This window comes from Salinisphaera hydrothermalis C41B8, from assembly GCF_000732535.1.
In the GTDB taxonomy this organism is placed as follows: Bacteria; Pseudomonadota; Gammaproteobacteria; order Nevskiales; family Salinisphaeraceae; genus Salinisphaera; species Salinisphaera hydrothermalis.
This window is the reverse complement of the sequence record NZ_APNK01000002.1, coordinates 1-57,671: the sequence shown is the minus strand read 5'-3', so window position 1 is coordinate 57,671 and position 57,671 is coordinate 1. Positions and strand designations below refer to the sequence as shown.

Sequence of the window (57,671 nt, the reverse complement as noted above, 5' to 3'; positions counted from 1 at the left end):
CGGCCGTAGCGCGCGATCGGGCAAACGCCAACCCATCCGGGTGCCGAGATAAATGCCTGGCAGCGACCCGAGCAGCAGCAGCCCCAGCACGCCCAGATCGGTCGTGCCCAGCGTCAGATGCCCCAGTCCGGCGATCAGCGTGAGCGGCACCGCGTGCGTGATGTCCGTGCCCACGATGCGTACTGCACGCGTATTCGGGTAAAGAATCAGCAGCATGGTCGTGCCCAGCACACCGGCCCCCACCGACGACAGGCTCACCAGCACGCCGAGCACGACGCCACCACACACCGTGATCACCGGACGCCAGGCCAGAAGCTCGGAGCGGCTCCTACCCGAGACGAACAACATCCGTGTCTGCAGCCAGCGTACGAGCCGATCGCGTGCGAACGTCAGCAGCGCCGTCACGATCATCGTGATCGCAAGCGTGACGACCATCAGCTCCTGTACCCAAGGCTGCAACCCGACCAGATGCAGCCACACGATGGTAAGCAGCGCCGCCGGCACGCTGCCGGCCGCCATCAAACCGACCACCGGCCAGTCGACCGTCTGCTGACGACCATGCAGCAACGTGCCGAACGCCTTGGTGCCGGCGGCATACAACAGGTCGGTCCCGACGGCCCCCGAAGGCGAGAAACCGAACAGCAGGATCAGGATCGGCGTCATGAGCGAGCCACCGCCCACGCCGGTCAAACCCACGGCGGCCCCGACGAACAGACCGGCCACGACAAAAGCGAGCATGCAAACATCCTTATCCGGCGCGCCGCCGGCGTGTCCCGGGCCGCACCTGCCGGTTGCGGCCCCGATGAAGGCGGCAAGCTACCAGTCGCGCATCAAACCGAAAAGTAATATATGCTGATGCAGTAATACCCCGATCGAATAACCGGATCGACATGAAGCTGCGACAGTTGGAGTACATCCACGAGGTGGCCCGCCAGCAACTCAACATCACCGCGGCCGCGCGCAGCCTGCACACCTCGCAGCCCGGCGTGAGCAAGCAGATCCGGCTGCTCGAGGAAGAACTGGGCGTGCTCATTTTCGAGCGCAACGGCAAGCATCTCGACCGCATCACGCCCGCCGGCGAACGTATCCTCGGCACCGCGCGCCGGATTCTGTCGGAAGTGGACAACATCAATCGCACGGCAAGCGAGTTCGCCGATACCGATCGCGGCTCGCTGCGCGTTGCCACCACACATACACAGGCCCGCTATGCATTGCCGGCGACGATTGCCGGTTTCCGCCAGGCATACCCCCGGGTCTCGCTACATATCAACCAAGGCGCCCCGCCCCAGATCGCAGGCTGGGCCGCGGCCGGCGATGCCGATTTCGCCATCGCTACCGAAGCACTCGAACATTACGACGAACTCATCATGCTGCCCTGCTATCACTGGAACCGCTGCGTTCTGGTGCCCACGGATCATCCCCTGGCCGATGGCAGCCCGCTGACGCTCGAGCGCATCGCCGAACACCCGCTGGTGACGTATACCTTCGGCTTCACCGGCCGATCACAGCTGGATACGGCGTTCACCGAGCGCGGACTGACGCCGGATGTCGTGCTCACGGCCGTCGACGCCGACGTCATCAAGACCTACGTCCGGCTCGGTCTGGGCGTGGGCGTCATCGCGAACATGGCCTACGATCCCGCCAACGACGCCGATCTGGTGAGCCTCGACGCCAGCCATCTGTTCTCGTCCAGCACGACGCACATCGGCTTCCGGCACAACCTGTTCCTCACCGGTTACATGCGGCGCTTCATCCGCATGTTCGCCGAACATCTGACCGAAGACGTCATCGACCGCGCGATCGATGCCTACCCGGGCCCCAGCTTCGACAAGCTGCTGGACGAACTCTGGCCCAAGCTGCCCACGCGATGATTTACGTACACGGCCAGCTCCCCTCAGACCGCCGATACAGCTCGCTTATCCCAAAACTACGCTGTTATGTAGATCGGATTGACGAAGCGTAATTCGACATGAATGCCAATCCGCGAGTGGAAGTGCGGTCGACCATGTCGGCTTACGGCCTGCGGCCTAAGCCGACCTACACTTAGTTCAACTATCGACGCGCTGAGTGATCCACGTGGACGGTTTGCCGGCAGCTCGCAATCAAGCGGGTAGGTCGGATTAGCGAAGCGTAATCCGACATTGAGGCCGATTCGTGCGCGGTCGTGCGGTCGGCCCGTCGGCTTACGGACTGTGGCCTAAGCCGACCCACGCCTCGCTAAGTGACCCGCATGGACGGTCGATCCGCCGAGCCCGAATACAGTCATTTATCCGCAGATTGCGCAGATCACACAGATTGAAAGTGCGGGTTTTGTGCTCGTTTGGGACAGGTGCCGAAGTTCAACGACGAATCAGGGCTCTACAGCGCCCGGAGACACTTGGTCTTAAGAGCACTTTTCAAAATCTGAAAAACCGACGAATCATGTAGGTCGGAGTAGCGAAGTGTAATCCGACATGGAGGCCAATCCACGAGTGGCAGTGCGGTCGACCATGTCGGCTTACGGCCTGCGGCCTAAGCCGACCTACACCTGGCCGAACCGCCGACGCGCTGATTGATCTGCATGGCCGGTTTGCCGGCAGCTCGCGGATCCACGGTGTATCCGCAGCTCTACAGCGGCCTGAGATACTTCGTCTTAAGAGCGCATTTCAAAATCTGAAGACCGACGAATCGTGTAGGTCGGATTAGCGAAGCGTAATCCGACATGGAGGCCAATCTGCGAGTCGCAGTACGGTCGACCATGTCGGCTTACGGCCTGCGGCCTAAGCCGACCTACACCTGGCCAAACCGCCGACGCGCTGATTGATCTGCATGGCCAGTTTGTCCGCAGGTCGCGAATACAGGCAATTTATCCGCAGATTAAACAGATTGAAAGCGCGGGGCTCGTATTCGCTTACAGCGAAGGGCTGCCCCCGAAGCTATAACGGTGCAAGCCCCACACTAGTCAGCATATCCAGCTTTTCTTCAAATCTGGGTCATCTGCATAATCTGCGGATACTATCCTTGCCGGATAGCGCCGCAGACCCCGGCGCACTATTGGAATAGGCTCTTACTCTACGGTCGGTTCGATGACATCGATGCCGCCCATGTATGGCCGCAACGCGGCCGGGACGCCGACACTGCCATCGGCGCGCTGGTGGTTTTCCAGCACGGCGACCAGCGCGCGGCCAGCGGCCACGCCGGAGCCATTGAGGGTATGCAGCAGACGCGGCTTCCCGGTCTCGGCGTCGCGGTAGCGTGCGCCCATGCGGCGAGCCTGAAAGTCGCGCGTGTTGCTGATCGACGATATCTCACGATAGGTCTGCTGGCTGGGCAGCCACACTTCCAGATCGAAGGTGCGGGCCGCGGAAAAACCGATATCGCCGCCGCACAGATCGACGACACGATAGGCCAGTTCCAGATCCTGAAGCACACTTTCGGCGCTGGCGAGCATAGCCTCGTGGCAGGCATCCGACTGGTCGGGATGCGCGATATTGATCAGCTCGACCTTCTCGAACTGGTGCTGGCGGATCATGCCGCGCACATCGCGCCCCGCCGAACCGGCCTCGGCGCGGAAGCATGGCGTATGCGCGACGTAGCGCAGCGGCAGCCGTTCCGGTTCAACGATCTCACCCGCGACCATGTTCGACACCGGCACTTCGGCAGTGGGAATCAGGTAGTAGTCGTCGGGCTCGGCCAACCGAAACAGATCGTCGCCGAATTTGGGCAACTGCCCGGTACCGTAAAGCGACTTCGAGTTCACGATGTACGGCACGTTGACTTCGGTATAGCCCGACGCGACATGCTTGTCGATCATGTACGCGATCAGCGCACGATGCAGCCGCGCCACGCCGCCCTGCATGATCGTGAAGCGTGCGCCGGTGATCTTGGCGGCGGTGGCGGCATCCAACCCGTGAAGTTTTTCGCCAACGGCGACATGATCGGCCACTTCGAAGTCGAAACTCGGCGGCTCGCCCCAATGCCGGACCACGACGTTATCGTCTTCATCCGCGCCGTCGGGCATGTCGGCATCGGGCAGGTTCGGCAACCCGGACTGAATGTCGTTGAGCTGTTCGGCGATCGTCTCGAGCTCGGCCTTGGCCTGGTCGAGTTGGGCACCCAGTCCCGCGACGGCCTCCTTGAGCGGCTCGATGTCCTCGCCGGCCGCCTTGGCCTTGCCGATGGCCTTGGAGCGCTGGTTGCGCTCGGCCTGGAGCGACTCGGCTCGCGTCTGTAGCGCCTTGCGCTTTTCTTCCAGCGCGGCATACCCCGCCGCGTCGAATTCAAAACCGCGGCGGGCAAGAGCAACAGCCACACTTTGCGGGTCGTTGCGCAATAAACGGGGATCGAGCATGACGAGTTCGCGTTTCTAATCGAGTGGGATGCCAATGGCCGACGCGCATTCTGCCACAATCGGCCGCGGCGCTCGCCGTCACAATCCGCGCCCGTGGGCAGTCATTCGCCCCGGCGCCTGTTGCCGTTTCGTGCGAGCGCCGCGTTGGAGACCGCAAATCGCATCCGGCAAGGCGCGAGCCGCCGATCGTGGCGTGCCACGATCAAGATTTGCAACGCCGCAGGGCGTGATTGGAGCCCAACCCGAAGGGGCAAGCGCTGTTTTACTGCAATCGAGCGTTGCAGCTCGCTCGCTTAGACTCACGGCGCCGCACTCGTCGCGCCTCCTCTTGCAGTAAAACAGCGCTTGGCGCGGACTCGCACGAAACGGCACAAGGCCCTAGTTTTACGGCAGAATGACGAGCGGCGCGGCAGCGCGCGGAAGACGCCAGCGACGCCGCACTGTTTCGGGCAAGGTCCACCGCTACGACATCAGCCGTCGCGCGGGGTCATCAATCAACAGGCAGCTGGACTGCCGGGGAGCGATTCATCATCAGTCCCTGGATACTTATCGTCATATCGCTGATCTATATAGGCGTTCTGTTCTATATCGCTTATATCGGCGACCGCCGCGGGCGGATGATGCGCCGCCCCGGACCACGCCCCGTGGTTTATGCGCTGTCGCTGGCGGTGTTCTGTACGTCGTGGGCGTTCTACGGCAGCGTCGGGAGTGCAGCAACCGAAGGCTGGAGTTATCTGCCGGTCTACCTCGGCCCGATGATCGCGCTGCTGATTCTGGCGCCGGTGCTGCGCAAGATGCTGCTGATTTCACAGCAGCAGAACACCACGTCCATCGCCGATTTCATCGCCGCGCGCTACGGCAAGTCGCAGGGGCTGGCGGCGCTGGTGTCGGGCATCGCGCTGCTGGTGGTGCTGCCGTACATCGCACTGCAGCTCGATGCGCTGACCACCTCGTTCAACACCATCGTGCACGGCGCCTACAGCCAGCCGCAGACGGAAGTCACGCTGGCCGGCTGGACCGATACGGGCCTGCTGGTCGCCATCGCCATGGCGGCGTTCTCGATTGCGTTCGGCACCCGCCACGTCAATCCGCGCGAATCGCACCAGGGCATCATCCGCGCCATCGCGTTCGAGTCGATCGTCAAACTCAGCGCTTTTCTGATTGTCGGCGCAGTCGTCACGTTCGGCATGTTCGGCGGCGTGCACAATCTGTTCGCCCAGGCCCGGAACGTACCTGCGTTTCATGCGCTGTTTGATCAGCCGCTGCTCACGCCGCGCTTCGTCACCGTTCTCATCCTGTCGGTGGCGGCGACGCTTTGTCTGCCCCGCCAGTTTCATGTCGGCGTGGTCGAGAACACGGAAACACGCGATCTGAACACCGCGCGCTGGCTGTTTCCGTTGTATCTGTTCCTGATGTCGCTGTTCGTGGTGCCTCTGGCCGCGGCCGGGCTGACGGTCTTCGGCGTCAACACGGTCGATCCGGACCGGTTCGTGATCGCCCTGCCCATGCATGCCGGCATGCACTGGCTAACCCTGGTCGCCTACATCGGCGGCGTATCGGCCGCCACCAGCATGGTGATCATGGCGACCGTGACGCTCTCCACCATGATCTGCAACGAGATCGTGGTACCGCTGGCGTTGCGTTTGCCGGGCGTCCAGTTCGGCCATCGTCAGGATCTCTCGCGCGCGCTGCTGCGCACGCGCCGCATCCTGATCGTGGTGATCCTGATTCTGGCCTGGGCGTTCTATCGCATGTTCGCCACCAGCCAGACGCTAGCGGGCATCGGCCTGCTGTCGCTGTCGGGCGTGGTACTGTTCGTACCGCCGATGATCGGCGGCATCTTCATTCGTCGCATCACCCGGCGCGGGGCCATCAGCGGCCTGCTGGCCGGGCTCGCGCTGTGGCTGTATACGCTGGTCGTACCCATCATGGTCACCCAGGGCTGGCTGCCCGGCGGCTGGATGACGGGCGGCCCGTTCGGTATCGGCTGGCTCGCGCCGCAGGCGCTGTTCGGCACGCATTTCGGCGATACGCTCACCCACGGCGTGTTCTGGACCCTCACCGGCGAGATCGCCGTGATGGCGTCAGTGTCGCTCAACACGTCGATCACGTTGATCGAACGCGCACAGGCCGTGGCCTTCGTCGATCTGGGCATGCGGCGCCAACCGCGCAGCACGGCCGACGTCCGGCCGCCGGCGATCCGCGTCGGTGAACTGGAGGTGCTGCTACAGCGTTTCCTCGGGCCGCAGGCCGCACGCGCCGCGCTCAACGAATATGCCGGCCATCACGACCGCCAGCTGTTATCCAACCAGATCGTGGACGCTTCGCTGCTGCAGTTCGCCGAGCAACGACTGGCCGGCGTGGTCGGCAGCGCGTCGGCCCGACTCATGCTGGCCTCCGGGCTGCGCCAGCGCGATCTCGCGCTCGAAGACATGGTGCGCCTGCTCGATCGCACGGCCGATGCGGTGCAGTTCAACCGCAACGTGCTGCAGGCGGCGCTGGAGAATATCGACCAGGGGATATCGGTGGTCGACCAGGATCTGCGGCTGGTGGCCTGGAACACCCGTTATCTGGAGCTGTTCGAATACCCGCCGGGCATGGTCCGCACCGGGCGGCACATCGCCGATCTGATCCGTTTCAACGCCATGCGCGGCGAATGCGGCCCCGGGCCGGTCGAGGAACACGTACGCAAGCGCCTGGAACATCTGCGCGAAGGCAAGCCGCATCGCTTCGAGCGTCATCGCCGCAACAACACGGTGCTGCAGATGACCGGCAACCCCATGCCGGGCGGCGGCTTCGTGACCACGTTCAACGACATCACCGAGTTCAAGCGCAACGAGGCCGCGCTGACGCGGATGAACGAAGAACTCGAGGCACGCGTGGCCAAGCGCACGGAAGAACTCTCGCGTGCCAACGAAGGCCTGCGCCGCGAGAACCAGCAGCGTGCGGAAGCCCAGCGCGCCGCGCTGGAGGCGCGCCGCGAGGCCGAACGCGCCAATCTGTCCAAGACCCGCTTTCTGGCCGCCGCCAGCCACGACCTGCTGCAACCGCTCAACGCCGCCCGGCTGTTCGCCGCCGGCGCCGAGCAAGGCAACGCCAACGCCCAGAGCACGGCCCTGCAACAGATCCAGATGTCGCTGGAGGCCGCCCAGGCGCTGCTCGAGCCACTACTGGATATTTCCAAGATCGACGCCGGCGCGTGGGACGTGAAATATCAGGCGTTCCCGTTGTCGCGGATCCTGGAACCGCTGACCCGCGAATTCGAGGTGCTGGCACGCAACGCCGGGCTGGTGCTCCACGCCGTGCCATCGAACGCCTGGGTACGCAGCGACCCCAACCTGCTGCGGCGTATTCTCCAGAACTTCCTCTCCAATGCCGTGCGCTACACCGAAACCGGACGCGTGCTGATCGGCGTGCGCCGCCGTGCCGACCATGTACGGGTCGAAGTCTGGGACACCGGCCCCGGTATCACCGACGACCAACTCGGCTCGATTTTCGAGGAGTTCCAGCGCGGCACATCGAGCCATGCATCCGGCGAGCGCGGCCTGGGTCTCGGCTTGTCGCTGGCGGATCGCATGGCGCGTCTGCTCGGCCACGATATCCAGGTGAACTCCAAACCCGGCTACGGCACCGTGTTTCGTATTCATATCGAACGCGTGGCCCCGGAAACGCCCGCCGCCGAACCGTCGGCCGCCAAGCCCGTCGCGTCCCAGCCCATTCATCGCGCGCTATGCGTGGACGACGACAATGCCTCGCTGGATGCCCTGGTCGGCCTGCTCGAACGCTGGGACATCGATTGCATGACGGCGCCGCCGGAAGACGCGGAGGCCATTCTCGGCGACGAATCGTTCGATATCGCGATCTTCGACTACGACCTGGGCGAAGACAGCGCGAACGGTCTGACGCTGATCGAAGGCTTGGGCGAACAGTTCGACGACACCCGCTTCATTCTGGTGACGGCCAACCGCAGCCAGGACATCATCGCGCGGGTCGAAGCCATGAATGTCGGCCTGGTCTACAAGCCGATCGGTCCGGAGAAACTGCGCGAGGCCATTCGCCGGCCAGTGCGCGGCGGTGAAATTGAAGCGGTTTAGGCACGTCCTGGCAGCGCGGCTTGGACCGCGTCGCGGTTCGCGTTTCGTTGATCGGCGCGCTAGCGACGGCCGAGTGTGTCTTCATCAACCGTCGTGTCCGCCGAATTAGCGAAGCGCCATGCACCATGGGCGCCAATCGGCGGGTGCGGGCGCGGCCGTCCATGTCGGTTTACGGCCTGCGGCCTGAGCCGACCTACGTCAATATGCGGGCCCTATGGCGCGTAGGTCGGATTAGCGAAGCGTAATCCGACATCAAAGTAATTCCGGCTGCGGCGCGAGAGTTAAGGTCTCCGCCGTCGGGCGGGCAATACTTGTAGGCCCCGTTTTTCGGCGTGCCCTGGTCCAGCGCGCTGCCCAATTCGCGCGGCCGCCCTTGCCAAGCTTATCTGCGAAGAAAAAAAAGAGCGGCTCCGCCCGGGGCCGCTCTTTGCGCTGTGCGATCGGCGCGTCGATCAGGTATTAGAGTCGTTGAGTTCGCGGCGTGCGTAGTTGCCCCAGTCGATTTCGAGGCTGCGGGCCGCGATGACGGCCTGGGTTCGAGTATGGACATCAAGTTTGCGCAGAATCGCGGTGATATGCGCCTTGACGGTTGCCTCGGAAATATCGAGATCGATGGCGATCTGTTTATTGAGCAGCCCGTCGGTGAGCATCATCAGCACGCGCTGCTGCTGCGGCGTGAGCGTGGCGAGCTTTTCGGTGAAGTCGTCCTTGTCGGGCTCGGCGTTCTCGGCGTGCTTCGGAATCCAGCGCTGGCCCGAAAGTACTGCCGAGATGGCCTCGGCCATGGTTTCCGGCGAGGCGGACTTGGGAATGAACCCGGCCGCGCCGTGTTCGAGTGCGGCCTGGGCCACGCTGGCATCCTCGTGCGCCGAGACCACGATCACCGGTAACGACGACGCCACGCTGCGCGTATGCACCAGAGCCGAGTAGCCTCGAGCACCTGGCATGTTCAGGTCGAGCAGCAACAAATCGGCATCGTTGTTGCTGTCGGCAAGTAGCGCAGTCAGCTCGTCGACGCTCCCCACGGTCAATAGTTCGGGATCGCCCAACGCCTGCGACACCGCCTGGCTTAAGGCGGTACGAAACAGGGGGTGATCGTCCGCGATGATGACCCGGTGCGCGCTTCCGGCTTTTGAGCTGGTGTTCATATAAAACGGCCTCGGCGTAGTTCCCCGCTCATCATATACGACCTAGCGATGATAGACCTATTGCTGATGGTGACAGCCGATAGGCGGCACCACGATGTATCGATAACGTGGCGCGTATTACGCATCGCGTGGTCCGACAGCTTATATGAATCGCGCCGCTTCGCGAACCGTGCGCCCCAATCGCCGCGCGGGTTACGCCTTTAGCGCATACCAACCGGCGTCACTCGATAGTGATTTTTAATAAGTTGTACGCGCAATCCGCGCTTTCCCGTAGGGCGTGTCGTTATGAGAGACGCGTTAAGGGCGCCCGGCCGCGTTGTGAATTTGGGTCGTGACACGCTCGGCGCCGGCGAACTCGCGTCTTGCCGGACACGATTTGCGGACACCAACGCGGCGCTCGCTGGACACGGCATCGGGCCCCACTCGCTGCCCCATCCGATCGACCCGCGCCCGGCAGATTGGGCGGGTGCACCGTTCCTCTCGATCGGGCCCGCCATCTTGACGCAGTGATCGCGACCCACGGCGGCACATCGGCCAGTGCTCGCATCAATCGTCCCGAACCCCTAACCTGCGACGCAACGTTTTTGTTTGCAAACGCGATATGCCAACGACTCATCTCGTCTTCGACGTCAACGAGACACTACTCGACCTGTCGGCTCTCGATCCGATATTCAGTGACATCTTTGGCGATAGCCGCAGTCGGCGCGAATGGTTCGCCTCGCTGCTCCATTGGTCCACGGTCACCAGTCTCACCGGGCGGTTTCTGGATTTCTCGGATCTGGCCAGTCGTTGTCTGGATCAACTGGCCGCGCGGCGCGGTATAGCACTCACCGATGAGCAACGCCGTCGGGTATTCGATACCGTCGCGACATTGCCGCCCCACGACGACGTCCGCCCCGCCCTGGATCGCCTGCGCGCGGCGGGCTTTACGCTGACGGCCTTGACCAACTCCGCGCAGTCGGCCGTCGACTCGCAGTTCGCACACGCCGGGCTCACCGACATGTTCGACCACGTGCTCTCCGTGGAGGCCGCGCGCTGCTACAAACCGCACCCGACCGCCTACGGGGTCGCCACCGATGCGCTCGGCGCCCCGCCCGACGCACTACGGCTGATTGCATGTCATGACTGGGATGTTACCGGCGCGCTGCGCGCTGGGCTCAAGGCCGCCTTTGTCGCCCGCGGCGACGACTCGATCAACACGGCCGGCGACCGACCCGATATCGTCGGTCCGGATCTGGCCGCCGTGGCCGAGCGCATCATTGCGGCCGACAGCTAGTTTTGTCCGATTACCCGTATAGCGCTAATCGACAAACATGACGGCGGGTTTATCGCAGCGTGCCGGCGGTATGGCACGGGTCTAACGTAGGTCAGCTGAGGCCGGCAGACCGTAAGCGGATAAAAGACACGGCTACACCCCGGCGCCTGCTACAGCATTGCGACTTGTCGATGACACCGGGCTTCGTGTTGTCGGATTACGCGCATAGCGCTAATCCGACCTACGTGACTCCGTGATTGCGGGTCTGGCACAGCTCGCCGGTGACCATCGCACTCGTGCCAGATGTAGGTCGGCTTAGGCCGACAGGCCGTAAGCCGACAAAAGACAGAGCTGCACCGTGGCGCCTGCTACGAAATCGCGGCTTGTCCATACCGCCTGACTTCGTTTTGTCGGATTACGCTTCGCTAATCCGACCTACGCAACTACAGCATTGCGACTTGTCGATGACACCGGGCTTCGTGTTGTCGGATTACGCGCATAGCGCTAATCCGACCTACGTGACTCCGTGATTGCGGGTCTGGCACAGCTCGCCGGTGGCATCGCCCTCGTGCCAGATGTAGGTCGGCTTAGGCCGGCGGGCCGTCAGCCGACCGGGCCGACAGGGCCGACCGCACAATTAGAGTCTAAGTTGCGAAAGTGGCCATCCGATAATCCGTATATGGATCCGCTCCAGAAAAGCGAGCTCGACGATAAAACAGAGCAGGCAGCGTCCGTAAACCCGGCCTCTGGATAGCACATCCTCGGTGCCGACCTACGACGCAATCTGGATCTAACCGCCTTGGCGCGAGGCCCAGCACCAAAGCAGACAGCGAGCCACGGCGCTTCCGCGATAAAGGACCGGAACCGCGGCCAGCTTAGTTCCCGGAGCCGCCGTCGTCGCCCTCGGGATGGCTGCGGGTCTGTCGCGGGGCGTGGGTCGCATCGCGCTCGCGCAGTCGCGCCAGCTTCTCGCCGATCTTGATCTCGAGGCCGCGCGGCGCGGGCTCGTAGTAGCGCGTGCCGACGAGCGCCTCGGGCAAATACGTTTCGCCCGCGGCGTAGGCATCGTCTTCGTTGTGGGCGTAGCGATAGCCATCGCTGTAGCCGAGATCCTTCATCAGCCGCGTCGGTGCATTGCGGATATGCATCGGCACTTCCAGCGAACCGCGATTCTTGGCGTCGGCCCAGGCCGCATTGAACGCCTTGTACACCGCGTTGGATTTGGGCGCACAAGCCATGTAGGCCGCCGCCTGGGCGATCGCGAGCTCGCCTTCGGGCGAGCCGAGGCGTTCATAGGTTTCCCAGGCATCCAGAGCGATCCGCAGCGCGCGCGGGTCGGCATTGCCGATATCCTCGCTGGCCATGCGGGTGATGCGCCGGGCCACATAGCGCGGATCGGCGCCGGCCTCCAGCATGCGCGACAGCCAGTACAGCGCTGCATCGGGATCGGTGCCGCGCACGCTCTTGTGCAGCGCGGACATCTGGTCGTAGAAATAATCGCCGCCCTTGTCGAAGCGACGCAGGCCCGCGCTTAGCACCTCTTCCAGTTCGGCCTGGGTAATGGTCCGGTCTTCGGTGCCGGCCGCGATGTCCGCGGCCAGCTCCAGCAGATTCAAGGCCCGACGCGCATCGCCGTCCGAACGGGCGGCAAGCTGATCGCGCAAGGCCGCATCCATGGTGACACCTAGCCCGGCAAGCCCACGGTCAGCGTCGTTGAGCGCCCGGTCGATCAGCGACCGGATCGCCTCGGCATCCAGCGCGCGCAGGACATAGGTTCGCGTACGCGACAGCAACGCGTTGTTCACTTCGAACGACGGGTTTTCGGTCGTCGCTCCGACCAGCACGACCGTGCCGTCTTCCACATACGGCAACAGCCCGTCCTGTTGTGCCTTGTTGAAACGATGCACTTCGTCAACGAACAGCAACGTGCCCTGGCCCGTGGTCTGCTGGGTTTTCTGCGCTTCGGCCACGGCGGCACGGATATCCTTGACCCCGGCCATGACGGCCGAGATCTGGACGAATCGCATGTCCACCCGGGCCGCCAGCAGGCGCGCAAGCGTGGTCTTACCGGTGCCGGGCGGCCCCCAGAGGATCATGGAATGGATCCGGCCGGCGGCCAGCGCCCGCGTCAGCGGCTTGTCGGGGCCGAGAATATGCGTCTGCCCGACATATTCGTCGAGACTCGCTGGGCGCATGCGGTCCGCGAGCGGGCGAGCGGCCGGCTCGGCGCCATCGGCGGCCAGATCGATTTCCTGCTGTTGTGACACGGCGTTCTTGCGGTTGCGCGGTGAATACGGGAGCGGTGATGCTTTGGGCGGCTCGAGTCGACCCTCCAGCATCAACCATCAACGACATATCGCGCGAATGTAACACTCGCGCGGCGTGGTGAGGATCGTGGTTAAAGCTTATGCCACTCGCGCTACCACAGGGCGCTGCCAGGGCTGCTTATGTGGCGCCGCCAGACGACGTCGCTCTTTTCCAGCTCTGCCGCCATCGCGAGCGCCGCCGTAGCCGCTCTCGCCGCATTAGTCGAATCGATTCTCAGACACCCGCCCGGCTCGCCACGACCAGACGCGCGCCGATACGACCAACCCAATCGATGCCCATCGCGCGCAACAGAGTCAACGCAACGGCCGCGCCAGCGGTATCGGCCATCCAGTCGTACGGATCGCCGTCGCGATAACCGCTCGCCCACTGCATGATTTCGGTGGCCGCGGCGAACGCGGACAGCGCCAACAGCACGCGCACCCGCCGATTGGGATACAACGCACCGAACCAGGCACCCATCACGAGAAACCCGAAACCGTGCTCGAATTTATCGAAGAACGGTATACCCGGCTCGGACGGCGGGTTCGGCATCAGGCAGCCGTAGATAAAGACCGCGCACAGTGCGAGCCCGATGCCCAACCAGAGGCGGCGAAACCCGTTAACCGTCAATGCGCGCCATCCTGGCCCTTGCCGTTGGCCCGCCCGTCGACGACTTCGACGTTATCCGGCACGTGGAGCGTGAACTTCGACTCGGGCAGTTTCGGGTTGATCTTGATATTGCCGAAGGTGATGCTCGTGGTCTGCCCGAGGTTGTCATGCAGCTTCATGAGCGCCGGCACGTCGTTCTTGAGGCCCAGGTCCACCGACTTGAAGTCCGTATCCTTGGCCTTGGGCGTCAGATGCACCCAGGTCAGGCCATCGTGCTTGCCGCCGTCGGTGATCTTGAACGCGTCGTTGAGTGCCTCGCCGCCGGTAAGCAACAACGCCGGCGTGGCCTTCAGGGTGGCGCCGATGTCGCGCACGGTCACCTGAGCCAGATCCACGTCGTAAAACTTGAAAACCTTGCCGTTGCTGACGATGATCTGCTTGTACGGCTGCTTGTATTCCCAGCGGAATTCCTTCGGCCGCGACAGCAGGAACGTACCGCTGGCCTGCTGCACGACGTTGCCATTGTCGTCGCGCTGGACCTGCTGGAAGTCGGCCGACAGCGTATGCACCTTGTTGTAGAACGCCTGCAGGGTCTTCGACCCCTGCTCTGCCTGGGCCATTCCGGCCACGCAAAGCATCACGAAAGCGACAAGCCAGCGGGTCATCCGCATACCTGGATCCTCGTTTTTACGGGCGGCATCTGCACGCGCCGCGCGTAGATTGAATAATATCGATGCGACGCGAGCGTGGCGCCGCCGCCGTGAATCACTACTGAACTGGCACCGAACACCGAGGGAAGGTCAGTCGTCGTCCGGCGGGGCCGGCGCCAGCACCTCGCGCCCGCCACTGCCTTCGGCCGGGCCGACGATGCCGGCATTCTCCATCTGCTCGATCAGCCGCGCCGACCGGTTGTAGCCCACGCGCAGCCGGCGCTGGACATACGAGATCGACGCCTTGCGGGATTTGAGCACGATCGCCACCGCCTGATCGTAGAGCGGATCGGCCTCGACGTCGTCCTCGCCTTCGCCACCGCCCTCGGCGTTGTCCGCGCCGCCCTCGAGGATCTCCTCGATATAGTCGGGCTGGCCGGTCTGCTTGAGATACTCGACCACCTTGTGCACTTCGTGATCATCCACGAAGGCGCCGTGCACGCGGTTGGAAAAGCCGGTCCCGGGCGGCAGATAGAGCATGTCACCGTGTCCGAGCAGGCTTTCCGCGCCCTGCTGGTCGAGAATCGTGCGGGAGTCGATCTTCGAGGCCACTTGGAAGGCGACGCGAGTCGGGATGTTGGCCTTGATGAGGCCGGTGATCACATCCACCGATGGCCGCTGGGTCGCCAGAATCATGTGCAGACCGGCCGCACGGGCCTTCTGGGCGATACGGGCGATCAGCTCTTCGACCTTCTTGCCCACCACCATCATCATGTCGGCGAGCTCGTCGACGATGATGACCACCGCCGGCAACGGCTCGAGTGTGGGCAGTTCTTCGCCGGCTTCGGCTGCCTCGTTCGACTGCGCGTTCTTCGCGATCGGGTCCTCGATCGGCTGGCCCGCTTCGATGGCTTTCTTCACCTTGGTATTGAAGCCGGCCATGTTGCGCACGCCGAGCGCGGCCATGAGTTTGTAGCGGCGTTCCATCTCGCCCACGCACCAGCGCAGCGCGTTGGCGGCATCCTTCATGTCGGTGACGACCGGCGCCAGCAGATGCGGGATACCTTCGTAGACCGACAGCTCCAGCATCTTGGGGTCGATCATGATCAGGCGGACCTCTTCGGCCGTCGCCTTGTGCAGGATCGACAGAATCATGGCGTTCACCGCCACGGATTTACCCGAACCGGTCGTGCCGGCCACCAGCATATGCGGCATCTTGGCCAAATCGGCCGTGACCGGGCTGCCGCCGATGTCCTTGCCGAGGGCGAGCGTCAGCGGCGAGCTGGCCTTGGCATAGAGCGAGGAATCGAGAATCTCGCGCAGCGCCACGATCTCGCGGTCCGCGTTCGGAATTTCCAGACCCACCACCGATTTACCGGGGATGACTTCCACCACGCGCACGCTGGTGGTCGACATGGCGCGCGCCAGATCCTTCGACAGATTTGAGATCTGGTTCACCTTCACGCCGGGCGCCGGGTCGATCTCGAAGCGCGTCACCACCGGGCCCGGCTGCACGGCCACGACCTTGGCCTGCACGTTGAAATCGGCCAGATGCTGTTCGAGCTGCTCCGACATATGCTGGAGCACGGCCTCGTCCTGATCGCCCTTGGGCTCGCGCGCCGGGTCAAGCAACTCGATCGGCGGGATCGGGCTGTCGCGTTCCGGATCGTAGGTGGGCACATCGACCTGCTCGTCCATGGGCAGATCGAGCTGGGTGGCCTTGCGCTTGTTGCTCTTGTCTTTCTTTGGCTTCTTGACCGCGACCGGCGCGCTTGCTTTCGCCGTCTCGGCGGGGGCCGGAGCAGCGGCCGGCTTGGCTGCGCCAGCGTCGTCGACGCTGGGTGCCTTGCGCTTGGCTTTCTTCTCGCGCTTGGGTTTGGGCGGCGCCGCGGCCCGCTCGGCCGCGCGCTCGGCGCGTTCCGCGCGCCAGGCGCCGATCCGATCGACCACCGACATTACCATGTTGACCGCCCCGCCCAGCACGAAATGGCCGATGCGCTCGGCCACGGCAAGCCACGAGAAGCCGAGCCCCATGGACAGCGTGATCACGAACACGGTGATCAACGCCCAGGCCGCGCCGACCATTTTGATGACGCCGGCCAGCGGACGGGCCGCCGCTGCGCCGACCACGCCGCCGGCGCCCTGCGGCAAGCCGCTGGCCTGAATGCCGCCGAACGTCAGCCACGCCAGACCACAGGCCGAAATAAGGCACAGCAACAGCGAACCGGCACGAATGCTCTTGGACATCAGCTCGCCGCTCGGCCGATCGCGATCGACGAAGACCAGCCAGCCGCCGTAGAGCACCAGAAACGGGAAGATAAAGCCGAGATAGCCGAACAGGCTCAGCAGCACGTCAGCAAACCACGCGCCGGGCACGCCCAACAGATTGCGCACGGCAGTGCCGTTGCCGTTGTTCGACCAGCCCGGATCGGCCGGATCGTAGGAGATCAGCGCGGCCAGAAGAAACAGCGTAATCGCCATCGCGATGAATAACGCCGCTTCGCGCAGCAGTCGACCCAGGCGCTGGCGATACGCGCTGGGCGCTTCGTCGGCGTCGTTGGCCGCGGCGCGGCTACTGTTCTTCGGGCCGGCCTTGGCCGCCTTGGACGAGGTGTTCGCCTTGCCCTGTTTGGTCGCTGCCCTGGCCATTAACAATGCGCTCCGAGCCAAATATCGAAGAGGTTGGGTTGTGGTTGCGCTGCCCTCATGCCCATAGTGTAACCGAGGCAACGAAGGGCCTGTTGTGGTCGTGCCGCCAGACGCTTGAATTCAGGCTGTTTGCGCCAATATCGACGACATACGAGGCCAATACGAGGTAACGATGTCGGTCCGCCATTTCCTGCTTACCGAAAACGGTTCCATGGAAGAGTTCACCGAAGACGAGGCGTCGGCGGTCGCGGAAGGCAAACAGGACCTGCCGCGCTTTGCCGACCAGCAGCTGCGCTACGTCCAGGTGGCTTTCGACGACCAGGCCAACGACGAGGGCGAAATCCAGGTCAAGACACTCGGCGCCATCGTGAAGTTCGACGATGCCGGGCGCCTGACCGAGGCCGATCGCGCGCGCGATGCCCAGGACGAGCTCAACGAGTTCGAGCACGACGCCTGCGTCCAGTTTGCCCTGCGCGAAACCCTGCCCCAGAGCTATGCCCTGAATTGACGGCGACGCCACTCCGCCGCCATACATCTCATCCTTCGACATCATGGCGACACTGACGCAGGTCGAAAGCATTCTCGACGTGGATGCCGCGGAGTGGAACACGCTCTGCGGCACCGATCAGCCGTTTATTCAGCACGGTTTTCTGGCCTCGCTGGAAGCCAGCGGCAGTGTATCGCCCCATCTCGGCTGGCAGCCCGCACACGCGCTGCTTCGTACTGACGACGGCACCCTGGTCGGCGCTGCCCCCCTGTATCTCAAGGACCACTCGTTCGGCGAATTCGTGTTCGATTTCGCCTGGGCCAATGCATACGACCAGGTCGGCCTCGACTACTACCCGAAGCTGCTGAACGCGGTGCCGTTCACGCCCGTATCGGGCCCGCGCCTGCTGGCCCGCGACGATGGCGCCCGGCGCGCGCTGGCCGGCGCCCTGGCCAGACTGCCGGAACACATGGGCGTGTCGTCGCTGCACAGCCTGTTCGGCGACGACGCGTCGACCGCTGCCATGCTCGGCGCCGAAGCCCATGCCCGGCGCGGATGCCAGTATCGCTGGTTCAACCGCGACTACGCCGATTTCGAGGCATTCCTGGGCGAGCTGTCATCCAAACGCCGTAAGGAGATCAAACGCGAGCGCCGTCGCATGGCGGACGCCGGCGTACAAGTGAGTGTCCGGCGCCCGGCGGACATCTCGGATGAGCTCTGGCAAACGCTCTATGCGTTCTATGGCCGCACCTATGCGATCCGCGGCCAGGACCCGTACCTGACGCCGGAATTTTTCGCCGAACTCACCACCCGGTTGCGCGACGAGGTGTTGTTCTTCATCGCCTATCACGACGACCGACCGGTCGGCATGGCCTTCATGATGCATAGCGGCGATACGCTGTATGGTCGCCACTGGGGCTGCGAAACCGATTACCACAGCCTGCATTTCGAGACCTGCTATTACGCGGGCATCGAATACTGCATCGAGAACGGTCTCGCCTGCTTCGACGCCGGCGCCCAGGGCGAACACAAGATCCGGCGTGGCTTCGAGCCGGTGCCGACGTGGTCGACGCATGTCATCGCCGATCCGCGCCTCGACCATGCCATCGGCGATTTCGTGGAGCGCGAGGCCGAGATGATGGCCGCGTTCGAGGCCGAACAACGCGACCGCTGCAATTTCTCCCAGACACCGGCGATGCAATCGTGAGCGGCATCCGGCTGTACTGGCTCGATCCCAACCAGCCTGACGGCGCCTTTCCGGATCCCAGCCTCGCGCTCGAGGAGCCGAATGGCCTCCTCGCCATGGGTGGTGACCTGTCGCCGCAGCGACTGCTACGCGCCTATTCGCTCGGTATTTTTCCCTGGTACAACCCAGAGGAATCGATCCTCTGGTGGTCCCCTGACCCGCGCACCGTGTTCGAGACCGACGGCGTGCATGTGTCGCGCCGGTTTCAGCGCATTCTGGCCCGGCACGACTACGCCGTATCTCTGGATCGCGATTTCGACGGCGTCATCCACCAGTGCGCCGCGCTGCGCGTTCATCGCGAAGGCACCTGGCTGGGGCCGGAAATGCGCGCCGCCTATCAACGCCTGCATCAAATGGGCCACGCCCACTCGATTGAAGTATGGCGCGAGCACCGACTCATCGGCGGGCTCTACGGCATCGCCCGCGGCCGCGTGTTCTTCGGCGAATCCATGTTCAGCACCGAGCCCGACGCCAGCAAAATCGCGCTCACCTGGCTCGCCCGGCAACTGCACGCCTGGGGCTATCGCTACCTCGACGGCCAGGTCGGCTCACCGCATCTGTATCGCATGGGCGCTATAGACATCTCCCGCGCCCGTTTTCTCGAGGCGATCCGCCTGCCGAGGCCGGAGCGTGCCCCGCCGGCCCCGTGGTCTTTCGACATCGATGCGCCGCAATCCAGCGCGCATCTTGAAAACACATCGCGCGACAGCACATCCAGCACCAGCTGAATGCGGTTGATTGGCTTGGATTTAGCCATGCCGCGCACCCAGAATCCGCGTAGCGATTGAACCGCGCGCCCAGTTGACAGATAATCCGGCGCGTTCTACCGCGCCGAGCAAGAGATCAGGAGCTAATGGCAAAAGAAGAGCATATCGAGATGGAAGGCACGGTCGTCGAGACCCTGCCCAACACCACTTTTCGCGTGAAGCTGGAAAACGGCCACATCGTGACCGCCCATATTTCCGGCAAGATGCGCAAGCATTACATCCGTATCCTGCGTGGCGACACCGTCACCGTTCAGATCACGCCGTACGACCTCAGCAAGGGCCGTATTACCTACCGCGGCCGCTAGACGGCAGCGAAGTGACGCACCACGTCACTTTATGACGGCGGCCCGAGGCAAAAGGCCTCTGGCATTCACGTCAACTTTCTGATTAAACTGCGGTTCCCGGCTGGCACAGCTTATGCTTTGATACGCGTGCACCAGTCCGCGTGACTATTTTCAGCACTTTTCAAGGGGGAACCCGCAATGCAGAAGCAACAAGGCTTCACACTGATCGAACTGATGATCGTGGTCGCGATCATCGGCATTCTCGCCGCGATCGCGATTCCGCAGTATCAGAATTACGTCGCCCGATCGAAAGTGACGGAGGGAATTAACCTCGCATCGTCTCTTAAAACGACTGTTGCTGAAAATGCTATGAATGGGTCGGATGATCTCAGCAAGGGCGCCGAAACAGGGCAAACAACTGATATTGTTAGTGGCTTAAGCGTCGATTCTAGCACCGGGGCGATCACTGTAAGCTATACAGACAAAATTCCAGGAACCGGCGCGAAGGAGCTAATTCTTACTCCTAAAAGCGGCGGAAAAGCATTGTCTGCAGGCACGCCGCCTACAAATTCGATAACTTGGACTTGCTCCACTAACGGGCTCGACTCGGCATATGTACCGGCTAATTGTCGAGGGTCCTAATTTTTAGACCTGTTGGATGTGAGCCCCAGTTAACTGGGGCTTTTTATCGAGAAAATAAATTGTCTCAAGGTATTATTCGCCGCTTCAACTATCACCAGCTTGCATGGCAAGCTTGATCTGAGGTTCGACACTTCAAATAGTTACCGTCGCAGCTATCTGCTCAGCACCAACCCAAGGAGCGCTTTCTGGGTTGCCCCTCGTTGTATTGCAGATGCCTGCCTCTAATGATCGGGATGCTGACTGCAAGACTCACTCACAAGTCGCGTAGGTCGGATTAGCCGCAGGCGTAATCCGACAGATCGCAGCCTGAGACATTAAGGCAAGTCTGCATCCCTTCGCTTCATGTAAAGCGCGTGCTAGCCAATCGCTCGAAATCAGCTTCTCAAAGCGCAATAGCCGGCCTATGGCTCGCAACTGGCTGGATTATTCCAATTGCCTCAGGTTTCGATTCTCGACGCCTTGTAATCACCGGCCCCCTTTGCTTGGTCGGCGTGATGGTCGCGACCGGAGGGCGAAAACCGATACGCGGCACGGCGACTCCTTTTTTCGTTGCTCTGTTACTCCTCGGCATTATCTCCAGCGCGGCGAGCTCGCTGCCAAGCTGGAGCCTGCTGGAAGTCACATACACGCTGCTCCTCGCGCTTGTTGCGGCCCACGGCGTGTCTTCCACGCTTACCGGTCTATCGCTGCGGCCCGAGCGTTTAATCGTGCTCGCGACCGCTACTCCAATCGTCCTCGCGTGCTTCTCTGCGATCATCGCGATCTACGCTTCTCTGCTCAGCAACCTCCCGCTGCGCTTCCCCGAGCCTGTCGGCACTTACGGCAATATTCGTTTCTTCAATCAGTATCAGACGTGGTTGCTGCCATTCCTGGCAACTGCCCTTGCCCTGCCAAATCCTCTCACGAGAGCGCGACGAGGCTTCTGGATCGCGTTCATCGCCACGGTAGGCATTTTTTTCTGGGCCCTCTACTGGCGCACCGGCGGCCGCGGCACCGGCTACGCCACGCTACTGGCAACCGCAGCCGTCGTCCTGCTCCATGGCCGCGCCGGTATCCGCCACGCCATGGGGATGGCCGCGCTGGCAGCGGGTGGTTATGTCGCATACCTCATAATGTTCTTTCACGGAGGCCAAGGCCCCACCGAGCACTTACTCTCGACGTCACCGAATGGCAGGCTTTATCTATGGCGTATTGCCATTGAATACATTCGCCTTCATCCGTGGCTCGGCATCGGACCGATGCAGTTCGCGGCCATCGACACAGGGTTGGCGTCCCATCCGCACAATGCAGTACTCCAATGGGCCGTTGAATGGGGGCTGCCCGCCGCGGCGCTGTTCGTATCGGGCCTCGGCTATCTCTATTTCAAGTGGATCCGAATCGCACGACGGCTGGTGACCAGAGACGACAGCGACATACCGCCAGCGTTAGTCGTCGCCGTCACGGCTTCACTTATTGCCGGGGGCATCCACGCCATGGTAAGTGGCGTGATCGATATGCCCGCCAGCCAGTTCATGCTCGTCACTGTGGCCGGGCTTGCGGGCGGAATTGCGCTTTCGGCAGCACCCGCCAGGGCCGAACGCGACCCGGGCCGCCTCGACTTCGTTACGAATGTGGCGGTGCGAGCCCTGGTTTTATCCGCATCGCTCTACGTGGGCGTATTCACAGCCTATGACTACTGGCATCGGCTGCATTCGCCCAAGCCGACCAGCGCCGTATATTTACGCAACACGTATCAACCCCGGTATTGGCTGGACGGGACTCTCACGGGGTTGACCGCGCATCCCCTGCCGCCGCGCGTTCCCCGGCATTCGGACTGAGCTGGATATGCTCTCGCGAGCACCTTTCGGGCATGCATCGCATGTGGCGACGAATCCCGCCAACGAGAACGCACAACCGGCTAAACGCGAGCTGCTTCGCTAAATTCAATATTTATCCGGTTATGCCGTTGAAAATCGGTATAATAAAAATCAGCTTGTCGGATAGCTGACTCATTAGCGTGGCGCCATGGTCTCGCGCATAACATCTGGATATTTGGCTGTTGCGATACTGGCCAGTGCCACACTTGGCGCCAGCGCGTACTTGTTTTGGCCGGCGGCCCAGACTTCGATCGGCAACAAGCCCGCCACGCAGAATGCATCCGCTACGACCCAACCGCGGACGCATCACTTTCATGTCGCATCGATATCGTCGCGACTCCGGCTGCTTCCGTCGAAACATCATCTGAAACTTCAGTGGTCGCCGATGCATGCTTTGGCGCAACGCCCGAAGCGTCAGCATTCCAGCCCGATCGTGATTACAAGGGTCAGCGTGCCGCCGCCGCTGAATCTGGAACTTCCCCCGACGACGTCGGCCCACGAGACTCTGCTAACCGGCACTGGCAGACAGCCACTCCCCAAGGCCCGGACGGCCAGTACACCACGGGCCGTCATCGATCCACTCGCGCTCAATTTGAATCCTCACCTCGACGACGATGATGCGCTGGAGAAGGATTCACGCCTGTTCAACCAGGGCAGTGGATTGCGCGGATTCATGGCGCAGAATTGGCTGAACGAAAAAGTCGGGCTTCAAGGCGGCCTGGCCATCAAGAAGAATGATCTGAGAGCCGAAAACAGCACGCTCCGGAACAATGTGGCCGTTGGCATGGGCGTGTTGCTGGCATTCTAGGGCGTGTTGAGGTTTGGTGCGAGTCCGCGCCAAGCGCTGTTTTGCGGCAAGACGAGGCGTAGCGAACGTGGCGTAGTCGTTCTACGCGAGAGAGCAACAACGCTGGATTGCCGCAAAACAGCGCTTGTCCCTTCGGGTTGGGCCGCAAATCGCGCCCTGCGGCGTTGCGAGTCTGGGTCGTGGCTCGCCACGACGCGGCGACTCGCGCCTTGCCGGTCACGATTTGCGGACGCCAACGCGGCGCTCGCACGAAACCTCAACACGCCCTAGCCACCAGCACCCGACTCACGACGGAATGTGATTCAAGCGGCTGTGGCGGTCGTGGCGAGATACGCACCGCGTAAGCTGATCTCGTCGCTTGAGCCAAGGCGCAGGCCACGACCGAGGCGCGCGATGCCACATCAAGCGGTACGACGGCGTAACCCGAACGCCTCTGGCCTCGCCGGACGCCACCATCCGAAGTCATACCTCACTCGCGGGCCGGGGCGCGCCAAGTCACCGATGCGCTTAGTTTGTGACGATCCCCACCCTAGAGGTCACAACTAAAGCCGGCCATCCGTCTCTTCCGCGGCGAATGCGTACTTGACGTCGTACACGATATGCGTCGATTTGCCGTAGGCACGCACGCTATCGATACCGGCCTCCCGGAACAGACGGTGCGCTACAGCAACAATCACGGCGTCATAGGCCCCAGCCTCTGGCGACTCGACCGGGGCCAGGCCGTATTCATGCTCGACTTTCGCGGCATCGGCCCAAGGGTCATACACATCGACGTCGACATTCATCGCCTTGAGCTCGTGCACGATGTCGACCACTCGGGTATTACGAATATCCGGACAATTCTCCTTGAAGGTAAGCCCCATGACGAGAACGCGAGATCCGTTGACCTGAATGCTTCTTCGCAGCATCAGTCGAACGACTTCCTGCGAGATATAACGCCCCATGCCGTCGTTGATTCGCCGCCCCGCCAGGATGATCTCCGGGTGGTACCCGACCGCCTGGGCCTTGTAAGTAAGGTAGTACGGATCCACCCCAATGCAATGCCCGCCCACGAGCCCCGGCTTGAACGGCAGGAAATTCCATTTCGTACCCGCCGCCTCGAGTACTTCCTGTGTATCGATGCCCAGGCGCACAAAGATCTGGGATAGTTCGTTGACCAGCGCCACATTGATATCGCGCTGCACGTTCTCGATGACCTTGGCGGCCTCGGCAACCGTGATCGATGAAGCCCGATGTACGCCCGCCGGCACCACCTTTTGATACAAAGCCACCAGACGATCGGCAGCCTCCGGCGTCGAGCCGGAGACTACTTTCACGATATTCGCCAACCCGTGCTCGGCATCCCCCGGGTTCGCGCGTTCAGGGCTGTAACCCACGAAGAAATCTTCGTTGAACGTCAACCCGGACCCAGCCGCGAGGATCGGCACACAGCGCTCTTCCGTTGCGCCCGGATAGACGGTCGACTCGTATACCACAATATCGCCAGGCGAAAGATAAGGCGCGAGCGAGCGCGATGCGGATTCAAGAGGCCCGAAATCCGGCACCTTTGCCTCTGTTACCGGGGTCGGCACGGTCACGATGTAGATGTTCGCGCTGGAAAGATCGGCCGGGTCTGCCGAAAACGCCAGGTCTTTCGATGCCCCGAGACGCTCGCGCGCGACTTCGCGCGTGAAGTCGTAGCCGCCTCGCAGCTGCTCGACCCGTTTCTCGTCGATATCAAAGCCCAGAGTGGGCAGGTGCTGGCCAAACGCAACAGCAAGCGGCAGCCCGACATACCCCAGGCCCAGCACCGCCAGCCGGTCGCCTTCCGGCGCATCGATTTTTGACACTCGCCATCCCCTCGATCTGGACGTGTGATCCTGATTCGCGACCGGAGGATGATACCGGAAACGCTGCACTACTGGTTCGAGCAAAACCGGCGAAGTTATACGATGATTCGGCCTCACACGGCACCGCCGCTTCGGAAGCTCCGCCCGCGGCCGGTATAATTCTCTCGCCCATCCGTAGCACCACTGGACCCTCAATGAGCATTCTCGTTACCGGCAGCGCAGGCTTCATCGGATTTCATGTCGCGCAGCGACTGCTGGATCGAGGCGAAACCGTCATCGGCGTCGACAATTTCGACCCGTACTACGACGTCGCGCTCAAGCGCGCGCGTGTGGCCGAACTCGAAAAGAACCCATCGTTCAAACAGATCGAACTCGATATCGCCGACCGCCAGGCCATGCCCGCGTTATTTGCAGACCATGGCTTCGAGCGCGTCGTACACCTGGCAGCGCAGGCCGGGGTCCGGCACTCCATCGACCATCCGCACGACTACATCGATGCCAATGTCACCGGCACATTGAACGTGCTCGAAGGCTGCCGCCACCATAATGTTGCCCATATGGTGTATGCATCCACCAGCTCGGTGTACGGGGCGTCGACCGATATGCCTTTCTCGCCCAGCGGCGATGCCGATCACCCGCTGGCGATCTACGCCGCGTCGAAACGCGCTACGGAATTGATGGCCCACTCCTATGCCCATCTATACGGCGTGCCGACTACGGGGTTGCGCTTCTTCACCGTCTACGGCCCGTGGGGCCGGCCAGACATGGCACTGTTCCTGTTCACCAAGAAAATGCTCGCCGGCGAGCCCATCCCAGTGTTCAACCACGGCCAGCATCGGCGCGACTTCACCTTCGTGGACGACATCGCCGAAGGCGTGGTTCGTGTTCTCTACAAAACCGCTACACCGGACGAGAACTGGAACAGCGACAGCCCGCGCATCGACAGCAGCCCGGCGCCCTGGCGGGTATACAACATCGGCAACGGCAATCCCGTACCGCTCATGGACTACATCAATCGGCTCGAGGAATGCCTCGGTGTGACGGCCGAGAAAGAGATGCTGCCCATGCAGGCCGGCGATATCGAAGCGACCCACGCCAGCGTCGACGGCCTATACGAGGCCGTCGGCTACCGCCCACAGACCACAGTCGCCGAGGGCGTCGAACGCTTCGTGAACTGGTATCGCGACTACTACAACTGCTAGTCGCCTCCCAAAACGGGCCGCCGGCGCTTGCCCCGGCCCGCCCGGCTAATTAAGTATTCTTGTGCACGCATTGCCCCAGGAAAATGATCTTCAGCTCTCGATGTCGGCTTACGGCCTGCGGCCTAAGCCGACCTACATGCTGCGACAGCTTTGCCCGTAGCCCCGTAGGTCGGATTAGCCGCAGGCGTAATCCGACAGAACCGACTCGGAGCCACACCAACCTGTCACCTAATGATCAACACGCCGGGCTCTCGATGCCGGCCTACGGCCTGCGGCCTAAGCCGACCTACATACTGCGACACCTTTGCCCGTAGCCCCGTAGGTCGGATTAGCCGCAGGCGTAATCCGACAGAACCGACTCGGAGCCACACCAACCTGTCACCTAATGATGGGCACGCTAGGCTCTCGATGCCGGCCTACGGCCTGCGGCCTAAGCCGACCTACATACTGCGAACACTTTTGCCCGCATAGTCGAAGACGTAAGCAACTGCCATACTTACTCTAAATAATTACGATCCAGTATGCGTCGATCGTCGGCGCGGCACGTGGAGAGAGTGGCATGCGACTATCCAGCGAACAGGCTTCGGCCATTCGGCGCATCATCGCCGAAGAGAGCGAACAACGTCCGGCCCAAGTACGTCTCTTCGGATCGCGATTGGATGATAATCGGCGGGGGGGAGACCTCGACCTGCTGGTTAAGCTCGATAACCCGGTTGCTCACCCTGCGTGGCTCGCAGCCCGCTTGGAAGCCCGGATCAGCCGATTTCTCGAAGGCCGCGACGTCGATGTATTGCTGTCTGCGCCGAATCTTCGACATGCCGGTATTCACCAAATCGCCGAGCGCGACGGGGTGCCTTTGTGACGCAGGACGCTGCAACAAGGCAACGCCTACAGTTCCTCGTGCGCGTAGTGCAGCGTGAAAGTGACCATCTCGCGCTGACGGATCGTCGACTCTACCAGCAGCCCTTCACTTCAGCGCGAGCAATAGCTTTACAGGACAACCCTGACGAAGCGGAACGCGTAGAGGCTTTTGTTGGAAGATTCGGGCGGCTCCAGGATACGCTCGGGGACAAGTTATTACCTGCTTACCTAAGCGCCGAGGGCGAATCTCCCGGTACCGCCCTCGATCGCCTGGATCGTGCAGAGCAGTTGGGCCTCCTATCGTCAGCTGATGAGTGGTTGGCGATGCGCAAGCTGCGTAACCAGATGGTCCACGAATATATCGAGGATCCAAATATCCTGGCCGACGCACTCAATAACGGGCACCGCTTTGTACCCATATTGCTCGACGTCGCCGAGGCTTTAACCCAAGCGATTGGGCGGCGCGGCTGGTTGCAATGATCTACTGTGGCCACCCATGTCGCACCTCTCGCGTAAGCACGACTTAAAAGCCAACCGAGCCCTGTCCGCACCGCCCCGAATTACCAGCGCTATCTCCGTCTCGTCTGGTCCCGTAGGTCGGATTAGCCGCAGGCGTAATCCGACAGAACCGACTCGGAGCCACGCCAACCTGTCACCTAATGATCGGCACGCCGGGCTCTCGATGTCGGCTTACGGCCCGTCGCCTGAGCCGACCTACATGCTCGCGCGAAAATCGCCGCCTCTAATAAGCGTGCTTATGCACGAAGCCCTTGAGGATCGTCAGGAAGATGATCTTCAAGTCGAACCATATCGACCAGTGTTCGATGTAATACAGATCGTGCTCGATGCGCTTGGTCAGATCGGTTGAACCGCGCCAGCCGTTGACCTGAGCCCACCCTGTGATTCCGGCCTTCACCATATGCTTTTGCATATACCCCGGGATCTCATCCTTGAACTGATCCACGAACACCGGGCGTTCGGGTCGCGGCCCGACGATGGACATATCGCCGCGCAACACGTTGATGAACTGAGGCAACTCGTCGAGGCTGGTTCGCCGCAAAAATCCGCCGAAACGCGTCGACCGCTTCTCGCCCGCCTTAGCCCATACCGCGCCGGTTTTGGATTCGACGTCCACCGGCATCGAGCGGAACTTCAGGATCGTGAAATTCCGACCGTTCCATCCCATCCGCTTCTGGCGAAAGAAAATCGGGCCCGGCGAGCTCATCTTCACGCCGATCGCCAAGACCAATAGCAGCGGGCTAATGAGCGTAAGAATGATCAGCGCCAGCGTCCTATCCTCGATCGCCTTCATGAGCCGACTAAGCCCATGCATCGGCGAAACGCTGAGGTTGAGCATTGGCACGCCCAGAATATCCGTCACCGGATGCTGGATCAGCCGCATTCCATGAAGATTCGGCACCAGGCGCATAGTGATCGTGCTGTGCCGAAAATCCCAAAGCACGCGATCTATAAGAGGCTGCTGGTCAAGCGGCAGACATAGCCAGACCTCGTCTGCGTCGAAGCGACGCGCCAGCCGCTCGGTCCTCGCCTTGTATTCCACTACTCTGACGTTATGGATGTCTCGACGACCGTCGTGATCGAGCATCGCCACCGCGATCACTTCCCACCCCGTCGAAGGCGCATCTTTCACTCGCGCCAAGGCTTCCTCCACCAAGGGGCCGCTTCCTACCATAAGAATGCGGCGATGATTCCAGCCACGAGCGCGTAGCTCACGCAAAAGGGTATACGCTACGATACGACCAAGCACCAAAAGTGCCCATCCCGAGAGCGCCCAAGCAAGAACCCAAAGCCGGGAGTAGTTATCGCTTTGTTTGAGCGCGAAACCAATCAGAATCAGCCCCAACATCACAGCGATCCAGCCGAGCGTAACCATTCGGATTTGATCGACAGGGCTACGACCGCGCCAGGAGTCGTAAAGATCCAGCGACGGAAACACGCTCCAAGTCAGCAGAATCGCGACGAAAACCGGTCCACGATAATGCGTATCCAGCCCTAGGTTACCAAAGCGCCAAGCGTACGCGAGATAGGCTCCTATACAGATCATGGTGAGGTCGACCACTACATACAGGCCGAGCGAAACACTGCTGTGATCTCGTAAAAATCCGCGTCGAAACATTCTTCTGTTGATCTTTATAAACGGATGCGACTCTATACGAGCGAATCAGACCCGAGAAGGTGTAAAAAAGCTGCAAAAAAACCGGCTAAAGACCGGCTGGCAATAAACGACTCGCTCCTCACAGAGATCTATTGAGGACGTGTATTTTACAGCATTCCCACGCTACCGCAGAAGTAACTCGCAGGCTTATCAATATGCGCCTCGCTGTCGGCCGAACACCACAAGCACGGTTTTGAGCAAAATTTTGAAGTCCAGCCAGATGCTCCGTCGCCGCACGTAGGCGCAGTCTAGAGCGATACGCCGTCGATAGCTTGTATCACTGCGCCCACTGACTTGCCACAAACCTGTCATTCCCGGCCGCGTCGAAAGATAGATATGTGCGTACTGTCCATAAAGGGCCAATTCGTCCTCGACGATTGGCCGCGGCCCTACAAGACACATGTCTCCAGCTATCACGTTCAACAACTGCGGCAATTCATCCAGGCTGAAGCGCCTTAGAAAGGCGCCGACCCGCGTCACACGGGGATCGTCTTTCAGCTTGAAGTTCTCTTGCCATTCGGCGAGGGCTTCGGCGTCAGTTTGTAACAGCTCGCGTAGACGGGCTTGAGCGTTCGGGTGCATGCTCCGGAACTTGAGGCAACGAAATCGACGTCCATTACGTCCCACACGCTCGTGCGCAAACAGGATCCGCCGGCCCGAACATCGCACGCCGATAGCGATCAACACAAACAACGGCGCCAAGAACAACAGAAGAACGACGCTTCCAGTTAAGTCAAGCGACCGACCGAAACCAGTTTCTGGCCGCCTGGGCGGCTGAGCTGCACGATCGAGACCAGTATCGAGCTCACCCGACACACTATCTGCCGTTTTCACTTAGCAGACTCCCTTACCTACCCCCTGCGCCTGGACGCCCAGTCACTATACGGCCAACCCATCAAAGGCGAAAGCCTGGATGCCCGCCCGACCCTTATTTGTTGAATTTGTGGCAGCTTTGCCATAGGGACCGGAGATTAAGGTGCGCAAATTGGCGACCTGCTGCACCCGGCCGAACCGAGGATGAAGATCCGGGTATTCAGATTAAAACCCACCGCTAACTCAGCCCGCTCATTTCCGGGTGGCAATACCACTTGGGACAGACAATCGAACGGCAATGCGGCGTCGATGAACGCGACCATAATCCGCCAAGAGTCAACAGGCCGTCACGATTTGAATTTCGTCTTGTAACGACTGTTACGAAAGCTCATTAAGCGCAAGCAGCTTCGGGCAAGAGGCGCATGTCCACAGCGCATAGGCATCAGCTAACGCCCTGTCCTGGCGCCTTTGATACACCGAGACCTCTTTGGGAGTTAGACGATCGAGCTCGATCGCACTCATTCAGCCACGATATTGATCCTGGTGATCCAAAAACCACCGATACGTCTCCTCGATCCCGTCCTTAAGCGAAATGCGTGCGCGCCAGCCGATGTCATTTATTCGCGACACGTCCAGCAGCTTACGCGGCGTGCCGTCTGGCTTGTCCCGATCCAGAACCAACTTACCTTCGTAGCCAACAACGTCGCGGACCAGTTCGGCCAGTTCCAGGATCGATATATCTTCGCCAACTCCGACGTTGACGATTTCCGGGCGGCTGTAGTTCGCCATCAGCGTTACCGCCGCATCAGCCAGATCGTCCACGTGAAGAAACTCGCGCCGCGGCGTGCCCGAACCCCATACGACCACTTCCGGCTGCTGCGCCTGCTTCGCCTCGTGAATACGGCGCAAGAGAGCCGGGAGAACGTGAGAATTCTTGAGATCGAAGTTATCGCCGGGACCATATAGATTGGTCGGCATTAGCGAAATCGCATCGAACCCGTACTGTTTTCGATATGCCTGGCACATCTTGATACCGGCGATCTTGGCAACGGCGTACCACTCATTGGTTGGCTCAAGAGGGCCTGTAAGTAAGCTATCCTCGGGCATCGGCTGTGGCGCATGTTTCGGATAAATACACGACGATCCCAAAAACAACAGCTTGTTAGTGCCATGCGCCCATGCAGAATGAATTACATTCGTCTGCATGGCTAGATTGTCTCGAATGAACTCGGCTGGGTACGTATTGTTGGCTCTAATACCTCCGACTTTGGCCGCGGCTAAGACCACGTATTCCGGCTGTTCCGTTTCGAAGAAGGCATCCACGGCGGCTTGGCTGGTGAGATCCAGCTCGCGGCGGCTGCGCAACAGGAGATTATTGAATCCACCAGCCTGCAACCGCCGTACAATAGCGCTACCCACCAAGCCGCGATGACCGGCGACAAAAATACGTGACTCCGGACTCAGCCTAGCGGCAGGCGCAATATCGGACGACTCGGACTCAATTGCCATAAAACTCTCTCCAACTCACTCGCTGCCGGGCAGGCCTCATCTGCCGACGAAGCGGGCTTTGGCTATATCGGGGTGTAATCTACTGAAAGCGCCCGCCGAAACCCAGGCCAACTTGCTCTTCGACTCCACTGATGAGCGGAATCACTTGGCCCGACTTCAATTACGCGTTCACTCGTGATAATCGAAGGTTTGGAAACCTTGCCGCCGGCATAGCTCGTCTCGCTCGGCACTCATCAGATCTTCGCGAACCATTTCGGCAACGAGCGCATCGAAGGACACTTCCGGCTCCCAGCCGAGTTGCTCACGAGCCTTCGATGGATCGCCCAGCAACGTTTCCACTTCGGTCGGACGGAAATACCGCGGGTCCACGGCCACCAGACACGCTCCGGATTTTGCGTCGTAACCTTTCTCACTCTCTCCGGCACCTTCCCAACGGATATCGATACCCAGCTCGCGACAAGCGGCCTCGGTGAACTGGCGTACCGAATACTGCTTACCGGTGGCGATCACATAGTCTTCGGGAGCGGCCTGCTGCAGCATCAACCATTGCGCTTTCACGTAATCACGTGCGTGCCCCCAGTCTCGCAGAGCGTTGAGATTTCCCAGATAAAGACAGTCCTGCAGGCCCAGCTTGATGCGCGCCAATGCCCTCGTGATCTTCCGGGTTACAAAAGTCTCACCACGCAACGGCGATTCATGGTTGAACAAAATACCGTTGCATGCGTATAAGCCATACGCTTCGCGGTAGTTGACCACGGCCCAATACGCGTACAACTTCGACACGGCGTAAGGCGACCGCGGGTAGAAAGGCGTCGTTTCGTTCTGGGGAACCGCCTGCACCTTGCCGTAAAGCTCCGATGTAGACGCTTGGTAAAACCGTGTCTTGTCTTCAAGACCAAGAATTCGGATCGCCTCGAGTAAGCGCAAGGTGCCCAGTGCATCGCTGTTGGCAGTGTACTCCGGGCTTTCGAATGAGACTGCGACGTGCGACTGAGCACCCAGGTTGTAAATTTCGTCGGGCTGCACCTGCTGAACAATACGAATCAGGTTCGTCGAATCCGTCAAATCGCCATAATGGAGAATAAACCGCGGATTAGCCTCGTGCGGGTCCTGATACAGGTGATCAATACGATCGGTGTTGAACAACGAAGCCCGCCGCTTGATGCCATGCACCTCATAGCCTTCGCTGAGCAACAGCTCGGCCAAATAGGCCCCGTCCTGGCCGGTAACCCCGGTAATAAGCGCGCGCTTAGTCATGCATCTTCTTCCACTGTATCGGCTGCGCCGTTCACAAGCGCTTCCGCCTCTAACTCAAAATTCTTCATGATCCGCTCGTAACCCAGATGTGTTTCGGCATAGTGTCGCGCACTGGCGCCTAATACCTCTCGGCGTTCCTCATCCCCTGCGAGCTCGAGCAAAGCTTCCGCAAGCGCGTCCCCATCCTCGGGCGGGACACAAATACCACACCGGGAGACAATCGATGCCACTTGAGTTCCTTCGGCTGCCGTCGCCACCACCGGCCGGCCGCTCGCCAGCATACCGGTAAGCTTCGACGGCATCACCAGATCGGCTGCATCCGCGCGCTGTGGCAGCACATGAACATCAGCGAGGTTCAAAAGCTCGTTGAGCATTTCCATCGGCTGCAATGGCAACCAGCGCACATTCGGCAGGTCCGCCGCACGCGCCTGGAGCCGAGCCTTGGCGCTACCAGCGCCTGCAATTATCCAGACGATATTCGTATTCTCAACGGTTTGGCGGGCAGCGTCGATCAAAACGTCCAGCCCCTGCTTCTCCCCAAGATTCCCGGCATACAGTACCACCCGCGTACTAGGAGCCAGACCGAGCGTGTCCCGAAAGGACGACGCCTGTGACAGCGGATGAATGGCTTCCAAATCCGTCCAATTCGGGAAATACACGCGTCGCGACGCAGCAACCCCCTTGTCCGCTAAACGGTCCAGCATGCGGTCCGAAATCGTCGACACACGATCAAAGCTGCGCAAGAGAGAACCCTCGGCTCCGAGAAACCATCGACGCGCTCTGCGCGATTGCAACATGCCGAGATCGAATGCGGCGTCCACTTCAAAATCCTGAATATGGAGCCAGCTCTTGGCGCCTGACAACTTCGCGATCAAACGAGCCACTGGCCCACAGAACAAAGTTGGCGCGATCGCTACGACCAAGTCCGCTCGCCATCTCGCCTGCGCCAACATCACGGGCGCGCTGGAGACCGCAAAACTGGCAAGATGCGCCAAACGTTTACTACCGCTCGGACTCTTTGGCACCCAAAGCGGGCACCGATAAACCGTCATCTCGCCATTCTCTGACAGATCCGACTCTCGCACGTAACGCTTTGCCGAATAACCGTCACCTACTCGCCAGTCGGGATAATAAGGTGGCGCAGTAACCACACGAACCTGATGACCTCGCCGTGAGAGCCAACTCGCCATTTCGCCCGTGTATTTTCCCGTCGCCGTGAGTTCCGGAGCAAAATTAATCCCGTAAATAAGAATTCGCATTAATTATAAAAAATTACCATTAACGTACTAACGACGACATCAGTCATCACAAACTGTCATCGCGCCACCGGGGTTTTGTGGCGACACAAGGCACACCAGCACATACCATTCCAGCATTCATATCGCTAAAAACCGCCGACGCCGCGGTTACCACCGCATCCTCACCAATCGTCACTCCCGGCCCCACAAACACTTGAGCACCGATCCAGACGCCGTCCTCAACAACGATCGGCGCATTTCGATATGCCATGTCCGGGCTACGATAGTCGTGGTTTCCACAACACAGAAAAGCCCGTTGTGAGACACAACAGTGCTTTCCAATCACCAACGGCTCAAAGTTGATAATGCATGCCTCTTCGCCAACCCAAGAATAATCTCCGATTGATAGCTTCCAGGGGAGATGTATATTGACGCGCGGCTTGATCACCACTCCTTGTCCGATAGAGGCACCAAACCAGCGCAGAATCCGGCATTTCAAAGAGGACGGCCAAGGTAGCGCACTTAAAAAGAAGGCGACCTTAAGCAGGTACCAGACGGCCTCTACCAATTTAGGACGGCCCCGATCCAGGCCTTTTTTTGCATCGAACAGGTCGTTTCGAACGCGGGTCATACCGGCACCATCAATATCTATCAAGCATTTATATAGCGCTAACGTTCATACCACAAAGACTGCAAAAATCTAGCTGTCTCGAAAATCAACCACCATTCGCCAAATCACCTACCTTGATGACGAATCACTACTCTCCACCGCACCGATTAACTCCCGCAGCAAAGAACGCTAACTATCATGAATGTGATTGTCAGTACCAGCAATCGTCTTCCAGCTCACGTCGATGTAGGCTGAAAGCCCAGAGGGCGACTATCCACCCACTCGTTAATCTGCACCATCGCTTCGCGCACAGCGGATAGTGGCGGCGCCGGCCTCGACCGTGCCCGGAAACAGCGCGTTCTGCCTGCCGGTGATCGGTAGCAGCGAAGACGAGTCGTCGCGTGCAGAGAGGTGAATCACCGCCTCGCCCCGCTCGGGGCCGAGGGCCGCCTCTACCAGTCCCACACCGGCATCACCGTCAAACACACGCCGGAACAATTCAGCTGGCCCCGGTAGCGGCTCTAGGGAGACAACCCGCACCGGCGGAAAACGTGCCGTGTCACCAACGCGAAATGCCTGCGGTTCGAGCCGATACCTACCACAGCCTTCATCGCGCCGAGGTGCTGCAGCAACCCTGCATGCTCCAAGCCCGCCGCCAAGCGACAACACATCTGTGCCCGACGCAACGCAGGCACAGGCAGTATGCAAGCGATCTTGCCGGCCGTAGTGGTCAGACTTTTGATGAGGTGCTCCTCGACTGTTCTTCGCTCGGAGACGCCATCGCAACGCCGTCTACCAATGCATCCCGCGACGCCAGCCAGCGCCTTTCGCTCGCGCTGTAAGTCTCCACACAGCGACGTACGGCTGCACTCGAAGCCGCCTCGAGGACAGCCGGCTCATGCAGCCAAACCCGAAGGCAATCCAACGCCGCGGGCACGAACAGCACAGCGGGATCAACCACCAAGCCAGATTCTGCGCCGACTATTTCGGGAATAGCGCCACGCCCATAAGCGATGACCGGAATGCCGCGCTGCATTGCTTCGTGCAGTACCAATGGCTCGGCTTCATTGACATAGGTTGTGGGGAAAACAAAAACATCAATGCTCGCGAAGAATGCGTCTTTTTCTGCGCCGTATTTCGGCCCCACGTACTCGACCGCGGGCAAGTGCGTCAGGCGTGCGCGCACCCGCCGCTCCGTCTCGTCGTCCTGAAATGGGCCGGCCAGCATGCCGCGTAGCGACAACCCAGCATCCCGTGCTGCGGCCATCAGATCGAGAAACAGGAAAACGCCTTTTTCCTCGGCAAGATTGCTGAGCAATCCCAGAGTATGCAGCTTCCGACGCGGCGCAAAAGTGGTGGCTTCAGTCGTAGTATCTGGCTGCAAGAAAAATACGGTATTCGACACCGCCACAGCTTGCTTGACCGAGTATTGCGCCTGCAAGCGAGACGCCATGCCCGTCGAGAGCGCGATATGTACGCATTCAGGGCCTGCAAGTCGCATCAGCCAGCCCGTCAACCGGCTGCGCCGGTCGAGGTAGGCAAAACTATGATGGTGCAGATACACCGGCATACCGCGCCACCGGGCCACCGCGACAAATGGCAGCTCATATACCTGACCCCACCCCCCGGACACACTCATATACAGCGTTGCGCGGCACCGCCAAGGCAAACATGCAAAACGCGCAAGCCCCCGCAGAACTCTAGGCAGCCGACCGAGTCGGTTGGTCAACGAACGATCAATGCCAGAGGCCGCTAAGTTGATAACAGTAGCCTCCGCACCCGCACTGCGTAGCGCTTCGCGCACGGCAGCGTTTACGGCAGCCATGCCATGTGTAGGCGGTGGAAATGTGCCAACAGTAAAAATGGGTCTCTGATCGCGCTGCCGCATAACTTTATCAAATGTGAGGCGATTGAATGAGCCGCGGCAATTCGATCTTGCACGGGCCAATCAATATTACTGAGTAACTGCCGTTGCGGTCCATTTATAAATTGGCACGCAGAACTATCCGAGGGTCTGAAAAACCCGAATTGCGGCAGGGTACCAGTCGGGCACACTGGCCAGTGCTGGCTTGACTAGGAATCTTCAATTGTAACGACCACACTACCAACTCGTCGATGGAAATCGGGAAGCGGTTCCGCGGTGCCCCCGGGCGCCGGAGAGATATAATGAGAAGACGTTGCAGCTACGGTAGGCGTATGAGCAGGCACGCTCGAATATAGCGAAGTTGCCCTTAGAACAAATTTCCATGTTTGTTTTACCACACTACAGCCCCATGCCTGCCCACTCGCCGCAATAAATCACTATTTGCAGCGACAGCGCAAGACTCAGCGCCCTCTTAGACTCCCTCCGGTCGAGCGGACAAACATCCTTACTAACCTTCCGCCCATTCGATAAATTATATAAATGAAAATTGCATAATAAAAAAACCTAGTAGACGCACGCAGTACATACTGGGTAGATAATAAAAACGACAATGCAATCAAAACGGAGCAAAGATTCACCACCCCCGCACCGAACGCCCCATCCGCCGATCCGGAAAAGTAGCGTTTTTTCCGATCAAAGAAAGTTATTACAACGCTCGCCAAAATGTAGTAAGAGCAAAAAAATATGAAACCGTAATTGGCCAATTCGCCAATCCCATTGTATGGAATAAAAGCATAGTCGGGGATCGTTAACGTAGGGGCGATTGTATACCAATCAGGAAGACCCGGGAATCCAATGAAAGATGGAAGCGGATTAATTTCCGTCCAAAAGTAAATATCCGGTATTTTGGCGTAGGAATAAACCATTCCCGCCAGCGGGAGACCAAATGTAAAATTCTCTACCGTTGAAATAACAGAGAACCACCACGTAAAAGCAAAGCTTCGCAATGATATATAACTAAGCAGAGATTCCGGCAAATTAAGCAACCCTAGATCGGCACTCCCGCGCATGTAAAGCGGGATACTTAACAAACTAGGCAACATCAAGACCAAAATGAAAATCAATGCCTTCGATCGACGCAACGACCCTTTCCCGTATATATGTCCGCCGACAAACATGACCCAAAATAACGCGGACAAACGCGTCGCGAGACCTGCAAGCGTCGCCCAAAATAAAAGCCCAATTATCACCGAAATTATTTTTATGCCGACACGTCGTGATCCGGAAACGCACCAGCCACAAATAAAGGCCGACGGCAATATGCCAACGGTTCCAATTAAAGTTAGCGCCCTATTATCTTGCGCAAGATATGCGCCACCGAACAATGTATTTTCAAGTCCACGCCCAGACACGTATATCGTGTAGAACATTAAGACAATAGCCAACGAGTAAGTCGATTTTTTAATGGAGATGAACCGCATGCCTCGAACGCGAGCAACGGAATTTTTCGAACTTCTCAACTTCGGCAGTAGCAATTCTATAGCGGCACTAGTGATATTTAAGACCAGCAAAGCTGATAAATACAAAAAAAGAGACATAGAATTAAAGTCTGACGAGCGCGCGAAGATCCTATAAAAGGGGACATTAATCAAATCAATGCCATATGAATAAAAGCAAAAACCAATAATACCAATCGTCAGATATATTGAATTCACGATGAGCAACAACGTGTGACGTGCAGGCCGTGATAGAAATACCGAGAGCGCCGCCCCATTCAACACCAGTAATATCAGATCAATCGAATAATACATTGCGAAAGCAGCTTCCAAATTCAAAATTGGCACGAAGAAATTGAGCGCTCGAATATCATCGCGGTCCAAAAACGCGGTTTTTACCCCGCGTAACTAAGCTCGCAGCCAGGCGATCAGGAATGACTGCCCCGAAACAGACTTACCAGCACATCGGGCCGTCGGCCCCACGCCAACCCCAGGGCGAGTGCAATACTTATCCCGCGAGACGCGTGCCGACACGTACATGTAGCGAAACCGCGAGATACTCTCCTCCACGATCCAACTGCGATCCGGCTCGACTCGGTCATGGAACCAGGCATTAAACTCGAACGCGCGGCGATCAGCCAACGGATTGAATCGCTCGACCATGTAGGGCGGGGCCATGTTGTTCGACAAGCGATCCGCAAACCTCATCATTCCAGGCGAACAGATTCATGGCTAATCCTGCTCATGCAGATTCAACGTCAGCATGGCTTCCATGTCGCCGTACGCAGACGTTCAAGAACGTATCCGAGCGAGGCGTAGGTTTCTTGGTCATTGACTTCGGCCGTTTCGATCAAGAAATCAAGGACAGCGCTAGCGTGAGCACCCGCCGGGTATCAGCAGTCAGTCAGCCCTTCCGCTAATGCGAAGCTTCGCTTAAGCTAAATTAGGTCCGGTACTCGATTATGTGAAGCACCAGATCGCCCGCCGCATGAGCATTTGATAAACCAGCGCCTCACTTCATCATAGCGCCCGGTGGAAGCCAATCCGACTATAGGGTGGTTTATATAGGCGTAGCGCCTGTTCCTGCGATTCGTGCCGCGCGACCAAACGCTTCTTCATGATGAGGTCTGCTTCCACATAGTGGCCTGTGTCCTTGCCGGGTGTTCTCGTGGCCGAGCCACAGCACGATCACGCTGGAACGTGCCAACAGTTTCCGAACGCCCGGCTCGAGATTTTCATGCAGCAGCTCCGGCATTACCCGCTCGCCGGCAGCAGCAGTCGTCGTCGTCCCAGCTGGCATGGACGACCGTATGATGCACGGCCGGCCTGATGCCCCGGAGCGGAACGCTGTCAGGCGTGCCCCGAGCCACCATGGGTTCCACGCTCTTGTGCTCGCCGGACAGCATCAGCCGTTGGAGACCCCAGCGCGTGGGCTGTGCACGTCCGGCATGACCCAAGGTCGCCACCATCATTTCATGGCACCCATCGGAACAGGTTAGCAATGTCGCGTTAGGTCGCATAGCCCCCAATCCATCACCGCAATTAACGGTACCACCGCAACAATTGGTTACCTCGCAGTATCAGTAATCTTCACGAACAATCCAGAACAAGGGAAGTGGAATCAACTTTGGCGCTCCATCCAGTGGTCATCGTGATTCGGTAATCCCCCCGTTTTTAGCGCAAATCAAAAGCGGAGTTAAGCAGCCATACTCAGTTTCTGCATGGGTGTGATGCCGCCGAGCGCCATGTTTGGCCGCTCGTGATTGTAAGTCCAGAGCCAACGCGTCGCAGCGTCCTGAGCATGAGCAATGGACTCGAACAGATGCTGATTGAGCCAGTCGTAGCGAACCGTTCGATTATAGCGTTCGACGTAGGCGTTCTGCTGCGGCTTGCCCGGCTGAATATAGTCGAGCCGGATCTTGCGCTTGGCGGCCCATTTGATCAACGCGCCACTGATATATTCCGGGCCGTTGTCACAGCGAATGGCGGCCGGCTTGCCGCGCCATTCGATGATCTGCTCCAGGCTGCGAATGACCCGGGCTGAGGGCAACGACAGATCGACTTCGATCCCCAGGCCTTCGCGGTTGTAGTCGTCGATGACGTTGAACAGCCGGAAGCTGCGGCCATCACTCAGCTGGTCGTGCATGAAGTCCATCGACCAGCTCTGGTTGGACGCCGTCGGCACGGCCAGTTTCTCCGGTGCGTCTCGCTTCAAGCGCTTGCGCGGCTTGATCCGCAGATTGAGTTCCAGCTCGCGATAGATCCGATACACGCGCTTGTGGTTCCAGCGAAAACCCTTGACGTTGCGCAGATACAGGAAACACAGGCCGAACCCCCAGTTGCGCTGATGATCGGTCAGGCGGATCAGCCAGTCAGCAATCTCGGCGTTCTCATCCGACAACGTCGGCTGATAGCGATAGCAGGTCCGGCTGATCGAAAACGCCACGCAGGCCAGCCGGATGCTGATCCCGTATTCACGCACGCTGTGTCGGGCCATCTCACGTCGACGAGATGGCCTCACCATTTTTTTGCCAGGGCTTCCTGCACGATCTCGGCCTTGAGCCGCTCCTCGGCGTACATCTTCTTGAGCCGGCGGTTCTCGTCCTCCAGCTCTTTCATGCGGGCCATGAGCGAGGCGTCCATGCCGCCATACTTGCTGCGCCACTTGTAGAACGTGGCGGAGCTCATGCCGTGCTCACGGCACAGCTGCGGTACGGGCGTGCCGGCCTCGGCCTGCTTCAAGATCGCCAGAATCTGGCTGTCGGTATAACGCGATGTCTTCACGGGAACCTCCTCGGGTTAGATTACGAGAAAATTCCACTTTTGACCTGCACTCTTTTCTGGGGGGATTACCATTCCACTGCCAACGCTCTCTCGTAGATATGCTCGAGTTCGTCGGAGCATTTTTTCCCAGCGTATCGCCATGAACCTTCTCTGCATTGGCTCTGTATAGAGGCTCCTGACTGTGCGTCGCTCGCAGCGACAGCCGCGATATCGCCGAACAAGTCTGCGAGGCGGGGGGGGTCTGCGCGATACCCGCATATTTGAATTTCCCTCGTTCAAAATGTCGCACTTCCAAATGTTACAGCCGGGGCAGCGCGCAACCTTTGCTCTAGCGATACGGATGGCCGAATATAAAGTGTGTTTCCGCTCTTGTTGCGACCAGATAGCCGCGTCAGTGCGCGGGTGAAGGGGTCATAGCGCATTGGCACAAAACCGTAACCCCCCATTTGATGGTGAATGTCTTCATCGTTGAAGCCGTAGCGTGCGCCCAGGCCATTCAGTTCGATCAACACTGCCTTTAAGGCGTCGGTAGCGAGCAAATCTTTTGACCCTTGGATGACTTCCGCCTCAAAACCCTCGACGTCTATCTTCAGCATCGCCGCCTCGGTCGCTAGATCGTCAAGAGGCAAAACGGGCACCTCGACTGCATTGCCGATCGCATCCGCTTCAGTCAATACGTGATTAGTCGCCCCCCCCACATCACTCGTAAATCTCACCTGACCAGATTCACGTCCCACGCCGATATTCCGTGCAACGATCCGATCGTTGAAACGATTGAAATAGACGTTATCAAGCAACCATTCAAACGTCGAAGGCACCGGCTCCATCGCTAGCACATCCGCACCACGGCTGGCCGCCAGGATGCTGTAGACACCGACATTGGCGCCGACATCGAGGAACACGTCATCCGCACGAAGAAAGTGCAGAACGAATGCCATGTCTTCGAACTCCATCAGTCCGACGTACACATTGCCTGTTGCGCCGTGCATGCCCCTGCGAACGAGCAGCCGTGTTTCGCCCATAAAAGGCATTGCACAGGGCTGCTGCAGCAGACGACTGCCTACTTGCCAGCGAAACATCCGACGCAGCGTACCCACACGGTCACGACGGCCCAATGGATGACTCAAGTAGTGACGAATGGTCTGCCATGGTGCAAAGAGTTTCACCGTGATTTCTCCGCCAGCAATGTCGCAACAATGTGCTCGAAATCCTCGGCCCATTTTTCCGGCGTGTGACACTGGATTTTTTCCGCAGACACCTGCCCCATGCGTTCGCGCAGGCCCTCGTCCTGACTCAGTTTAAGCATCGCCGACGCCAGCACGGCACTATCTTCCGGCCGCACGATATAGCCGTTGACACCTTCCTCGACGCGATCGCGAATCTCACCGGCTGCGCTGGTGCTGATCACGGGCAATCGACAGGCCATGGCCTCATCCACCACCAGACCATAGGGATCGCCCAGCGTCGGAAACACGAACACATCGGAGGCGGCGTAATACTCGGGCAACTCCGGCTTTTGTTTGAAGCCCGCAAACACCACGTTGCGGATACCCCGCGCAGTACAAGTTTCCCGTAGTGCAGCTTCCTCCGACCCATCGCCGACGAGCAGCAAACTCACTTCCTCGGCGCTCTGACGCTGCACCATGGCGAACGCGTCCAGCAAATAGTTGACACCCTTCCCCCACCAAAGGCGTCCGACGTAGATGAAGGTCGTACCCTTAAGCTGCAGATCAGCCCGCAATATATTTCTGTCAGGCCGCGCTTCGATAGCTCCACTCATATAGTGAGTAACATCGATCGAATGCGGCAGGCACATGGCCCTGTCAGCAGGGGTACCAAACTGCATGGCAAAGGTGCGGCTTTGCTCGCCACTGCCCAACGTCGCGTCGACACGCGGGAACACCAATTTTTTAACTGAATTCTTCCAAGCCTTTCGCGTCACCCAACGATCCATCGTGACTTGGCACCAAAACGCCGTTTTCGCGCCGCGCAACCTGGCCAGAGCCCAGCCAATCAGGAACGACGGCTCTGCATACAGGCTTACCAATACATCGGGCCGACGCCCCAACACCAGCCAAGGCCAATGCAATATCCTCCCCGCGAGGCGCGTGCTGGGCACGTAGCGATAACGAAACCGCCAGGTACTCTCGTCCACAGTCCAGCTGCGATCCGGCTCCACTCGGTCGTTGAACCAGGCCTCAAAATCGAAGGCATCCCGGTCGGCCAAGGCGTTGAATCGCTCGACCATGTAGGGCGAGGGGATGTTGTTCCAATAAACAACCACAGGTTTGTTTCGGAATTTTACGCTCATCAGACAATAGGAAAGAGGGTTGGCTGTGCGAAATTGTAGGCTCTTGTGCGTGTCAGCGTTGCAATCCAGCCCATTCCGACACGCGTGCCACTACAGTTTTCCTGTAGACGGTCCAAGTGAAGGCTTTTGATCGCTTCACCGCGTTGTCTCCCATAGATTGAAGTAATGCTTTATCACCCTTGAGCTGGCGCAGTCGAGCCACTAGGGCATCGACGTCGCGGGGCGGAATGATATACCCCTCTACGCCGTCGCGAACGATGTCGCCTGGCCCATTCGGCGTGGTCACCACGGGTAGGCCGCTGGCCATTGCCTCAACGACGGAAAGCGGCATCCCCTCGACAAGTGTGGGAAATACAAACACATCCGCGCACTGCAATACCTCGGCAAGCTGTGCGCGTGGCAGATGAGGTACATGCCGGAGCAAGTGCCTCCATGGCTTCAGTGCCGAACCATCGTCCTGCATCTGGCCGACCAAGGTCAGTGAGGTGTTCTGATCGCGAATCTCCTGATAGGCCTTAAGCAGATAGGAAAGGCCCTTTCGCTGGCTCAATTGTCCGACAAAAACGATATTAAAGCTTTCATCTTGTGCCTGCCTTCGCCCGTCGGGGTGGAATAGAGACGTATCCACCCCGTAAGGAATTACCTCCAACTTTTCCATAGGCACGCCTTCGGAAATGAACGTGTCGCGAACGAAGCTTGAGCCAACCAGAATATGGTCAGCCAGCTCAATCTCCCGATCCAACTGTTCCATCTGCCAAGCGGGTCGCTCATGGCTGTTCAGGGTGGCGGCGAACTCAGGTTCGCGAGCGGCTTCATCCTGCAGATAGCGGCGGGTGAAGGCATGATGGGCTAACGAATAGTTGAGTACGCAAACAGCACCCCGCTCCTTCGCTATCCGAAATGCTGACTCGGCGCAGCCCCAAGTAGCCACCACCGCCGTTACGGTCGAATCCCTCGACGCGTGAGCTCCAGAACGCTCGACCGCGCTTCCGAGCAGATAAATGATTCGCCCGCGCAGTGACCGATGAAATGGTATCCAAGCAGGAAGCTTTGACCACAAGGCCAATGTAAAATCCCAACCTAGACCTACCTGCCGCACATGCGTGGCATTTAGTCCTTCTGGCATGCGACGCCTACCGAAGGACTTCACATATATGCTGCCTAGGACAGGCACTCGCTCCAATAAATGTTCCCCCCACCGATCAAGATTGGTATATGGGCGGACGTAGCACGAGAGGACGTTCATTTCGGCCAAACCTGCGGCCAATTGATTCAACTCGGGAAAAGAACTGTTGATGATTAAGATCATTATGAATTCGGGATCGCCCACTTAGCGGATGTGATGAGTGTGGAGTGAATCTGGCGCCGAGAGGAAAGCGACTGCCCGCCATGGCCAGCAGCGTCGTAACCAGCACGGTGGACAATGTTCCACACAGCAGGAGCATACGGCCTGAAGCCTTTGCGTGATTCATGTTGAAGCTCCTCCAGACATGGCGACTTCTCCCCCGCCGAGAGCAATACGTCGCGCTCGAAACGCCATCCACACGGCTACACACAGGGACGTTGCGGACGCAGCAAGGACACCATAGGCGGCACCTTCTTGCCCCCATGTCGGCACGCAGACAATAAGCGTAACCACCCCAATCGTGAGGCCGACCAGTTCAGCAATGGTCGATACCATGGGCAGGCCCATGCCACGCAGGCCGTCCGCAATCACCCTGTATAAGGCGCCGAGCGTACCTGCGATACAGAGGATTTTAAGCATGAGGGCCGCCGCAGTGAACGCCTCGCCGTATACGAGTCGCAACAGGTCGACAGCCCAAAACATGACGACAACCGTAGCCAGAGTGCCCCCACCTGCCGCCAGCAGGAGGAAGCGACGAAGCACCCGCCATTGGTCTGCAGCGTTGCCACACTTGGCAATTTCGGGCAGCACCACCTGCCCCAGGGCAAAACCCTGTGCACGAATGAGGTTGGCGGCCGCCAGCGCTGCGATGTACAGGCCAATATCGTGCGTAGAAACCAACAAGGTAAGCGCCAACACGTCGATCCGTAAGCCGGTGAAGGGTTGCAGCGTACCCAGTTGGGCTGAAACGCCATATCTCAGCTCGCGGCGCAGGCTTTTCCTGTCAAACCAGCGTGTTTCAACTTGTCGACACAGCCGTAACAGCATGGGCACCGTGAGCGACAACGCAAGAATCGCCGCGAGGGCATTACTTGCGAGATTGGCAGTGACAACGGTGGTTACTCGGATGTGGTGCGTCATCCACAGTCCCAGCAAGATCAGCGCATAACCTAAAGGCACGCTCACTCGCACGGCATTAAAGGACGCATAGCGCCCCGCCCCCTGCTGAATCGCATTGGCATATAGCGTCAACAGATTGAGCGGCAGGTACGCGCACAAATACAACACCGCCAGATTACCGAGGGCAGCGCCATGACCAGCCAGCGCCCCGGGAAGCACCAACCAGCCCAACAATCCAAGAAACACCCACTGGCAGGCTGCCAGCACCGTCGCATTACCCAGCAATTGATGTCGTTGCATCGGGTAGCGTGCAGACGCATACGTTATCGCGACCGGCAAACCAAGGTTACCTAGATAAGCAAACATGGATGTCCAGCTAATGACCGCGGCGAGTGCACCGCGACCATCGGGCCCAAGCAGGCGCGCCACCAACACTCCCGTGCCCAAGCCTATGAGCTGGATCAGCAGTTGCGTGCCTGTGGTGTAGAAAATCGCTCGTCGCATGAATCACATACTCTTCACCACCAAGATATTGCCGATGTGCCTGTCTTAGCCGTTGTCAGGATGAGTAGGGTACGCATCGCTGGCATCTGACGGTTGCATCGATGACTCAGGCTGACTGCGCCACAACGACACACACGGAATCTTGCTCTTGTCGCAGCGATGAGCGTATTTGCGCGCGACCTCCGTCACCTCTTCCATCAGGCCTTCGCCTAGCGTTATCGGTTCCAGGCCCAAGTGCAGAAAGCGGTCGTTCGCCACGTGCAGCTCGTTCTCGTCGGCTTCATTGCGCGGATTGTCCAGATACTCGGCTTCCACGCCGGTCCGCTCCGTAACCATGCGAGCCAAGTCCCGGACTCGATGCGTCTCCGTCATCTGATTAAGAATGTGCACCTTGTCGCCGCTGTCGGGCGGATTTTCCAGCGCAAGCTGGATACAGCGCACCGTGTCCTGGATATGGATGAATGCCCGCGTTTGGCCACCGGTGCCGTGGACCGTCAGGTGGTAGCCTACCGCCGCTTGCATGAGAAAACGGTTAAGCACGGTGCCGTAGTCGCCATCGTAATCAAAACGGTTGATCAACCGCTCATCGTGCCGCGTTTCCGCTGTCTGCGTGCCCCAAACAATACCCTGGTGCAGGTCGGTTACGCGAACGTGATCGTTTTTATTGTAGTACGCGAACAGGAGCTGATCCTGGGTTTTCGTCATGTGGTAGATGCTGCCGGGGTTGGGCGGATACAGGATCTCGTTCTCAACTAACTCACCGTCTTCTGTTTCGACCTTGACTGTGAGATAGCCTTCCGGAATCTTCATGCCCGCGGTGCCATAGCCGTAGACGCCCATGGTGCCCAGATGAGCCACATGGATATCCAGACCGCTTTCGACAATCGCCGCCAACAGGTTATTGGTGCCGTTGAGATTGTTGTCCACCGTATAGCGCTTGTGCCGGCTCGACTTCATCGAATACGGCGCAGCGCGCTGCTCGGCGAAATGGACCACAGCATGCGGCTGCCAGCCGTTGATCAGATCAAGCAGGCGCTGATAATTACGCGCAACGCTGAAGTTATAAAATAAAATCTCTCGGCCCGATACTTCCCTCCATGCCCGCAGGCGCTCGCCCATCGGCCGGATAGGCGTGAGTGATTCGCATTCGAGCTCGATGTCGATCTGGCGACGGGAGAGGTTGTCCACGATTGCGATTTCGTGACCTAAAGACGATAGATGTAGGGCCGTGGGCCAGCCGCAAAATCCATCGCCACCGAGAATCAATATTTTCATATCTTGAGCTTCAGGTTGTGGTTTTTCGGTGAGTAAGCAGGGATCCGCACCAGCTTTGACCCCGTTTTGAATTCGTTTTTCCGTCAACCAAAACGCTTTCGGACAGATCGGCCCCGAGGCGCGCCGCGTCACGCCATAATTGCGAATGGCACTGTGATGGCTATTCATACGTTGGCTAAACCGGCATGAGCGTTCAAGCGCCGTCGCCAGATCTCCGGGGTGGCCGACGTGATCGCGCCCACAAGGGGACCCCAGCTTGCCCTGCATGGGCGTCGATCGCACGTAGCCCCCCGGCGGTCGTAGACCACGATATCGATTCGCCGACAGGGTTTCGATCAGCCTCGGGGCTGACTTGGCCACCTGTAGAAGCTGCGATCCGGTTGATTCGAGGTTCGGCGTGGCACGGCGGAACGTTCCATCGCGGCGGGCGCCGCTCCTAAAGGAGTTGCCGCGCCAGCATTGCGATAATCGGTTGCTTGCCAACAGGTAATTCCCACACGTTTCCTTGCGAATCTCGCCGACCACCGCGTTCAACTTTACCGCTTACTCAGCTGGAGGCCTTGTATTCGTACTCGTAATAGCCGCCATAGACCCCAGCCGACTTGGCGTGTGATTGGCGATAGGCGTTGAACACCACACCCGCGATTTTGCGATCCTGGCGGGAGAACCGCTTGACGCTTTCTTCCAGTTCGGCCATAGGATGGACGCCCGCGCGAGCCACCATGAACGTGACAATTCCGGGCGTTGCCGCAGCGATGACGGCGGCGTCTGTCACCGCCAGGATCGGCGGCGCGTCGATAATCACAAGATCGTATTCTTGTTTGAGCCGCTCGATGAGTTCACCAAATGACTGCCGCATTAGCAACTCGGACGGGTTCGGAGGTATCTGACCACTGGTGAGCAATTGCACATTGTCTTGCTCACCTATATTGCGCACCGCATCTTCGAACTTAACTTGGCCGGTGAGCACTTGGGACAAACCAGGTTCGCGTTGCCGCCCTTCAGTAAAGGCGTGAAGCCGACCTTTACGCATATCAGCGTCGACTACAATAACGCGTTGCCCGGTGTCGCCCAGCAGCCAGGAGAGATTGGCGCTAATGAACGACTTACCGACGCCGGGTGCTGGGCCAGTGATCAGGATGACGTTGCTGCCCGACTCCATCTGAGCAAAGTACAGGCTAGTTCGAAGACTACGCAGCGCTTCTACAGACACATCGTCGCCATGGTCACGGGCAAGCACAGGGGTCGGCAACCCTTGCCTTTCAGCTCTGCGCGCACGGCGTTCCAGCCAATTACTGAACGGTACGACGGCGTAAACCGGCAGGCCAAGCTGGTTTTCGATCTCGCTCGGGTCGTTGATACCGCGGCGCAAAGCGGCTTGCAGCAACACCAGCCCCACGCCGACGATGCCGCCCAGCAGCACGGCCAGAATCAGCGCCAGTTTTTTGCTGGGCGCAACAGGTTTAACCGGCGGGACCGCCGGGTCGACGATACGCACGTTGCCGACGGTCCCCGCCTTCATGACACGCAGTTGCTGGGCGCGGTCGAGCAACGTGGTGTAGAGCTGTGTCTTGACTTTCACGTTGCGTTTAAGCCGCAGGATGGCTTTTTCGGCGTCCGGCAGCTTGTTGATCTTCTTTTGTAGCTGTTTTTCTTGTTGTTTGAGTTGCGCCATCTGATCGCGCGCGGCTTCCAGCGCCGGGTGCTTGCCGGTGTAGGTCTGGCGCAATTCGGCCAGTTTCATCTTGAGCTTGGACTGCTGGTTTTGCAGATCCACCCCTTGCTTGAGGAGGGATTGCGCCGCCTCGTTCAGGTCCACCGGTTGGCCGTTGCTTTGTTGGTAGTTCGCGAGCTTACGTTCAGCGGTCTGTACGTCGGACTTGAGCTTGGGTAGCTGCTTGTTCAGGAAGTCCAGGCTTTTCTTGGCTTGCTCCGACTGGGCTTCGACATTCTGTTGCAGATAATTGTTGGCAATGGCGTTCACGAGCTGCGTGATGTGATGCCGATCGTGGCCTTGTAACGCGATTTGGACAATGCCCGTGTCCTTACCCCGCTCGGAGACGCTGAGCTTTTTCGACAGGCCGTTGACCGTCGAGAGCCAGGCATTGTGCGTGACGGTAAAATCCGTCGGCGGCGCGGCGACGTGCAACGTTTGCACGAAAAGCCCGACCGCCTGGCCGTCGGGCGTATGGCCACTCGCCGCCTTGCCGACCTGGCCTTTGAGGATCTTCGACCCCTCGGGGCCATACAATACATATTGACCGTCGCCCAGCGCGCGTAGATCGAACGGTTTGCCGAGCAATGCGTGGGGCACGTCGAAGCGCGTCACCTTGATGTGTGCCGGCTGCCAGGCATAGTGCGAAAACCAGAACCCCTGGCTCGCCGGCACCGCCGCGGCACTGGCCTTGGTCGGCTTGCGGCTTTTCGCTATCGCGTGGCCAATCACGGGGAAATAATCCGGTTTGGCGACGATATCCAGGCCGAGGTCCCGCACGGTCTGGCCAATGACCGAGCGGGATTTCATGATCTGCATCTCGGGCGCCGCGATGCTCGTGCTTTGCCCGGTGATCTGGCCGAGCTGAGAGGTGAGCCCCTGCAACGGCGAGGCGGGCTGGTTCGTCTCGACCTGTAACAACGCGTTCGCGCTGTAGGTGGGTAGGGTTGCCCATAGGTAGAACACGGCCAGCACGATAGCGGCCAGCACGCACGCCGCTATCTTCCATTTGCCGGCGGACAGGATCGCCCAGAGGCGTACGAGATCGATTTCGTCGCTGGGCGCCTCCTCGGTTCGCGGCTCGTAGGACATTTGATGACTCGGCGGGTTGCCGGGCGATTCGTTAATCAAACTACAAACGCTCCCTAAAGGCCGCCGTTGTTGGCACGGCTGTAGATCAGCAAGGTCTGGAATATGGTGTTGAGCGCAGGCGTGATTTGTGCGAAGGCCCGGTTGAAATTCACGAGACTTGCCGGCGCCGCATATACGATATCGCGTGGCTTCAGTTCAAACTGATTCGCCAACACGAGACCAACAGGCGAGTTCGCGTTCAGGCGATACACCGTGGGACGCGAAATGGTCTGCCCGCTCTCCGAATTGACTGAAGTTTCGTCGGTCAAACCGCGAATAACATAAATTGCACTGGTATTTGCCGAATCGAGACTTACGCCGCCCGCGTCCGCTATAGCATCGTTAAGCGACATTCCGCCAGTCGAATATGGAAGCGCCATCTGTTTCGAGAATTCGCCCACCATAAATACCCGGTTGGCACTATCGTCTATCAGCAAATGGTCATTTGCCTGCAGCGGCACCGACCGACCGGCTGAGTAGATTTGATTCAGATCTAGACGCGTCCTATGGCCATTGCGCACAAGCACGACATTTTGCACGCCGACACTGGTCGCTCCCGAACTCGTGCTACCTCGAGCGGCCGAGCCTGAGCCGCTCAGCGACTGACACTGATCAAGTGCGCTTAACAGCGTTAGCGTGATATCTGTGATTGGTACGGTACAAGGCTTACTTACATCGCCCGAGATATACACATGCTGGCTACGGTATTTCATGACTCGCACATCCACTTGCGGGTCACGAATATAAGTAGAAAGACGGGTAACTATCTTTTGTCTTAATTGAGCAGTCGTTAGCCCGGCAGCTTTAATTTGCCCGACGTAAGGGAAGTACAACTTCCCATCGGCGTTAATCAGCTGGCCTTGAATATCGCCACTGCTATTGGTGGATTGCGTCGGATTGGTGAGTTCCGGATGGCCGTAAACAACAACCTGTAACACATCGCCCGGCCCCAAACGATAAACCGAGGTTTTGGACCGCACACTGACTTTCTTTTCAGCCGGGGTGACAGTCTGCTCAGATCTTTTCTGGTTTTGTTGCTCTATGAGACTTGGCGTGATCTTAACCAGACGCGGCTCATAGTCGATCTTTTGCTGATTCTGCTTTTGCTGGTATGTGGATTCGTGGCTCGCTCCGAAGTTGTACCACGCCGGCCCATTGAGGCCATCGGAACTATAGCCGGGCATCGCACAACCCGCACTCAAACTCAATAGAGCCAATGCGGCAGCACTCGCAGCGCCTCGCATACTCGCGCACATCCACACAGGCAAGGCGCCGTCAATACTTCGCATTAGCAATCCGTCCCCTAACTAACTATCGCAGGTCTGCCAACTTCGGCGACAGACCTTATGCGTCTCAAACCAAGACAGCCGCTTAACGCGCGGCGCAGGCCCCAGTCAACTACTTACCAAGCCGATCGCACCAGTCTCCGACGCACTCTGCGATGTCGGCATAACTTGACTCGAAAACATCACGCGGGTGGCGATAGGGGTCTTTGATATCGTTTCCTCCACGCCAATGGCTGATCATAAATACTCGCCCGCGGCTTTCCGGAAACCGTTCGGCGATCCACTGGCGCTGCCCATCTTCCATCACCAGCACTAGATCATAATCGCGGAGCATGATTTCGGTCAGTTGCCGACCGCTATGTGCCGCCAGATCAAGCCCCTCACGCTCCGCTATCCCGCGCGCCGCATCCGGCATACTGCCATTCACGACGGCCGCAATACCGGCCGAGCCGACATCTAGGCCCGCTGTATCTCGCCGAAACAACCCCTCTGCCAAAGGACTCCGACAGATGTTGCCTGTACAGACGCAGAGCAGGCTGTTCAATTGCATCTCAACACTCTAAATCTAAACACGTAGATGTTGGCTCGCAGCACACAAAAACGTTTGAGCCGCAAAAAACGCCATTCAATACTTTCATCTCCAGCCTCGTGACGAACTCTAGATACTGGGAGGCTATCGAGCCGCGATCAGGAACTCGATTTGCTGCCGGAAACATTCACACTACCGCGCAGATTGCCGAGCTGGTCCACCACGCGAACTTTGTTGTATTGCCCTTGCGGCAGGTGGAGCGCGACACATTCGGTAATCATCGCCTGGCTCACCGCGGCGTCGAGCCGTGGGGCGTGCCAGTCCATGCCCACGGTGAGCACATCATTCTTGAGGCCGGTCTTCTTGCCGTCGAGCTTGACGTTGTAACCGCCCGTCGGGCGCTGGCCCATTTCGACGACCAGCACACCGTTGCGCGCCATTTTCGGGCTAAAGCCGGAGATGTTGCGGTAGTCAATCCAGTTCTGGAACGCGCCGGGCGTGGCGAAATAATGGGCTTCGGACTGCTGCGACGGCGTTCCGCAGTAGGTGTTCTTGCCAACGACCGAAACGCCCGAAGCACTGTCCCCCAAATGGAGGACACTACAAGCAGAAAGCGCAACGGACGAAATGAGCAGCAAGCCCAAGCGCATCATGAACATACGGTTCGCACCAGCGGTTCGAGTCGAAAGCGCGGCAGGATAGCACACGCTATCCGACATGCCGCTACGAAAAAAAACACCAGATATCATCAAGCGGAACCGGCACCGGCAGCGGCCACGAGCGAATTCTCCAGATACCCCTGCGTAATCAAATATTCGACAAGCTGATCGACGCAGCCATTTACGTCCTTGTCCGCTGTGTGCAGATGCACTTCGGGATGCTCCGGCGGCTCGTAGGGCGCACTGATGCCCGTGAAATTCGGAATGCTGCCCGCCCGTGCCTTCTTGTACAGCCCTTTCGGATCACGCTGCTCGCAAACATCCAGCGGCGCGTCGACAAACACCTCAACGAAATCGTTTTCGCTGGAGAGCGCGCGCGCCATCTCCCGATCACGGCGATAAGGCGAGATGAACGCCGTGAGATTGATCACGCCGGCATCCCGAAAGAGCTTGGCGACTTCTCCAATGCGCCGGATGTTCTCGATCCGGTCTTCCGGCGTGAACGATAGATCACGGTTGAGCCCGGTGCGGACGTTATCGCCGTCGAGACGATAGGTGCGACACCCCATGTTGGTGAGGCGTTCTTCCAGCGCGACCGATATGGTGGATTTGCCCGATCCCGACAGCCCCGTAAACCAGATTGTTAGCCCGCGGTGACGATTGATCGCCTCCCGTCGTTTTCGGCTTACCGTGCCTTCGTGCCAAACCAGGTTCTCGTTGTTGCTCATGGGTTCGAGTTTGCCTTTCGACTATGCAAGACGCGCTCAAAACCCGCGGGTTTCGAGCTGCTGGACAATCGCCGGGACCACATCGGCCGCGGGCCCTGGACACTTTATATCGCACAGTGCTGTGACCGGCGTATCGGCCGGGTTGATTTCGATCGCCGTGCCCTGCCCCGAAGCAGCGGCGCGTACCGGCGCCGCGATGTATTCGAAAACCGCTGTGGTGCCGATCATCAACACCACATCGAATCCGCCGGCAAGCTCGCGCTGATATCGCTCCAACGCCGAGCTCGGCAGCATCTCCTCGAACAACACCACGGCGGGACGCTCTAAGCCGTTACAGCGCCCGCACCGGGGCGGCCACTGCATCAGCCTCGAGTAATCCGGGACCGTCCGCGATTGTCCGCAGCGAATGCAGAACAGACGATGAATATTGCCGTGCATTTCGATGAGTTCACGCGTGCCGGCGGCTCGATGGAGGCCGTCGACGTTCTGCGTGACCACGCAGAGATGCTCGACATGATCGGCAAGATCCACGATGGCGTGATGTCCCGCATTGGGCCGCGCGCCGCGACATGCGGATTCGATCTGGGCGATGTATTTCCAGGTCAGCGCCGGGTCGCGCTCGAACATGGGGCCGGACAGCGCTTCCTCGATGGCCACGCCGTCGGCCGTCGACTGTTCTTCATACAGCCCGCCAACGCCGCGGTACGTCGGCATCCCGGAGTCGGCCGACATGCCCGCGCCGGTGATGACCAGTACACGCGAAGCCGACCCAAGCACCCTCGCCGCTTGCGCGATGCTGTCGTCGATGGTCGATACGCCGCGGGGGTCAGACATCCGCCCAGTATGCCGGAGGGCTTCGGGGGCTGTCTTGGGTTGCCGTGATTGCGCCCCGAGTGATGCGACGCGTGTGGCGGGTTGAACGGGCTGTGGGCGTGCTTTTGTCGGCTTACGGCCTCTTAGCCTACGCCGACCTACGCAGGCTTTGCGGTTTGAGTGGGTCCGGTTAGCCGCAACCCGACATGTGGGCGGGATAGTGACGAGCGCGGATCAAAGATTACGGGCGTCGACGCTGTCGGCTTACGGCCTTTTGGCCTAAGCCGACCTACACGCGCTGAGCGGGCCTGCGCGGGCTGGGCGAAAATGGAGGCGCGTGGCACTCGCACCTGGGGCATCAGTTTGCGTAGGTCGGGTTAGCCGCAGGCGTAACCCGACGGGTGGGCGGGATGGTGACGGGCGTGGATCAAAGATCATGGGCGGCGACGCTGTCGGCTTACGGCCTTTGGCCTAAGCCGACCTACACGCGGTGAGCGGGACCTGCACGGGCTGGGCGAAAATGGAGGCGCTTCGCACTCTTACTGGGGCATCAGTTTGCGTAGGTCGGGTTAGCCGCAGGCGTAACCCGACGTGTGGGCGGGATGGCGACGGGCGTGGATCAACGATCATGGGCGGCGACGCTGTCGGCTTATGGCCTTTGGCCTAAGCCGACCTACACGCGGTGAGCGGGACCTGCGCGGGCTGGGCGAAAATGGAGGCGCTTGGCACTCGTACTGCGGCATCCGTTTGCGTACGTCGGGTTAGCCGCAGGCGTAACCCGACATGTGGGTGGGATGGTGACGGGCGTGGATCAACGATTACGGGCGTCGACGCTGTCGGCTTACAGCCTTTGGCCTAAGCCGATCTACACGCGCCAGGCCGGTATGTGCGAGCTGGGGACCATAACGGCGCCGCCTTCGACGGGCCGCGATACGTCGGCCTCATCCGGTACGCTTGGCCATGCGTAGCCGATCAGGCCACAACAACTACAGGGGAACCCGCTTGAGCCGGATCAGAAATCTCGTGATCGTGCTCGGCGATCAGCTCGACCGGGGGTTATCTGCCTTGGACGATTACGACGCCGATCGCGACATCGTGTGGATGGCGGAAAACCAGACCGAAGCGACCCACGTCTGGTGCCACAAGCAACGCCTGGTGCTGTTCTTCGCCGCCATGCGCCATCATCGCGACGACCTCCGCGAGCGCGGCTACGAGGTCTGGTACCACGCCCTCGAGGCCGATGCGCGACACGACAGCGGCCGCGATTTTGCCGCGATCCTGACCGTCGCCATCAACAAGTGCGCACCGCAGCGGCTGGTGATGACCGAGTGCGGGGATCATCGCGTGCAGACCATGCTGGCTGAATGCGCCGAATCGCACGGCCTTGCCCTGCAGGTGCGCCCCGATCGTCATTTTTATTGCAGCCAGGATGCCTTCGACGAATGGGCGAACGGCCGCAACACGCTGCTGCTCGAGCATTTCTATCGCTCGATGCGCCGCGCCGAAAACATCCTCATGGACGAGGACGAGCCGGAGGGCGGCCAGTGGAACTACGATAAGGACAATCGCGAGACGTTCGGCCGCGATGGCCCGGGCGAGCTGCCGCATGTGCGACGTTTTCGACCCGACGCGCTCACGCGCGACGTCATCGCCATGGTGGCGTCCCGTTTTGGTGGCCATCCCGGTCATATCGAGCCATTCGATCTGCCGGTGACACACGACGAAGCGCGCTCGGCACTGCGCGATTTCATCGCGCATCGGCTTCCCCTGTTCGGCGATTATCAGGATGCGCTCTGGACGGGCCGGCATTTCGCCTATCACTCACGCTTGTCGGCCGCGCTCAATCTGCATTTGCTCGATCCACGCGATTGTGTCGATGCCGCCGTGGCCGCGTACCGAGCCGGCCACGCGCCGCTAAACAGCGTGGAAGGCTATGTGCGCCAGGTCCTCGGCTGGCGCGAATTCGTGCGCGGCATCTACTGGCATGAGATGCCCGGTTACGCGCATCGCAATGCGTTGCGCGCCCAGCTGCCGGTGCCACGCGCGTTCTGGGACGGCGAAACGGATATGGCCTGCATCCACGACGCGATGGCCAACGTGCTGGATCATGGCTACGCACATCACATCCAACGCCTGATGGTGCTTGGCCTGTTCGCGCTCGTGGCGGGCGTTCATCCCTACCGTTTCCACGAATGGCACATGGCCATGTATCTGGACGCCATCGACTGGGCGAGCCTGCCCAATACGCTCGGCATGAGTCAGTTTGGCGACGGCGGCCTTGTTGGCACGAAACCATATTGCGCATCCGGTAATTACATCAACAAGATGAGCAATTACTGTAAAAACTGCCGGTTCCATTACAAGCACGCGATCGGCGACCAGGCGTGCCCGATTACAACGCTTTACTGGGATTTTCTCGACCGGAATCTCGACGCCTTTCGCGACAATCGACGCCTGGTGTTTCAGGTCAAGAACCTGGAAAAGAAACGCGAGGATGCGGACTTCATGGCCGCGCTTCGCGATCGGGCACGCGAACTGAAACGCCGTATCGAAGCACAGGAATTCCTATGAAGAATCGCGCCATCGTCTGGTTTCGCCGCGACCTCCGGCTGGCCGACAACCCCGCCTTGCGCGCTGCCGTCGACGGGGGCTACGACGGCATCGTTCCAGTATTCATTCATGCCCCCGAGGAGCGGGGCGACTGGGCCGAGGGCGGTGCCCAACGGGTGTGGTTGCACGAATCGCTCACCGCGCTCGGCAACGAACTGGACGCCATCGGCTCACGACTTGTCGTGCGTCGCGGGCCGTCGCTCGACGCGCTCGAGAGGCTCATCGAGGAATCCGGCGCCAGCGCGGTATTCTGGAACCGGCTGTATGACCCGCTCGTCGTGGCGCGCGACAAACAGATCAAGCAGGCGTTGAACCGGCGCGGCGACCTGCATGTGGCGAGTTTCCAGGCCCATCTGTTATTCGAGCCCTGGCAGATTGCCACCCGTCAGGGCGCCCCGTACAAGGTGTTTACCCCGTTCTGGAAGTGCATCAAGCAGGAGCCGCGCCGCGCCCCACTACCCCGGCCCACCGAGCTACCGCCGGTCGGGTCGCGTATCGGCACACTCGAGATCGCCGAACTCGATTTATTGCCAAGCGTGCGCTGGGACGACGGCATCCGCCAGCGCTGGGAGCCCGGAGAATCCGGCGCTCAGCGGCGGCTCGAAGCGTTTCTGGACGCGCCGGCCGAGCGCTACGACGAAGAGCGGGATCGGCCGTCTGTACAGGGCACGTCGTATCTTTCGCCGCATCTGCATTTCGGTGAAATCAGCCCCCATCAGGTGATGCATCGCACCGATGAGTGGCTCGACGAACACGCGAGCCCAGCACCACGCCCGCATATCGAAAGTTTTCAGAGCGAAATCGGGTGGCGCGAATTCGCGCATCATGTGCTGTTTCATTTTCCGGATACGCCGCGCGAGCCGCTGGATCAGCGCTTTAGACACTTTCCGTGGATCGAGGACGACGAGGCGCTCGATGCCTGGCGGGCCGGCCAAACGGGTATTCCCATGGTGGATGCCGGTATGCGCGAACTCTGGGCCACCGGCTATATGCATAACCGGCTGCGGATGACGGTGGCCTCTTTCCTCACCAAGATGTCAACGCCGACTGAAAAGTGACCCCTTTTGGTCTTGAAACGCCGATTGAAAATTGACC

General features: G+C 59.7%; 43 protein-coding genes (1 of these 43 running past the window's edge). 15 read left to right on the top strand and 28 right to left on the bottom strand.

The features are described from left to right. Positions 1-738, bottom strand: partial view of a sulfite exporter TauE/SafE family protein gene (locus C41B8_RS01845; RefSeq protein WP_037333295.1) — the 5' portion only. The gene continues 69 nt to the left of window position 1, outside the view; 738 of the gene's 807 nt are visible here — the first part of the coding sequence; the start codon lies at positions 736-738; its stop codon lies off the left edge, out of view. 152 nt (positions 739-890) lie between these two features. Between C41B8_RS01845 and cysB the strand changes: the two genes are divergently transcribed. Then, positions 891-1,871 (top strand): HTH-type transcriptional regulator CysB, encoded by a 981-nt coding sequence (gene cysB, locus C41B8_RS01840; protein WP_037333292.1) that lies wholly within the window; start codon positions 891-893, stop codon positions 1,869-1,871. Positions 1,872-3,046: 1,175 nt separating this feature from the next. Here the strand turns inward: cysB and serS are convergent. Next, complete coding sequence (gene serS / locus C41B8_RS01835) at positions 3,047-4,330, bottom strand: serine--tRNA ligase (protein WP_037333289.1); 1,284 nt, start codon at positions 4,328-4,330, stop codon at positions 3,047-3,049. A 617-nt stretch (positions 4,331-4,947) separates the two neighbouring features. Here serS and C41B8_RS01830 point away from each other — a divergent pair. Next, positions 4,948-8,424, top strand: a complete 3,477-nt coding sequence (locus tag C41B8_RS01830) for a PAS-domain containing protein (protein ID WP_051882723.1) — start codon at positions 4,948-4,950, stop codon at positions 8,422-8,424. Positions 8,425-8,876: 452 nt separating this feature from the next. Here the strand turns inward: C41B8_RS01830 and C41B8_RS01825 are convergent, their stop codons facing one another. Further along, positions 8,877-9,572 (bottom strand): response regulator, encoded by a 696-nt coding sequence (locus C41B8_RS01825; protein WP_051882720.1) that lies wholly within the window; start codon positions 9,570-9,572, stop codon positions 8,877-8,879. Positions 9,573-10,173: 601 nt separating this feature from the next. On the opposite strand from C41B8_RS01825, the gene C41B8_RS01820 reads away from it, so the two are divergent. Further along, positions 10,174-10,848: a haloacid dehalogenase type II gene (locus C41B8_RS01820; RefSeq protein WP_037333284.1), complete on the top strand. Its 675-nt coding sequence runs from the start codon at positions 10,174-10,176 to the stop codon at positions 10,846-10,848. 854 nt (positions 10,849-11,702) lie between these two features. Here the strand turns inward: C41B8_RS01820 and C41B8_RS01815 are convergent. From C41B8_RS01815 to C41B8_RS01800, 4 genes are all read right to left on the bottom strand, one after another. Beyond that, positions 11,703-13,094: a replication-associated recombination protein A gene (locus C41B8_RS01815; RefSeq protein WP_269634332.1), complete on the bottom strand. Its 1,392-nt coding sequence runs from the start codon at positions 13,092-13,094 to the stop codon at positions 11,703-11,705. 274 nt (positions 13,095-13,368) lie between these two features. Further along, positions 13,369-13,764 (bottom strand): VanZ family protein, encoded by a 396-nt coding sequence (locus C41B8_RS01810; RefSeq protein WP_156962376.1) that lies wholly within the window; start codon positions 13,762-13,764, stop codon positions 13,369-13,371. Next, the gene (gene lolA / locus C41B8_RS01805) at positions 13,761-14,414 is read right to left on the bottom strand and encodes an outer membrane lipoprotein periplasmic chaperone LolA (protein ID WP_037333279.1); all 654 of its coding nucleotides are present in this window, start codon (positions 14,412-14,414) and stop codon (positions 13,761-13,763) included. Before lolA ends, C41B8_RS01810 begins: the two co-directional genes overlap by 4 nt. A 129-nt stretch (positions 14,415-14,543) precedes the next feature. Continuing rightward, complete coding sequence (locus C41B8_RS01800) at positions 14,544-17,042, bottom strand: DNA translocase FtsK (protein ID WP_037333277.1); 2,499 nt, start codon at positions 17,040-17,042, stop codon at positions 14,544-14,546. A 172-nt stretch (positions 17,043-17,214) separates the two neighbouring features. Between C41B8_RS01800 and C41B8_RS01795 the strand changes: the two genes are divergently transcribed. From C41B8_RS01795 to C41B8_RS20610, 7 genes are all read left to right on the top strand, one after another. After that, complete coding sequence (locus C41B8_RS01795; protein WP_037333274.1) at positions 17,215-17,550, top strand: hypothetical protein; 336 nt, start codon at positions 17,215-17,217, stop codon at positions 17,548-17,550. A 43-nt stretch (positions 17,551-17,593) separates the two neighbouring features. Then, a complete protein-coding gene (locus C41B8_RS01790) occupies positions 17,594-18,736 on the top strand; it encodes a GNAT family N-acetyltransferase (protein ID WP_037333272.1) in 1,143 nt (380 codons plus the stop codon). After that, positions 18,733-19,503 (top strand): leucyl/phenylalanyl-tRNA--protein transferase, encoded by a 771-nt coding sequence (aat, locus tag C41B8_RS01785; protein WP_084188380.1) that lies wholly within the window; start codon positions 18,733-18,735, stop codon positions 19,501-19,503. Before C41B8_RS01790 ends, aat begins: the two co-directional genes overlap by 4 nt. Before the next feature lie 125 nt (positions 19,504-19,628). Beyond that, positions 19,629-19,847, top strand: a complete 219-nt coding sequence (gene infA, locus C41B8_RS01780; protein WP_037333269.1) for a translation initiation factor IF-1 — start codon at positions 19,629-19,631, stop codon at positions 19,845-19,847. Between the two features lie 177 nt (positions 19,848-20,024). Next, complete coding sequence (locus C41B8_RS19950; protein WP_037333266.1) at positions 20,025-20,468, top strand: pilin; 444 nt, start codon at positions 20,025-20,027, stop codon at positions 20,466-20,468. Between the two features lie 491 nt (positions 20,469-20,959). Then, on the top strand, positions 20,960-22,285 hold the full coding sequence (locus C41B8_RS01770) for an O-antigen ligase family protein (protein ID WP_232225983.1): 1,326 nt from the start codon (positions 20,960-20,962) through the stop codon (positions 22,283-22,285). A 424-nt stretch (positions 22,286-22,709) separates the two neighbouring features. After that, positions 22,710-23,132 (top strand): hypothetical protein, encoded by a 423-nt coding sequence (locus tag C41B8_RS20610; protein ID WP_198025001.1) that lies wholly within the window; start codon positions 22,710-22,712, stop codon positions 23,130-23,132. A gap of 542 nt (positions 23,133-23,674) precedes the next feature. Here the strand turns inward: C41B8_RS20610 and C41B8_RS01760 are convergent. Continuing rightward, positions 23,675-24,961, bottom strand: coding sequence for a nucleotide sugar dehydrogenase (locus tag C41B8_RS01760; protein ID WP_084188379.1), 1,287 nt, complete (start codon positions 24,959-24,961; stop codon positions 23,675-23,677). A 194-nt stretch (positions 24,962-25,155) separates the two neighbouring features. On the opposite strand from C41B8_RS01760, the gene C41B8_RS01755 reads away from it, so the two are divergent. The 3 genes from C41B8_RS01755 (at position 25,156) to C41B8_RS01745 (ending at position 27,504) form a co-directional block, all read left to right on the top strand. After that, on the top strand, positions 25,156-26,163 hold the full coding sequence (locus C41B8_RS01755) for an NAD-dependent epimerase (RefSeq protein ID WP_037333258.1): 1,008 nt from the start codon (positions 25,156-25,158) through the stop codon (positions 26,161-26,163). Between the two features lie 559 nt (positions 26,164-26,722). Continuing rightward, a complete protein-coding gene (locus tag C41B8_RS01750; RefSeq protein WP_037333256.1) occupies positions 26,723-27,025 on the top strand; it encodes a nucleotidyltransferase domain-containing protein in 303 nt (100 codons plus the stop codon). Continuing rightward, entirely contained in the window at positions 27,022-27,504 is a 483-nt protein-coding gene (locus C41B8_RS01745) for a hypothetical protein (protein ID WP_037333254.1), read from the top strand. Before C41B8_RS01750 ends, C41B8_RS01745 begins: the two co-directional genes overlap by 4 nt. Before the next feature lie 262 nt (positions 27,505-27,766). Here C41B8_RS01745 and C41B8_RS01740 read toward each other — a convergent pair whose 3' ends face one another. The 20 genes from C41B8_RS01740 to C41B8_RS01645 all read right to left on the bottom strand — a co-directional run bounded on the left by C41B8_RS01740 (position 27,767) and on the right by C41B8_RS01645 (position 53,987). Then, complete coding sequence (locus C41B8_RS01740; protein WP_037333251.1) at positions 27,767-29,161, bottom strand: undecaprenyl-phosphate glucose phosphotransferase; 1,395 nt, start codon at positions 29,159-29,161, stop codon at positions 27,767-27,769. Positions 29,162-29,350: 189 nt separating this feature from the next. Next, the gene (locus tag C41B8_RS01735; protein WP_037333249.1) at positions 29,351-30,034 is read right to left on the bottom strand and encodes a sugar transferase; all 684 of its coding nucleotides are present in this window, start codon (positions 30,032-30,034) and stop codon (positions 29,351-29,353) included. A gap of 501 nt (positions 30,035-30,535) precedes the next feature. Continuing rightward, positions 30,536-31,522, bottom strand: coding sequence for a GDP-L-fucose synthase (gene fcl, locus C41B8_RS01730; RefSeq protein ID WP_051882717.1), 987 nt, complete (start codon positions 31,520-31,522; stop codon positions 30,536-30,538). 168 nt (positions 31,523-31,690) lie between these two features. After that, positions 31,691-32,779: a GDP-mannose 4,6-dehydratase gene (gene gmd / locus C41B8_RS01725; RefSeq protein WP_037333248.1), complete on the bottom strand. Its 1,089-nt coding sequence runs from the start codon at positions 32,777-32,779 to the stop codon at positions 31,691-31,693. Continuing rightward, the gene (locus tag C41B8_RS01720) at positions 32,776-34,038 is read right to left on the bottom strand and encodes a glycosyltransferase WbuB (protein ID WP_037333246.1); all 1,263 of its coding nucleotides are present in this window, start codon (positions 34,036-34,038) and stop codon (positions 32,776-32,778) included. Before C41B8_RS01720 ends, gmd begins: the two co-directional genes overlap by 4 nt. A 46-nt stretch (positions 34,039-34,084) precedes the next feature. Beyond that, positions 34,085-34,648, bottom strand: a complete 564-nt coding sequence (locus C41B8_RS19945) for a WcaF family extracellular polysaccharide biosynthesis acetyltransferase (protein ID WP_084188378.1) — start codon at positions 34,646-34,648, stop codon at positions 34,085-34,087. A gap of 709 nt (positions 34,649-35,357) precedes the next feature. After that, positions 35,358-36,197 (bottom strand): glycosyltransferase family 4 protein, encoded by an 840-nt coding sequence (locus tag C41B8_RS01710; protein ID WP_051882713.1) that lies wholly within the window; start codon positions 36,195-36,197, stop codon positions 35,358-35,360. 755 nt (positions 36,198-36,952) lie between these two features. Beyond that, entirely contained in the window at positions 36,953-38,371 is a 1,419-nt protein-coding gene (locus C41B8_RS20330) for a hypothetical protein (protein ID WP_156962373.1), read from the bottom strand. Between the two features lie 1,312 nt (positions 38,372-39,683). Then, positions 39,684-40,771, bottom strand: a protein-coding gene (locus C41B8_RS01700) for an IS3 family transposase (RefSeq protein WP_232225969.1) whose coding sequence is annotated in 2 segments (ribosomal slippage) — positions 39,684-40,510 and positions 40,510-40,771 — 1,089 coding nt in all. Because the reading frame shifts where the segments join, the coding sequence is not laid out codon by codon here. A gap of 275 nt (positions 40,772-41,046) precedes the next feature. After that, a complete protein-coding gene (locus C41B8_RS01690) occupies positions 41,047-41,937 on the bottom strand; it encodes an FkbM family methyltransferase (protein ID WP_198025000.1) in 891 nt (296 codons plus the stop codon). Beyond that, the gene (locus tag C41B8_RS01685) at positions 41,934-43,082 is read right to left on the bottom strand and encodes a glycosyltransferase family 4 protein (RefSeq protein WP_037333237.1); all 1,149 of its coding nucleotides are present in this window, start codon (positions 43,080-43,082) and stop codon (positions 41,934-41,936) included. The genes C41B8_RS01690 and C41B8_RS01685 overlap by 4 nt, the downstream gene beginning before the upstream one ends. Before the next feature lie 52 nt (positions 43,083-43,134). Further along, positions 43,135-44,391: a glycosyltransferase family 4 protein gene (locus tag C41B8_RS01680; protein WP_084188375.1), complete on the bottom strand. Its 1,257-nt coding sequence runs from the start codon at positions 44,389-44,391 to the stop codon at positions 43,135-43,137. A gap of 159 nt (positions 44,392-44,550) precedes the next feature. After that, positions 44,551-45,831: a lipopolysaccharide biosynthesis protein gene (locus C41B8_RS19225; protein ID WP_051882707.1), complete on the bottom strand. Its 1,281-nt coding sequence runs from the start codon at positions 45,829-45,831 to the stop codon at positions 44,551-44,553. Positions 45,832-45,876: 45 nt separating this feature from the next. Next, positions 45,877-47,106 (bottom strand): NAD-dependent epimerase/dehydratase family protein, encoded by a 1,230-nt coding sequence (locus tag C41B8_RS01670; RefSeq protein WP_037333233.1) that lies wholly within the window; start codon positions 47,104-47,106, stop codon positions 45,877-45,879. A 547-nt stretch (positions 47,107-47,653) separates the two neighbouring features. Then, positions 47,654-49,912: a polysaccharide biosynthesis tyrosine autokinase gene (locus C41B8_RS01665; protein ID WP_037333230.1), complete on the bottom strand. Its 2,259-nt coding sequence runs from the start codon at positions 49,910-49,912 to the stop codon at positions 47,654-47,656. Positions 49,913-49,965: 53 nt separating this feature from the next. Next, complete coding sequence (locus C41B8_RS19940; protein ID WP_084188374.1) at positions 49,966-51,240, bottom strand: polysaccharide biosynthesis/export family protein; 1,275 nt, start codon at positions 51,238-51,240, stop codon at positions 49,966-49,968. Between the two features lie 109 nt (positions 51,241-51,349). Continuing rightward, on the bottom strand, positions 51,350-51,787 hold the full coding sequence (locus tag C41B8_RS19935) for a low molecular weight protein-tyrosine-phosphatase (RefSeq protein WP_084188373.1): 438 nt from the start codon (positions 51,785-51,787) through the stop codon (positions 51,350-51,352). A 137-nt stretch (positions 51,788-51,924) separates the two neighbouring features. Next, positions 51,925-52,485, bottom strand: coding sequence for a hypothetical protein (locus C41B8_RS01655; RefSeq protein ID WP_232225968.1), 561 nt, complete (start codon positions 52,483-52,485; stop codon positions 51,925-51,927). 29 nt (positions 52,486-52,514) lie between these two features. Further along, positions 52,515-53,153, bottom strand: a complete 639-nt coding sequence (gene cysC / locus C41B8_RS01650; RefSeq protein ID WP_037333224.1) for an adenylyl-sulfate kinase — start codon at positions 53,151-53,153, stop codon at positions 52,515-52,517. A 36-nt stretch (positions 53,154-53,189) separates the two neighbouring features. After that, a complete protein-coding gene (locus C41B8_RS01645; RefSeq protein ID WP_037333222.1) occupies positions 53,190-53,987 on the bottom strand; it encodes an NAD-dependent deacylase in 798 nt (265 codons plus the stop codon). A 981-nt stretch (positions 53,988-54,968) separates the two neighbouring features. Here C41B8_RS01645 and C41B8_RS01640 point away from each other — a divergent pair. Further along, the gene (locus C41B8_RS01640) at positions 54,969-56,537 is read left to right on the top strand and encodes a cryptochrome/photolyase family protein (RefSeq protein ID WP_037333219.1); all 1,569 of its coding nucleotides are present in this window, start codon (positions 54,969-54,971) and stop codon (positions 56,535-56,537) included. Further along, the gene (locus C41B8_RS01635) at positions 56,534-57,634 is read left to right on the top strand and encodes a cryptochrome/photolyase family protein (protein WP_051882705.1); all 1,101 of its coding nucleotides are present in this window, start codon (positions 56,534-56,536) and stop codon (positions 57,632-57,634) included. The genes C41B8_RS01640 and C41B8_RS01635 overlap by 4 nt, the downstream gene beginning before the upstream one ends. The last annotated feature ends 37 nt before the right edge of the window (positions 57,635-57,671 follow it).

Excerpts from the sequence above, each read along its gene's own strand:
- C41B8_RS19950 (WP_037333266.1), top strand. The coding sequence starts at position 20,025 with ATGCAGAAGCAACAAGGCTTCACACTGATCGAACTGATGATCGTGGTC.
- C41B8_RS01825 (WP_051882720.1), bottom strand. The coding sequence starts at position 9,572 with ATGAACACCAGCTCAAAAGCCGGAAGCGCGCACCGGGTCATCATCGCG.
- C41B8_RS01685 (WP_037333237.1), bottom strand. The coding sequence starts at position 43,082 with ATGAGCGTAAAATTCCGAAACAAACCTGTGGTTGTTTATTGGAACAAC.
- C41B8_RS01670 (WP_037333233.1), bottom strand. The coding sequence starts at position 47,106 with ATGAAAATATTGATTCTCGGTGGCGATGGATTTTGCGGCTGGCCCACG.
- lolA (WP_037333279.1), bottom strand. The coding sequence starts at position 14,414 with ATGCGGATGACCCGCTGGCTTGTCGCTTTCGTGATGCTTTGCGTGGCC.
- C41B8_RS19225 (WP_051882707.1), bottom strand. The coding sequence starts at position 45,831 with ATGCGACGAGCGATTTTCTACACCACAGGCACGCAACTGCTGATCCAG.
- C41B8_RS19935 (WP_084188373.1), bottom strand. The coding sequence starts at position 51,787 with ATGCAATTGAACAGCCTGCTCTGCGTCTGTACAGGCAACATCTGTCGG.
- C41B8_RS01680 (WP_084188375.1), bottom strand. The coding sequence starts at position 44,391 with ATGATCTTAATCATCAACAGTTCTTTTCCCGAGTTGAATCAATTGGCC.
- infA (WP_037333269.1), top strand. The coding sequence starts at position 19,629 with ATGGCAAAAGAAGAGCATATCGAGATGGAAGGCACGGTCGTCGAGACC.
- gmd (WP_037333248.1), bottom strand. The coding sequence starts at position 32,779 with ATGACTAAGCGCGCGCTTATTACCGGGGTTACCGGCCAGGACGGGGCC.
- C41B8_RS01795 (WP_037333274.1), top strand. The coding sequence starts at position 17,215 with ATGTCGGTCCGCCATTTCCTGCTTACCGAAAACGGTTCCATGGAAGAG.
- cysB (WP_037333292.1), top strand. The coding sequence starts at position 891 with ATGAAGCTGCGACAGTTGGAGTACATCCACGAGGTGGCCCGCCAGCAA.
- C41B8_RS01710 (WP_051882713.1), bottom strand. The coding sequence starts at position 36,197 with ATGCCGGTGTATCTGCACCATCATAGTTTTGCCTACCTCGACCGGCGC.
- fcl (WP_051882717.1), bottom strand. The coding sequence starts at position 31,522 with ATGGCAATTGAGTCCGAGTCGTCCGATATTGCGCCTGCCGCTAGGCTG.
- C41B8_RS01755 (WP_037333258.1), top strand. The coding sequence starts at position 25,156 with ATGAGCATTCTCGTTACCGGCAGCGCAGGCTTCATCGGATTTCATGTC.
- C41B8_RS19945 (WP_084188378.1), bottom strand. The coding sequence starts at position 34,648 with ATGACCCGCGTTCGAAACGACCTGTTCGATGCAAAAAAAGGCCTGGAT.
- C41B8_RS01820 (WP_037333284.1), top strand. The coding sequence starts at position 10,174 with ATGCCAACGACTCATCTCGTCTTCGACGTCAACGAGACACTACTCGAC.
- cysC (WP_037333224.1), bottom strand. The coding sequence starts at position 53,153 with ATGAGCAACAACGAGAACCTGGTTTGGCACGAAGGCACGGTAAGCCGA.
- C41B8_RS01655 (WP_232225968.1), bottom strand. The coding sequence starts at position 52,485 with ATGTCGGATAGCGTGTGCTATCCTGCCGCGCTTTCGACTCGAACCGCT.
- C41B8_RS20610 (WP_198025001.1), top strand. The coding sequence starts at position 22,710 with ATGCATGCTTTGGCGCAACGCCCGAAGCGTCAGCATTCCAGCCCGATC.
- C41B8_RS01830 (WP_051882723.1), top strand. The coding sequence starts at position 4,948 with ATGATGCGCCGCCCCGGACCACGCCCCGTGGTTTATGCGCTGTCGCTG.
- C41B8_RS01800 (WP_037333277.1), bottom strand. The coding sequence starts at position 17,042 with ATGGCCAGGGCAGCGACCAAACAGGGCAAGGCGAACACCTCGTCCAAG.
- C41B8_RS01635 (WP_051882705.1), top strand. The coding sequence starts at position 56,534 with ATGAAGAATCGCGCCATCGTCTGGTTTCGCCGCGACCTCCGGCTGGCC.
- C41B8_RS01740 (WP_037333251.1), bottom strand. The coding sequence starts at position 29,161 with ATGTTTCGACGCGGATTTTTACGAGATCACAGCAGTGTTTCGCTCGGC.
- C41B8_RS01790 (WP_037333272.1), top strand. The coding sequence starts at position 17,594 with ATGGCGACACTGACGCAGGTCGAAAGCATTCTCGACGTGGATGCCGCG.
- C41B8_RS01720 (WP_037333246.1), bottom strand. The coding sequence starts at position 34,038 with ATGCGAATTCTTATTTACGGGATTAATTTTGCTCCGGAACTCACGGCG.
- C41B8_RS01665 (WP_037333230.1), bottom strand. The coding sequence starts at position 49,912 with ATGTCCTACGAGCCGCGAACCGAGGAGGCGCCCAGCGACGAAATCGAT.
- serS (WP_037333289.1), bottom strand. The coding sequence starts at position 4,330 with ATGCTCGATCCCCGTTTATTGCGCAACGACCCGCAAAGTGTGGCTGTT.
- C41B8_RS01750 (WP_037333256.1), top strand. The coding sequence starts at position 26,723 with ATGCGACTATCCAGCGAACAGGCTTCGGCCATTCGGCGCATCATCGCC.
- C41B8_RS01645 (WP_037333222.1), bottom strand. The coding sequence starts at position 53,987 with ATGTCTGACCCCCGCGGCGTATCGACCATCGACGACAGCATCGCGCAA.
- C41B8_RS19940 (WP_084188374.1), bottom strand. The coding sequence starts at position 51,240 with ATGCGAAGTATTGACGGCGCCTTGCCTGTGTGGATGTGCGCGAGTATG.